General features: G+C 70.2%; 55 protein-coding genes and 1 pseudogene (1 of these 56 running past the window's edge). 34 read left to right on the plus strand and 22 right to left on the minus strand.

Annotation, left to right across the window (positions count from 1 at the left end; all coding sequences use genetic code 11):
- Nucleotides 1-88: 88 nt before the first annotated feature.
- The 3 genes from ABTY98_RS36835 to ABTY98_RS36845 form a co-directional block, all read right to left on the minus strand.
- The gene (locus ABTY98_RS36835) at nucleotides 89-1,483 is read right to left on the minus strand and encodes a purine-cytosine permease family protein (RefSeq protein ID WP_352225483.1); all 1,395 of its coding nucleotides are present in this window, start codon (nucleotides 1,481-1,483) and stop codon (nucleotides 89-91) included.
- A gap of 151 nt (nucleotides 1,484-1,634) precedes the next feature.
- Nucleotides 1,635-1,883 (minus strand): chaplin, encoded by a 249-nt coding sequence (locus tag ABTY98_RS36840; RefSeq protein WP_352225485.1) that lies wholly within the window; start codon nucleotides 1,881-1,883, stop codon nucleotides 1,635-1,637.
- 124 nt (nucleotides 1,884-2,007) lie between these two features.
- Nucleotides 2,008-2,658 (minus strand): FMN-dependent NADH-azoreductase, encoded by a 651-nt coding sequence (locus ABTY98_RS36845; RefSeq protein ID WP_352225486.1) that lies wholly within the window; start codon nucleotides 2,656-2,658, stop codon nucleotides 2,008-2,010.
- 132 nt (nucleotides 2,659-2,790) lie between these two features.
- On the opposite strand from ABTY98_RS36845, the gene ABTY98_RS36850 reads away from it, so the two are divergent.
- Nucleotides 2,791-3,144 (plus strand): winged helix-turn-helix transcriptional regulator, encoded by a 354-nt coding sequence (locus ABTY98_RS36850; protein ID WP_352225487.1) that lies wholly within the window; start codon nucleotides 2,791-2,793, stop codon nucleotides 3,142-3,144.
- Here ABTY98_RS36850 and ABTY98_RS36855 read toward each other — a convergent pair.
- Complete coding sequence (locus ABTY98_RS36855; RefSeq protein WP_352225488.1) at nucleotides 3,141-3,779, minus strand: DUF7848 domain-containing protein; 639 nt, start codon at nucleotides 3,777-3,779, stop codon at nucleotides 3,141-3,143. The two genes, ABTY98_RS36850 and ABTY98_RS36855, sit on opposite strands and share 4 nt — an antisense overlap.
- A gap of 114 nt (nucleotides 3,780-3,893) precedes the next feature.
- Between ABTY98_RS36855 and ABTY98_RS36860 the strand changes: the two genes are divergently transcribed.
- The 5 genes and pseudogenes from ABTY98_RS36860 (at nucleotide 3,894) to ABTY98_RS36880 (ending at nucleotide 8,935) form a co-directional block, all read left to right on the plus strand.
- Nucleotides 3,894-4,808 (plus strand): helix-turn-helix domain-containing protein, encoded by a 915-nt coding sequence (locus ABTY98_RS36860; protein ID WP_352225489.1) that lies wholly within the window; start codon nucleotides 3,894-3,896, stop codon nucleotides 4,806-4,808.
- A pseudogene (locus ABTY98_RS36865) lies at nucleotides 4,777-4,887 on the plus strand (DUF397 domain-containing protein); the annotation flags it as partial. The gene ABTY98_RS36860 and the pseudogene ABTY98_RS36865, both read left to right, overlap by 32 nt.
- A 128-nt stretch (nucleotides 4,888-5,015) precedes the next feature.
- Nucleotides 5,016-6,110: a phosphatidylinositol-specific phospholipase C domain-containing protein gene (locus ABTY98_RS36870; protein ID WP_352225490.1), complete on the plus strand. Its 1,095-nt coding sequence runs from the start codon at nucleotides 5,016-5,018 to the stop codon at nucleotides 6,108-6,110.
- A 345-nt stretch (nucleotides 6,111-6,455) separates the two neighbouring features.
- On the plus strand, nucleotides 6,456-8,387 hold the full coding sequence (locus tag ABTY98_RS36875) for an Ig domain-containing protein (protein WP_352225491.1): 1,932 nt from the start codon (nucleotides 6,456-6,458) through the stop codon (nucleotides 8,385-8,387).
- A 107-nt stretch (nucleotides 8,388-8,494) separates the two neighbouring features.
- The gene (locus ABTY98_RS36880) at nucleotides 8,495-8,935 is read left to right on the plus strand and encodes a hypothetical protein (protein ID WP_352225492.1); all 441 of its coding nucleotides are present in this window, start codon (nucleotides 8,495-8,497) and stop codon (nucleotides 8,933-8,935) included.
- A 554-nt stretch (nucleotides 8,936-9,489) separates the two neighbouring features.
- On the opposite strand, the gene ABTY98_RS36885 is transcribed toward ABTY98_RS36880, so the two are convergent.
- A complete protein-coding gene (locus ABTY98_RS36885) occupies nucleotides 9,490-10,335 on the minus strand; it encodes a helix-turn-helix transcriptional regulator (RefSeq protein WP_352225493.1) in 846 nt (281 codons plus the stop codon).
- 101 nt (nucleotides 10,336-10,436) lie between these two features.
- On the opposite strand from ABTY98_RS36885, the gene ABTY98_RS36890 reads away from it, so the two are divergent.
- Nucleotides 10,437-11,384, plus strand: coding sequence for an SDR family NAD(P)-dependent oxidoreductase (locus tag ABTY98_RS36890; RefSeq protein WP_352225494.1), 948 nt, complete (start codon nucleotides 10,437-10,439; stop codon nucleotides 11,382-11,384).
- Here the strand turns inward: ABTY98_RS36890 and ABTY98_RS36895 are convergent, their stop codons facing one another.
- The gene (locus tag ABTY98_RS36895) at nucleotides 11,385-11,837 is read right to left on the minus strand and encodes a PLD nuclease N-terminal domain-containing protein (protein ID WP_352225495.1); all 453 of its coding nucleotides are present in this window, start codon (nucleotides 11,835-11,837) and stop codon (nucleotides 11,385-11,387) included.
- Nucleotides 11,838-11,913: 76 nt separating this feature from the next.
- Here ABTY98_RS36895 and ABTY98_RS36900 point away from each other — a divergent pair, with 76 nt between their 5' ends.
- The 9 genes from ABTY98_RS36900 (at nucleotide 11,914) to ABTY98_RS36940 (ending at nucleotide 19,557) form a co-directional block, all read left to right on the plus strand.
- Entirely contained in the window at nucleotides 11,914-13,365 is a 1,452-nt protein-coding gene (locus ABTY98_RS36900) for a menaquinone biosynthesis decarboxylase (protein WP_352225496.1), read from the plus strand.
- On the plus strand, nucleotides 13,362-14,267 hold the full coding sequence (gene mqnP, locus ABTY98_RS36905; protein ID WP_352225497.1) for a menaquinone biosynthesis prenyltransferase MqnP: 906 nt from the start codon (nucleotides 13,362-13,364) through the stop codon (nucleotides 14,265-14,267). The genes ABTY98_RS36900 and mqnP overlap by 4 nt, the downstream gene beginning before the upstream one ends.
- Before the next feature lie 85 nt (nucleotides 14,268-14,352).
- The gene (locus ABTY98_RS36910) at nucleotides 14,353-14,997 is read left to right on the plus strand and encodes a UbiX family flavin prenyltransferase (RefSeq protein WP_352225498.1); all 645 of its coding nucleotides are present in this window, start codon (nucleotides 14,353-14,355) and stop codon (nucleotides 14,995-14,997) included.
- An 86-nt stretch (nucleotides 14,998-15,083) separates the two neighbouring features.
- On the plus strand, nucleotides 15,084-15,539 hold the full coding sequence (locus ABTY98_RS36915; RefSeq protein WP_089099612.1) for an Lrp/AsnC family transcriptional regulator: 456 nt from the start codon (nucleotides 15,084-15,086) through the stop codon (nucleotides 15,537-15,539).
- 43 nt (nucleotides 15,540-15,582) lie between these two features.
- Nucleotides 15,583-16,746, plus strand: coding sequence for an aminofutalosine synthase MqnE (gene mqnE / locus ABTY98_RS36920; protein WP_352225499.1), 1,164 nt, complete (start codon nucleotides 15,583-15,585; stop codon nucleotides 16,744-16,746).
- Nucleotides 16,747-16,806: 60 nt separating this feature from the next.
- Nucleotides 16,807-17,457 (plus strand): UdgX family uracil-DNA binding protein, encoded by a 651-nt coding sequence (locus tag ABTY98_RS36925; protein ID WP_352225500.1) that lies wholly within the window; start codon nucleotides 16,807-16,809, stop codon nucleotides 17,455-17,457.
- Nucleotides 17,458-17,473: 16 nt separating this feature from the next.
- Entirely contained in the window at nucleotides 17,474-17,998 is a 525-nt protein-coding gene (locus ABTY98_RS36930) for a GNAT family N-acetyltransferase (RefSeq protein WP_352225501.1), read from the plus strand.
- A 75-nt stretch (nucleotides 17,999-18,073) separates the two neighbouring features.
- Nucleotides 18,074-18,379 (plus strand): DUF4229 domain-containing protein, encoded by a 306-nt coding sequence (locus ABTY98_RS36935; RefSeq protein ID WP_352225502.1) that lies wholly within the window; start codon nucleotides 18,074-18,076, stop codon nucleotides 18,377-18,379.
- Between the two features lie 512 nt (nucleotides 18,380-18,891).
- Nucleotides 18,892-19,557, plus strand: a complete 666-nt coding sequence (locus ABTY98_RS36940) for a TetR/AcrR family transcriptional regulator (protein ID WP_352225503.1) — start codon at nucleotides 18,892-18,894, stop codon at nucleotides 19,555-19,557.
- 4 nt (nucleotides 19,558-19,561) lie between these two features.
- On the opposite strand, the gene ABTY98_RS36945 is transcribed toward ABTY98_RS36940, so the two are convergent.
- Both ABTY98_RS36945 and ABTY98_RS36950 read right to left on the minus strand, forming a co-directional pair.
- Nucleotides 19,562-20,407 (minus strand): MaoC family dehydratase, encoded by an 846-nt coding sequence (locus ABTY98_RS36945; RefSeq protein ID WP_352225504.1) that lies wholly within the window; start codon nucleotides 20,405-20,407, stop codon nucleotides 19,562-19,564.
- Between the two features lie 106 nt (nucleotides 20,408-20,513).
- Nucleotides 20,514-21,824, minus strand: a complete 1,311-nt coding sequence (locus ABTY98_RS36950; protein WP_352225505.1) for a 3-oxoacyl-ACP reductase — start codon at nucleotides 21,822-21,824, stop codon at nucleotides 20,514-20,516.
- A gap of 77 nt (nucleotides 21,825-21,901) precedes the next feature.
- Between ABTY98_RS36950 and ABTY98_RS36955 the strand changes: the two genes are divergently transcribed.
- Both ABTY98_RS36955 and ABTY98_RS36960 read left to right on the plus strand, forming a co-directional pair.
- Nucleotides 21,902-23,197, plus strand: coding sequence for an acetyl-CoA C-acetyltransferase (locus ABTY98_RS36955; protein ID WP_352225506.1), 1,296 nt, complete (start codon nucleotides 21,902-21,904; stop codon nucleotides 23,195-23,197).
- Between the two features lie 317 nt (nucleotides 23,198-23,514).
- Complete coding sequence (locus tag ABTY98_RS36960) at nucleotides 23,515-25,395, plus strand: AMP-dependent synthetase/ligase (RefSeq protein WP_352225543.1); 1,881 nt, start codon at nucleotides 23,515-23,517, stop codon at nucleotides 25,393-25,395.
- A gap of 12 nt (nucleotides 25,396-25,407) precedes the next feature.
- On the opposite strand, the gene ABTY98_RS36965 is transcribed toward ABTY98_RS36960, so the two are convergent.
- Nucleotides 25,408-26,316, minus strand: coding sequence for an SDR family oxidoreductase (locus tag ABTY98_RS36965; protein WP_352225507.1), 909 nt, complete (start codon nucleotides 26,314-26,316; stop codon nucleotides 25,408-25,410).
- Between the two features lie 129 nt (nucleotides 26,317-26,445).
- On the opposite strand from ABTY98_RS36965, the gene ABTY98_RS36970 reads away from it, so the two are divergent.
- Nucleotides 26,446-27,033, plus strand: coding sequence for a TetR/AcrR family transcriptional regulator (locus tag ABTY98_RS36970; protein ID WP_352225508.1), 588 nt, complete (start codon nucleotides 26,446-26,448; stop codon nucleotides 27,031-27,033).
- A 29-nt stretch (nucleotides 27,034-27,062) separates the two neighbouring features.
- On the opposite strand, the gene ABTY98_RS36975 is transcribed toward ABTY98_RS36970, so the two are convergent.
- The gene (locus ABTY98_RS36975; RefSeq protein WP_352225509.1) at nucleotides 27,063-27,794 is read right to left on the minus strand and encodes a TetR/AcrR family transcriptional regulator; all 732 of its coding nucleotides are present in this window, start codon (nucleotides 27,792-27,794) and stop codon (nucleotides 27,063-27,065) included.
- Nucleotides 27,795-27,885: 91 nt separating this feature from the next.
- Here ABTY98_RS36975 and ABTY98_RS36980 point away from each other — a divergent pair, with 91 nt between their 5' ends.
- Entirely contained in the window at nucleotides 27,886-28,749 is an 864-nt protein-coding gene (locus ABTY98_RS36980) for an NmrA family NAD(P)-binding protein (protein ID WP_352225510.1), read from the plus strand.
- Between the two features lie 115 nt (nucleotides 28,750-28,864).
- On the opposite strand, the gene ABTY98_RS36985 is transcribed toward ABTY98_RS36980, so the two are convergent.
- The 8 genes from ABTY98_RS36985 to ABTY98_RS37020 form a co-directional block, all read right to left on the minus strand.
- Nucleotides 28,865-29,503, minus strand: coding sequence for a class I SAM-dependent methyltransferase (locus ABTY98_RS36985; RefSeq protein ID WP_352225511.1), 639 nt, complete (start codon nucleotides 29,501-29,503; stop codon nucleotides 28,865-28,867).
- A gap of 317 nt (nucleotides 29,504-29,820) precedes the next feature.
- Nucleotides 29,821-30,306 (minus strand): cyclophilin-like fold protein, encoded by a 486-nt coding sequence (locus ABTY98_RS36990; protein ID WP_352225512.1) that lies wholly within the window; start codon nucleotides 30,304-30,306, stop codon nucleotides 29,821-29,823.
- Between the two features lie 48 nt (nucleotides 30,307-30,354).
- Nucleotides 30,355-30,462: a DUF2255 family protein gene (locus tag ABTY98_RS36995; protein ID WP_352225514.1), complete on the minus strand. Its 108-nt coding sequence runs from the start codon at nucleotides 30,460-30,462 to the stop codon at nucleotides 30,355-30,357.
- A 42-nt stretch (nucleotides 30,463-30,504) separates the two neighbouring features.
- Complete coding sequence (locus ABTY98_RS37000) at nucleotides 30,505-31,491, minus strand: aldo/keto reductase (protein WP_352225515.1); 987 nt, start codon at nucleotides 31,489-31,491, stop codon at nucleotides 30,505-30,507.
- Between the two features lie 35 nt (nucleotides 31,492-31,526).
- Entirely contained in the window at nucleotides 31,527-32,294 is a 768-nt protein-coding gene (locus ABTY98_RS37005) for a glucose 1-dehydrogenase (protein WP_352225516.1), read from the minus strand.
- 109 nt (nucleotides 32,295-32,403) lie between these two features.
- Nucleotides 32,404-33,426: a zinc-dependent alcohol dehydrogenase family protein gene (locus ABTY98_RS37010; protein WP_352225518.1), complete on the minus strand. Its 1,023-nt coding sequence runs from the start codon at nucleotides 33,424-33,426 to the stop codon at nucleotides 32,404-32,406.
- 77 nt (nucleotides 33,427-33,503) lie between these two features.
- Complete coding sequence (locus ABTY98_RS37015) at nucleotides 33,504-33,917, minus strand: (R)-mandelonitrile lyase (protein WP_352225519.1); 414 nt, start codon at nucleotides 33,915-33,917, stop codon at nucleotides 33,504-33,506.
- Between the two features lie 97 nt (nucleotides 33,918-34,014).
- A complete protein-coding gene (locus ABTY98_RS37020) occupies nucleotides 34,015-34,335 on the minus strand; it encodes a carboxymuconolactone decarboxylase family protein (RefSeq protein ID WP_352225520.1) in 321 nt (106 codons plus the stop codon).
- Between the two features lie 225 nt (nucleotides 34,336-34,560).
- Between ABTY98_RS37020 and ABTY98_RS37025 the strand changes: the two genes are divergently transcribed.
- Nucleotides 34,561-35,448, plus strand: a complete 888-nt coding sequence (locus tag ABTY98_RS37025) for a helix-turn-helix transcriptional regulator (RefSeq protein WP_352225521.1) — start codon at nucleotides 34,561-34,563, stop codon at nucleotides 35,446-35,448.
- 44 nt (nucleotides 35,449-35,492) lie between these two features.
- Here ABTY98_RS37025 and ABTY98_RS37030 read toward each other — a convergent pair whose 3' ends face one another.
- Both ABTY98_RS37030 and ABTY98_RS37035 read right to left on the minus strand, forming a co-directional pair.
- Nucleotides 35,493-36,362, minus strand: a complete 870-nt coding sequence (locus ABTY98_RS37030) for a helix-turn-helix domain-containing protein (protein ID WP_352225522.1) — start codon at nucleotides 36,360-36,362, stop codon at nucleotides 35,493-35,495.
- An 847-nt stretch (nucleotides 36,363-37,209) separates the two neighbouring features.
- Nucleotides 37,210-37,413, minus strand: a complete 204-nt coding sequence (locus ABTY98_RS37035; RefSeq protein ID WP_003992177.1) for a cold-shock protein — start codon at nucleotides 37,411-37,413, stop codon at nucleotides 37,210-37,212.
- Between the two features lie 317 nt (nucleotides 37,414-37,730).
- On the opposite strand from ABTY98_RS37035, the gene ABTY98_RS37040 reads away from it, so the two are divergent.
- The 8 genes from ABTY98_RS37040 (at nucleotide 37,731) to ABTY98_RS37075 (ending at nucleotide 50,172) form a co-directional block, all read left to right on the plus strand.
- Complete coding sequence (locus tag ABTY98_RS37040) at nucleotides 37,731-38,579, plus strand: menaquinone biosynthetic enzyme MqnA/MqnD family protein (protein ID WP_352225523.1); 849 nt, start codon at nucleotides 37,731-37,733, stop codon at nucleotides 38,577-38,579.
- 42 nt (nucleotides 38,580-38,621) lie between these two features.
- A complete protein-coding gene (locus ABTY98_RS37045; protein WP_352225525.1) occupies nucleotides 38,622-40,298 on the plus strand; it encodes a protein kinase domain-containing protein in 1,677 nt (558 codons plus the stop codon).
- A gap of 123 nt (nucleotides 40,299-40,421) precedes the next feature.
- Nucleotides 40,422-42,731, plus strand: a complete 2,310-nt coding sequence (locus ABTY98_RS37050; RefSeq protein WP_352225526.1) for a serine/threonine-protein kinase — start codon at nucleotides 40,422-40,424, stop codon at nucleotides 42,729-42,731.
- Between the two features lie 118 nt (nucleotides 42,732-42,849).
- The gene (locus tag ABTY98_RS37055; protein ID WP_352225544.1) at nucleotides 42,850-47,322 is read left to right on the plus strand and encodes an FtsK/SpoIIIE domain-containing protein; all 4,473 of its coding nucleotides are present in this window, start codon (nucleotides 42,850-42,852) and stop codon (nucleotides 47,320-47,322) included.
- Nucleotides 47,323-47,454: 132 nt separating this feature from the next.
- Nucleotides 47,455-47,790 (plus strand): SAV_915 family protein, encoded by a 336-nt coding sequence (locus tag ABTY98_RS37060; protein WP_352225527.1) that lies wholly within the window; start codon nucleotides 47,455-47,457, stop codon nucleotides 47,788-47,790.
- Nucleotides 47,783-49,240 carry a hypothetical protein gene (locus ABTY98_RS37065; RefSeq protein ID WP_352225528.1) on the plus strand — a complete coding sequence of 486 codons (1,458 nt, stop codon included), beginning with the start codon at nucleotides 47,783-47,785 and terminating at the stop codon, nucleotides 49,238-49,240. The genes ABTY98_RS37060 and ABTY98_RS37065 overlap by 8 nt, the downstream gene beginning before the upstream one ends.
- A gap of 18 nt (nucleotides 49,241-49,258) precedes the next feature.
- Nucleotides 49,259-49,873, plus strand: a complete 615-nt coding sequence (locus tag ABTY98_RS37070) for a DUF3592 domain-containing protein (RefSeq protein WP_352225530.1) — start codon at nucleotides 49,259-49,261, stop codon at nucleotides 49,871-49,873.
- Complete coding sequence (locus tag ABTY98_RS37075) at nucleotides 49,870-50,172, plus strand: hypothetical protein (RefSeq protein ID WP_352225531.1); 303 nt, start codon at nucleotides 49,870-49,872, stop codon at nucleotides 50,170-50,172. Before ABTY98_RS37070 ends, ABTY98_RS37075 begins: the two co-directional genes overlap by 4 nt.
- 86 nt (nucleotides 50,173-50,258) lie before the next feature.
- On the opposite strand, the gene ABTY98_RS37080 is transcribed toward ABTY98_RS37075, so the two are convergent.
- Entirely contained in the window at nucleotides 50,259-50,519 is a 261-nt protein-coding gene (locus ABTY98_RS37080; RefSeq protein WP_352225532.1) for a WXG100 family type VII secretion target, read from the minus strand.
- A gap of 203 nt (nucleotides 50,520-50,722) precedes the next feature.
- On the opposite strand from ABTY98_RS37080, the gene ABTY98_RS37085 reads away from it, so the two are divergent.
- Genes ABTY98_RS37085 through ABTY98_RS37105 form a run of 5 tightly spaced genes read left to right on the plus strand, consistent with a single transcriptional unit; the run spans nucleotide 50,723 to nucleotide 54,588 of the window.
- Nucleotides 50,723-50,983, plus strand: a complete 261-nt coding sequence (locus tag ABTY98_RS37085) for a hypothetical protein (protein WP_352225533.1) — start codon at nucleotides 50,723-50,725, stop codon at nucleotides 50,981-50,983.
- A 39-nt stretch (nucleotides 50,984-51,022) separates the two neighbouring features.
- The gene (locus ABTY98_RS37090; RefSeq protein ID WP_352225534.1) at nucleotides 51,023-51,862 is read left to right on the plus strand and encodes a hypothetical protein; all 840 of its coding nucleotides are present in this window, start codon (nucleotides 51,023-51,025) and stop codon (nucleotides 51,860-51,862) included.
- Nucleotides 51,863-51,889: 27 nt separating this feature from the next.
- Entirely contained in the window at nucleotides 51,890-53,338 is a 1,449-nt protein-coding gene (locus ABTY98_RS37095) for a PE-PGRS family protein (protein ID WP_352225535.1), read from the plus strand.
- A 10-nt stretch (nucleotides 53,339-53,348) separates the two neighbouring features.
- Nucleotides 53,349-53,921, plus strand: coding sequence for a hypothetical protein (locus ABTY98_RS37100; protein WP_352225536.1), 573 nt, complete (start codon nucleotides 53,349-53,351; stop codon nucleotides 53,919-53,921).
- Nucleotides 53,922-53,949: 28 nt separating this feature from the next.
- Nucleotides 53,950-54,588, plus strand: a complete 639-nt coding sequence (locus ABTY98_RS37105) for a hypothetical protein (RefSeq protein ID WP_352225537.1) — start codon at nucleotides 53,950-53,952, stop codon at nucleotides 54,586-54,588.
- 13 nt (nucleotides 54,589-54,601) lie between these two features.
- Here the strand turns inward: ABTY98_RS37105 and ABTY98_RS37110 are convergent, their stop codons facing one another.
- Nucleotides 54,602-55,820 carry the 3' portion of a PE-PGRS family protein gene (locus tag ABTY98_RS37110; RefSeq protein ID WP_352225538.1) on the minus strand. Its footprint extends 194 nt past the window's final position, so 1,219 of the gene's 1,413 nt are visible here — the last part of the coding sequence; its start codon lies off the right edge, out of view — the gene reads right to left on this strand; the stop codon is at nucleotides 54,602-54,604.

Here is a 55,820-nt window from a genome sequence, read left to right on the forward strand (position 1 = left end):
CCGCGATCTGGCACAACTTCCAGACCGGGCAGGCGGTCAGCCGCTCACTGACCGCCTATGACCACTGACCGTGTTCGGAAAGACTCGTCTAGGAGGCCCGCGGGCGCCGCCGCAGCGCCGCGTACAGCAGCGCGCTCACCGCGAAGCCGACCACCGGGGTGATGTCGCCGAAGGCGGGGTGGTGCTTCGGCACCCAGCCCACGAAGTCCTCCTGGTTGGAGAAGAGCGGGACGGAGACCGCGACGCCGATCAACAGGGCGGCGAGACCGGGCCAGTTGGTGAAGGAGCGGTCGGTCAGCCGGCCGGCCAGTTCCGCGTCGGTCGCCGTACGGCCCTGGAGCCACCGCTCGACCAGCACGACCCCCAGCCAGGGCGCCACCCAGTACGCGATGACCAGCAGGAACGCCTCGTACGCCGCCCCCGCGTCGTCCAGCGAGGCCCAGGCCGCCGCCGTACCGGCGATGCCCGAGACCACGACCAGCGCGCTGCGGCTCAGCCACGTGGGGAGTTTCAGGCCGAAGGAGGCGATGGAGATCGCCCCGGAGTACACGTTGAGGGCGTTCGCCGAGACCCCGCCCAGCATGATGGCGAGCAGCACCAGGTCGCCGAGCCAGCCGGGCAGGTGGCCGGTGAAGGCCGCCGTCGGGGTGGCGTCCTTCGGTGCGACGATCGTCGCCGAGGCCGCGCCGATGACCGCGACGATCGAGACCGACACGAACAGGCCCAGCGCCGGATAGACGATCGTCTTGACCTTGCCGGCCGTGCGCGGGAGGTAGCGCGAGTAGTCCGTGGCGTACGGGTTCCAGCCGGCCGCGTACCCCCAGGCCGCGCTGAACGCGAGCAGGAAGCCGCCGACGCCGCCGCCCGAGCCGCCCCCGCCGAGGTCCGCGTCCTTGAAGGTCCACACCCCGGCCAGCAGGAAGACCACCGCGAGGGCCGGGAACGCGTACTTCTCGAAGGTGTGCACGAAGTTGTGGCCGATGAACCCGATCAGGATCTCCGCGACCACGACCAGGAGGAGGGAGGGGAGCGGTCGCAGGCCGGTCAGCGTGTTCAGGGCGAAGGCGGCGCTCACGCTGTTCACCGCGAACCAGCCGACGCCCGCGAGCAGGCCGTTGGCGGCGGAGGGCAGGATGTTGCCGAGGTAGCCGAAGGAGAAGCGCCCTATCACCATCTGCGGGACGCCGAACCGCGGCCCGTCCAGCGACAGCACACCCTGCGTGACCGCGCCGATCGCGGTGCCCAGCAGGATCGCGGCGGTCGCCGTCCAGAAGTCCAGGCCGAAGAAGAGGACCGCGATCACGCCGATGTAGACGGTCGCGAACTCGATGTTGGGGGACGCCCAGGTCCACAGGAGCTGGAGCGGGCTGCCGTGGCGTTCGGCGTCGGGGATCGGTTCCGAGCCCGCCGCCTCCACGGCGATGACCCGGTCGCCGTACTCGGGCGCGATACTGGTGGTGGAACCGGCGGGAGCAGTCGTCATACGAGGTAAGTGTCGGGATCGCGCCCGGTCCGGCCCAGGGGCGCATTGTCCGTTCCGGACGGCCCACCGGCGTACACCCTGCACGCACGCGGGGAGCGCCGCAGGCTCGTCGCCTCCGGAGCTCCCCGTACTGGAGCTGACGGGTCGTCCGTCAGCCGTTTACGCACACGTTGCCGGCCGCCGGGTTGAGCAGGGCGAGGACGTTGACGGTGTTGCCGCACACGTTGATCGGGATGTAGATCGGGATCTGGACGACGTTGCCCGACAGTACGCCCGGGCTGCCGACCGCGGTGCCGCTGGCGCTGGCGCCGGTGCCACCGTCGGCGTAGGCGGCGGCGGTGCCGCCGAGGACGAGAGCCGTGGCGAGAGCGCCGGTGGCGGCGAGGGCTCGGATGCGCATGAAGGCCTCCTGTTAGGGGGTGAGAACGCGTCCATCACAACCGCCCGCAACCGGGACCGCATGTGCTGCTGGGCCGATCGGCGCAATCCACGGTGCAACCCGCGCGATCCACGGTGGACCGGGGCTACGCGGCGAGACGCTCCGCCAGGGTCTTGCCCTTGGTCGCCGCCTCCTGCAGGGCCCGCTCACGGGAGGCCTCGTAGAGCGGGACGAGCTCGGCCATCGCCGGGTTCTGCGGGGCCATGGTCAGCTCCGGCACGATGAAGTCGACTTCGAGGCCGAGGCCGTCGCCGAGCACCGCGGCCAGGTAGTTCTGGACGTACTCGAACGGCTCCCGCGGAGTGCCCGGCGCGTACGAGCCGCCGCGGCTGGCGACGACGGTGACCGGCGTGCCCTTGGCGGACGGGGTCTCGCCCATCGTGCGGCCGAACATGACCACGTTGTCCAGCCACGCCTTGAGCGTGGACGGGATCGTGAAGTTGTACATCGGAGCGCCGATGAGCACCGCGTCCGCCTGCTCCAGTTCCTCTATCAGCTTCACCCGGTCCGCGAAGGCGTCCGCCTGCTCGGGCGTGTGCGTGGCGGGATCGGCGAAACCGGCGCTGTGGGCGGCCGCGGTGATGTGCGGAACCGGGTCGGCCGCGAGGTCGCGGTAGATCACCGTGCCGCCGGGGTGCTGCTCCTGCCAGGCAGTGCGGAAGGCGTCCGTGACGGCACGGGAGGCGGAGGCCTCGCCCGGGAGGAGTGACGAGTCGATGTGAAGAAGGGTGGCCATGGGTGTCTCCAGACAGCGGGAAAACGAGCCCTGCGCGAGACGCGGGGGCTAAGAATTCGTACTCAGCTATAGATAACATAGGTACTTACTTTTTTTTACCCCTATCTCGTGGTGGGCCTGTACCCTGATTCCATGGCGGTGGAGCAGGCCCATGACTCGGGACAGTGCAAAGGTGTGGACGCCGGCATCACGCGCGTCTTCCAGGTGCTCGGAAAGCGCTGGAACGGCCCGATCCTGTCCGTCCTGATGGGCCAGCCCGCCCACTTCGCGAGCCTCCGCCGCGCCATCCCCGGCATCAGCGAACGCATGCTCTCCGACCGCCTCGCCGAACTCGGCGCCGCGGGACTCGTCGTACGCGAGGTCGACGAAGGGCCCCCGCTGCGCGTCTCCTACCGCCTCACGGCGGCGGGCGCCGCGCTTGGGCCCTCCCTCAAGGAACTCGGCGAGTGGGCGAAGGATCACCTGCCGGACACCCCGTCCTGCTAGCGGGCGGCGGCCTGCGGCTCCAGCACCGCGTAGTCGCTGAAGCTGCGCCGGTAACGCAGGTGCCGGGTCTCCTGGGTGTGCCGGCGCTGCCACTCCTCCACGGCCTCCGGAGACCCGCACGGCCCGGACGCCGCCCCGCAGTCCGCTTCCTCCCCGGACACGCAGTACGCCTCGTACTCCGGTTCGGCGGTGTCGTCCTGGGCGATCAGGTACGGCACGAAACGGAAGATGCGGCGGGGACGGGTGCCCCAGTGGTCCCGGCGGAGGTGCCTGCGGAGCAGCACGGCGGCGTCGGTGGCGGTACTGGCGTCCGACCGCGCCGCGGCGTCCTCCCGCTGCGCGGCGAACTCCGCGCAGGCGGCACAGCCGGGCACCGGTTCCGGGGCCGGGGCGTCCATGACCGGGTAAGCGAACCCGCTGGAACGGTGGTTGGCGGCCCGCACCTCAGCGCTGAGCCGTTCCTCCGCCGTCGCCGGGCGGATCGACTCCGGCCGCGCCTCCCACTCCCGGCCGCCGCCGAGCGGCCGTAGCGAGGCGTACGGCCCTGCCTTGCCCTGGTACTCGCCGACCTTGTTCATACGGGTGTCGTAAACGACCGTTCCCGCTTCGATCCCGTTTTCGGTGTGTTCAGTCATGTGCGCTCCGACGCCACTTCGTAACTCTGGGTGTATCGAGCGTCGCGGACGGGCACCGTCGGTATCAATGCCTGAGGTGTGCCACCGGGCGCTGTCACGGAGGGGGCCAGAGTTGTGACCACCAATGCCGAGTTCTTCGGAGAGCTGCTGCGGCACTTCCGCGAGGCCGCGTTCCTCTCCCAGGAGGCGCTGGCCAAACAGATCCCGTGCGACCGGTCGTTGGTGGCGCGGGTGGAGGCGGGGACGCGGGTACCGCAGGACTCGTTCGTGAAGAAGTGCGACGAAGTCCTGCGCACGGGTGGGGTGTTGATGCGGTTATGGGGGCGGGTGGACTGGTATCCGCAGGTGGAGCATCCGGATTGGTTCGGGCGGTGGGTGGAGATGGAGGCAAAGGCCGTCGCGATGTACCAGTACCAGACCATGGTCGTGCCTGGGTTGCTGCAGACACCGGACTACGCGCGGGCTCTGCTCTCTCGGCGAGCCTCCGGTGAACTGCTCGAAAACCGGGTCAGGGCCCGGCTGGGCCGACAGCCGCGCTACCTCGCCGAAGGGGGACCCATGTTCGTCGCCGTGCTGGACGAGAGCTGTCTGCGTCATGCGGTGGGCAGTCCCGCCGTGATGCGGGATCAGTGCGCGCACCTGCTGAGCTTGGGACAACTCCCCAACATCCGCATCCAGATGGCCCCGGCCGGTCGCTTCGACCTGGTGCGCCCCAACCGCCCGGTGTCGCTGGTCACCATGCCGGACGCCGAACGCTGGATCTACACGGAGTCGTTGAGTCATGGCTACTTCAACAACGACCCGGAGGTCTATGCCGCGATGAGCCGAATTTATGATGTGCTCAGGGCGGACACCCTGTCGACTCGTGAATCCGCCGCTCTGATCGGCAAGTTGATGAAGGAGTACGGCGACCATGACCCATCACCAGCTGAGTGCGGCGACCTGGATCAAGAGCAGCTACAGCGACGACGACGCCGGGCAGTGCCTCGAACTCGCCCCCGAGTTCACCTCCGTCGTCCCCGTCCGTGACAGCAAGAACCCCGACGGCCCGGTCCTGCTCATCGCGCGGAGCGCCTGGGCCGCGTTCGTGGGTGGCGTCCGGCGCTGACCGACTTCCGCATACCGCTGGAGCGATGAAGCTGACAGCGGAAGTCCCCACCGCATTACGTGTCATGTCTCCGTCGATTCATGCGTGGCCGTCAACGTCCTGACACAAAGCCACTCACTGGAGGACACGTGACCGGTCAGTCGAACCGCCGGGTTTCCGTTGGACTGCGTACGGCACTGATGGGCGCGCTCGCCGTCTGCCTGGCGTTCCCCATCCTCGGCGTTGGCGGCGGCACGGCAGTCGCCGGCACCACCGGAACGGAAACGCTTCCGCTCTCGGGCGCCACCACGTCCGGCCTGCACAACACCTATGACCCCGCCGCGTTCACCTACCTCGCGCAGGCGCTCGACACGGGCACCTCGATGATCGAACTCGACGTCTGGGACGACTTCTTCACCCAGGAGTGGAAGGTCAGCCACGACAGCCCGACGAGCAACAGCAACAACTGCGTCAACGCGTCCACCCCCGCCGATCTCTACACCGGCGGCGCCAACAAGGACCTGGAAAGCTGCCTGGACGACGTACGGGTCTGGCTCGGCGCGCACCCGGGGCATGCCCCGCTGATCATCAAGCTGGAGATGAAGGCCGGTTTCCAGGCCAGCCTCGGGATGAGCCCGGCCAAGCTCGACCAGTCGATCAGCAGCCACCTCGGCAACCTGGTCTTCAAGCCGAACGACCTGCTCAACAAGGCCGGCGGCGGCCAGTACGCCACCTTGGACGACGCGGCCGCCGCCAACAACTGGCCGACCCGGCAGGCGCTCGCCGGCAAGGTGATCTTCGAGATCATTCCGGGCACCGTCGAGGAGAACAACCCGACCGACACCCTGTGGACGGACAAGGAGTACGCGGGCTACCTGCGTGACCTGCACACCCAGGGCAAGACCGCACAGGCGAACATCTTCCCCTCGGTCCACAACGCCCAGGCCGGCGACCCGCGCACCCGCTACTCCGACACCTCGCTGCGCCCCTGGTTCGTGGCGTTCGACGGCGACGCGGCCACGTACCTCGGCGGCTCCATCGACACGAGCTGGTACGACACCCACCACTACCTGCTGATCATGACCGACGCCCAGAACGTGCCGCCCACCCTGGACGCCACCAACCCCTCGGACGCGGACGCCCGGGCCCGGATCGCCGAACTGGCCAAGGCGCACGCCACGGTCGCGTCCAACGACTGGCGTGGCCTGTCCGACGTCCAGTCGATGGTCGTACCCCGCGGCTGACCCGACAGCGGTCACGCGGTAGGACCAGGCGCCCCCACGGCTCCCGCCGGCCGTGGGGGCGCCGCCGCTCCGTCTCCCCGAGGGTCCCGTAAGTCAACTCCCGTCCCTCGCGTGATGGTTGACGCTTGAGAAATCCACAGTTGAAGCACAGGTTTTACCAATGCCCGGTACTGCCTTGGGGTGGGGGTCACTATTTTCGGCCAGGCCACCACTGACGAGGTGACAGCTCACAGCCAAGGACGCGCGCCACTCACAGCCCACCGGCACAGTGATACGTGCCGTCCGAAAGCGATCAATTGTCATGCTCTTGACACATGAGCATGGATCCCCATGGAGGGCAGTCTCTTGCGATCGCAGAACAACGACCACGCGAGACCCGACCGGCTCCGACGGCTCACCCGCCGCGGGGCCACCGCCCTGTTGTCGGCCGCGGCCCTGATCAACGGCGGCATGCTGGCCGCCGCGCCCCAGGCGGCCGCCGCACCGACGGCATCCCCCGCGCCGAGCACCTCCGTCGCCAACCCCTACAGCCCCGCGCACCAGCACGCGTATCGGCACGGCGTGGTGCCGACCCTCCAGCAGCACGCCAAGATGAAGGCTTGGGCTGCCGCCCACCCGGCCGCGACCGCGGCGACCGGGCCGGAGACGCTGTCCTACGGCGGCGGCATCGACGGCATCGGTGTCCAGAGTGGCCACTCGAAGGTCTACCTGGTGTTCTACGGCACGCAGTGGGGCACACAGAGCACCAACGGCAGCGGAGACCTGACCTTCTCCGGCGACTCGGCGGGCGCCGCCCCCGTCGCCCAGGAGATGTTCAAGGGCATCGGCACCGGCAACGAGCGGTGGTCCGCCGACCTGACCCAGTGGTGCGACGGCCCCAACGTCGCCTCGGGCGCCACCAGCTGTCCCTCCAACGCCAACTTCGTCCCGTACCAGAGCGGCGGCGTGCTCGCCGGCGCCTGGTACGACAACTCGGCCGCGTCACCGAGTGCCGCCACCGGGCACCAGCTCGGTGTCGAGGCCGTGAAGGCGGCCAGCCACTTCGGCAACACCACGGCCGCCGCCAACCGCGACGCGTACTACGTGATCCTGTCGCCCCACGGCACCAACCCGGACAGCTACCAGGGCCAGTACTGCGCCTGGCACGACTGGAACGGTGACACCACGCTGACCGGTGGTGCGGTCTCCTCGACCGTCGGCGACATCGCCTTCAGCAACCAGCCGTACAACATGGACTCGGGCGCCGGCTGCGGCGTCGGGTTCGTCAACTCGCCCGGCACACTCGACGGCTGGACCATGACGCTCGGCCACGAGTGGCAGGAGATGATGTCGGACCAGAACCCGGCCGGCGGCTGGACCAACCACACCGGCAGCTCGTACAACGGCCAGGAGAACGCCGACGAATGCGCCTGGATCTCGCCGGGCAGCACGGGTGGAGCGGCGAACGTCACGATGGGCACCGGCACCTTCGCCGAGCAGGCCAGCTGGTCCAACGACACCAACTCGTGCGCCATCACCCACGCGATCGTCGGCGGCAGCACCGGGAACACGGTCACCGTCAACAACCCCGGGAACCAGAGCAGCACCGTGGGCACCGCCGTGTCCCTCCAGCTGACGGGCTCCGACTCCGCCTCCGGCCAGACCCTCACCTACACCGCGACCGGGCTTCCGGCCGGGCTCAGCATCTCCTCCAGCGGCAAGATCAGCGGCACCCCGACCACGGCCGGCACCTCCTCCGTCACGGTCACCGCCACGGACGGTACCGGCGCCTCCGGCAGCACCTCGTTCACCTGGACCGTCAGCACCAGCGGCGGTGGCTGCACCGGCGCCGGGCAGAAGCTCGGCAACCCGGGCTTCGAGACGGGCACCGCTTCCCCCTGGACAGCCAGCAGCGGCGTCGTCGACAACTCCAGCGGTGAGGCCGCCCACTCCGGCAGCTGGAAGGCCTGGCTGGACGGCTACGGCAGCACCCACACCGACACCCTGTCCCAGTCGGTGACCATCCCCGCCGGGTGCAGCGCCACCTTCTCCTTCTACCTGCACATCGACACCGCCGAGACCACCACGACCACGGCCTACGACAAGCTGACCGTCCAGGTCGGCAGCACCACCCTGGCCACCTACTCCAACCTGAACGCGGCCAGTGGCTACGCGCTCAAGTCCTTCAACCTCTCCAGCTACGCCGGTCAGACGGTCACGCTGAAGTTCACCGGCACCGAGGACTCCAGCCTGCAGACCAGCTTCGTGGTCGACGACACCGCCCTCAACGCCTCCTGACCCACCAGGCCCCCTGGGCACGGCACGACGCGTTCCGCCCCGGCAGGGAACCCCGGCCGGGGCGGAACCGTCCCATCGACGCAAACCGCCTGGAAGGGGTCTCGTTCATGGCGTCCCCGCGCACCCACTTCGCACTCCGCTTCGCCGCCTGCCTGGCTCTCGCCGCCATCTCGGGCTGCGGCTCCGACGCCGCGCGGTCCGCCGCACCGACCACGCAGGCGCCAGCACCTCTCCGGCTGGACGAGCGCGCCAACCACACCACTGTCTCGGCCATGGTGGGCACCTCGCTGGTGGTCACGCTGCACAACACCTACTGGTCCGGCCTCACCAGCGGAACGCCGGATGTCCTGACCGCCGTCGGCACCTCGCGGGTCGCACCGGCCCACACCTGTGTCCCGGGCTCCGGATGCGGCACTGTCGAACTCACCCTGCGCGCCGCACGGGCCGGCTCGGCAGACATCACAGCCCACCGCACCAGTTGCGGCGAGGCCCGCCGCTGCACCGGCGACGAGGGCCGATACACCGTGACGGTGAAGGTCCGTGGATAGGCGGCGCCGCTCCGCCCACCTCCCGCTGTAGCCGGGCCGGTTCACTCCGGCGGCAGCACGGTCGGCAGGGCGGTCAGGGAGAGGGGTCATGCCCCTGTTCCTGACCGCCCTGGTGTGGGTGGGTGGACTTCTTCAGTTGTCCGTCAGTTACAGAAGTTCAGGATGGGGAGGAGGCCATTGCCGCACTGCATGTCGTCCCCCTCCCCGCCGCCGTGGCCGTGGGCTGGGGTGACCTTCGCGGCGGCGTGCGTGGCGGGCGTCGCGGCCACGGCGGACGTGGCGGTTGCCATACCCGCCGCACAAGCGATGCCCACGGCGGCACTCACCGCGAACGCTCGCGGAATCCTGGAAACAGCCTTCTTGAGGCGAGGTGAAGTGTTCATGGACTCACCATGCACAGCCCCGCAACCCGTTGCTCGCCGAGCGCATCCGAGCGGGTGAGCACACCCCACAGGGCGCGCTACCAGGGATACGCCGGCCTCGGTATGTCGTGACAGCCTGTCAGGCCGGCGCTGTTCAGGTCCCGTTCCGCCGCAGGTGTTCCAGCGGCGGGGTCACTCGACGAGCGACTGGGTGCCCAGGACGACGGCGAGCGCGAGGCGGTCGGCGTCCTCGGTGCCGGGCTCGGCGGTGTACACCGAGATACGCAGGTCGTCGCCGACGACGAAGAGGGTGTCGCAGTCGAGGGTGATCCGGCCGACCGCCGGATGGTCGACGACCTTCTGTTTCGACGGGTCGGGGAGCGGGGGCGGGCCGTCCGCGTCCCAGAGTTCGGCGAACCGCGGGCTCTGGGCGGTGAGTTCGGCGACCAGCCGTCGTAGCGTCCGGTCGGCGGGGTAGCGGGAGGCGGTCAGCCGCAGGTCGGCGACGAGCCGCGCCTCGTGGTCGGCCTGCTCCTGGGCGGTGTGCACGACCCGGTTGCCGGGGCCGAGGAGGTTGCGCCAGATGGCGTTGCGCTCGATCCCGCGCCAGGACGAGGTCTCGCCCATCACCGCGTCGAAGGGCGCGTTGGCGAGGACGAGCGTCCAGGTGGCGTCGTACACCACGACCGGCGTGTACGACAGCCGGTCGAGCAGCCGCTGCACGCTCGGTGTGACCCGGGACGGGACGACGTCGGGGCCGGGGGTGGTGTGACCGGCGAGCCGGAAGAGCAGGTCACGCTCCGGGTCCGACAGGCGCAGCGCCTGCGCGAGCGCCTCCACCACCTGTGCCGAGGGCGCGGTCGAGCGACCCTGTTCGAGCCGGGTCAGATAGTCGGCCGAGATCCCGGCGAGCCCTGCCAGCTCCTCGCGCCGCAGCCCGGTCGCCCGCCGGCGCCGGCCGGCCGGAATACCGACGGTCTCGGGCGCGACACGATCACGCCAGCGGCGCACCATACGGCCGAACTCCCAGTTGTCCACACGCTCAGTGTGCGCGGCGGCCCACTCCTTGTCCTGGCCCCGGCAGTCCTATGACAAGGGGGCGGCTGGCTGCCCCTCCCGCCTTCTCCGACGCTCGGAGCATGACCACCACCGCAGAAACCGGAACCGTACTGATCACCGGCCCGACCCGTGGCCTCGGCCGGGCCACCACCCTCGCTCTGGCCGGCCGTCCGGACGGCGCACGCCCCGACCTGCTGCTGGTCGGCCGCGGCGGACCGGAGCTCACCCGGATCGCCGACGAAGCCCGGGCGCGGGGCGCGCAGGTCCGCGAGATCGGCTGCGACCTGGCCCGGCTCGCCGATGTGCGGGCCGCGGCGGCCACCGTCCGGAACCTGCTCGACGCCGGGGCGGTACGGCCGCTGCGCGCGCTGATCGCCAACGCGGGCGCCATGTCGGCCGACACCCGCACCGCCTCCGCCGACGGCTACGAGCTGACGTTCGCCGTGAACTACCTCGCCCACGCCCAGCTCATCGGCGATCTGCTCGGTTCACTCACCGCGCCCGCCCGTGTCGTGCTGCTCGGCTCGAACACCTACCACGCCAACCTCCCCCGGCGGATCATGGGCGTGCCCGGCGCGGAGTGGCACGATCCCCTGGAGCTCGCCAGGCCCGCGAACGGAGCGAAGAAACCGGGCTTCAAGGCCTCCGGCGTCGCCTACTCCAACGCCAAGCTGGCGATCCTCTACTACGCCCACGAACTCCAGCGCCAGGCCGGGTCCGGCATCAACGTCTCGGTGTTCGAGCCGGGCTGGATGCCCGGCACCGCGCTGGGCCGGGGAATGCCCGCGGCCGCTCAGGCGATGGGGCGGGGTCTCGCCCGGCTCCCCGGGGTGTCCACCGCGGAACGCTCCGGGCCCCAGCTGGCCTCGATCGCGCTCGACGACGAGTGGGCGCGCCTGCGCGACGGCGCGTTCGTGGTCAAGGACAAGGTGCGGGAGGTACGGCCGGTCGCCCGGGACCGCGAGCGGGAACGCCGGCTGTGGGCGGCCACCGCCCAGCTCATGGACCGGGCGGACACCCGCGCCTGATCAGTCGGTGCGCGGATCGTCCGGCTTCAGGGACTTCAGGAACTCCGGGTTGTCGTCCGGCGCGACCCACCGCTCGCGCGGCTGCCGTGCCCTGCCCGCGACCAGCCAGGCCACCGGGCCGACCAGCACCTCGCCGAAGAGCAGGATGACGAACACCCAGGCCAGCTTGGGCAGGGCGCGGACCTCGTCCTCGGGGGTGTTCAGGCAGTCCACGAAGGCGTAGATCCACAACGCGAGGACCAGCAGAAAAGGCAGATACCTGAGCATGGCGGCCAGGGTAGCGGGTGGGCGACGTCCGGTGACGGGGCCGCGGGCATGACGGGTCGCCTCGACTCGGAGGGGGGTCAGCGGCGAGACGGACGAGCCACCGGCCTCCTGCCGGGGCGCACAGGCGGCGAGCACGAGCAGCAGGGCGAGCAGCGGTGTCCGGCGGATCCGGCGGCGGACTGTCACGGCCGCCGAGTATCGCAGGGGGTATCACAGGGGGCGGTGACCGGGCCGGGACCCCGGGTGGCCGATACTGGGACGCATGGCTTACGACGATCTTCGCTCCCTGCTCCGGGCACTGGAACGCGAGGGAGACCTCAAGCGTGTCAAGGCCGAGGTCGACCCGTATCTGGAGGTCGGGGAGATCGTCGACCGGGTGCAGAAGGCGGGCGGACCCGCGCTGCTCTTCGAGAACGTGCGCGGCTCCAGCATGCCCCTCGCCATGAACGTCTTCGGCACCGACCGGCGCCTGCTCAAGGCCCTCGGCCTGAAGTCGTACGGCGAGATCTCCGAGAAGATCGGCGGGCTGCTGCGCCCCGAACTCCCGCACGGCTTCGTGGGCGTCCGGGAGGCCTTCGGGAAGCTCGGCGCGATGGCCCACGTACCGCCGAAGAAGGTCAAGGAGGCCCCGGTCCAGGAGGTCGTCCTGCACGGCGACGACGTGGACCTGGACCAACTCCCGGCGCTGTTCACCTGGCCGCAGGACGGCGGCTCCTTCTTCAACCTGGGCCTGACCCACACAAAGGACCCCGAGTCCGGCATCCGCAACCTGGGCCTGTACCGGCTCCAGCGGCACGACCGGAACACGATCGGCATGCACTGGCAGATCCACAAGGACAGCCGCAACCACTACCAGGTGGCGGCGAGGAGGGGAGAGCGGCTGCCCGTCGCGATCGCCTTCGGCTGCCCGCCCGCCGTGACCTACGCCGCGACCGCCCCGCTCCCCGGAGACATCGACGAGTACCTGTTCGCCGGGTTCATCGCGGGCCGGCGGATCGAGATGGTCGACTGCAAGACGGTCCCGCTCCAGGTCCCGGCGAACGCCGAGGTCGTCCTGGAGGGCTGGCTGGAGCCGGGCGAGATGCTGCCCGAGGGCCCCTTCGGCGACCACACCGGCTTCTACACCCCGCAGGAACCGTTCCCCGCGCTGAAGATCGACTGCGTGACGATGCGGAAGCGGCCGCTCCTGCAGTCGATCGTCGTAGGCCGCCCCCCGACGGAGGACGGACCCCTGGGCCGTGCCACCGAGCGATTCTTCCTCCCCCTCCTCAAGATCATCATCCCGGACATCGTGGACTACCACCTCCCCGAGGCAGGCGGTTTCCACAACTGTGCGATCGTCTCGATCGACAAGAAGTACCCGAAGCACGCGCAGAAGGTCATGCACGCGATCTGGGGGGCGCACATGATGTCCCTCACCAAGCTCATCGTGGTCGTCGACTCCGACTGCGACGTCCACGACCTGCACGAGGTCGCCTGGCGGGCCCTGGGCAACACCGACTACGCCCGTGACCTCACGGTCGTCGAAGGCCCGGTCGATCACCTCGACCACGCCTCCTACCAGCAGTTCTGGGGCGGCAAGGCGGGCATCGACGCCACGAAGAAGTGGCCCGAGGAGGGTTACACCAGGGACGGGGGCTGGCCGGACATGGTCCTGTCGGACCCGGATACGGCGGCGACGGTCGACCGCCGCTGGAAGGAGTACGGCCTGTGAGCTCCGCCTCCGCGGCACTCCCGCAGCAACCCGGGCGCACCAAGGCCTTCCTGCGCCTGGTGATGATCGAGCACTCGGTCTTCGCCCTGCCCTTCGCGTACATCGCCGCGCTGACCGCGATGTTCGAGTGGGACAGGAACATCCACTGGGCGCGGCTGCTCCTGGTCACGATCTGCATGGTCGGCCTGCGTACGTTCGCGATGGCCGTGAACCGGATCATCGACCGCGAGATCGACGCCAGGAACCCGCGTACGGCCCACCGTGAGCTGGTCACCGGCGCGATGAGCGTGAGGCACGCCTGGACCGGCGCGCTGATCGCGGTGGTGGTCTTCCTCGGCGCGGCGGCCCTCCTGAACCCCCTATGCCTGGCCCTCGCGCCCGTCGCGGTGATCCCGATGGTGGTCTACCCCTACGGCAAGCGGTTCACGAACTTCCCCCAGGCCATCCTCGGCCTGGCCCAGGCGATGGGCCCGATCGGCGGCTGGCTCGCGATCACCGGCGAGTGGTCCTGGGACGCGGTGATCCTCGGCCTCGCCGTCGGCATCTGGATCGGCGGCTTCGACCTGATCTACGCCTGCCAGGACGTGACGACCGACCGCGAGATCGGCGTCATGTCCGTCCCGGCCCGCTTCGGCGTCCCGGCCGCGATCTGGGGCGCGCGGGTGTGCCACGCGGTGACGACGGGGCTGTTCGTCTGGTACGCCGTGGTGACGGACGCGGGCGGGTTCTTCTGGCTGGGCCTGGTGATCGTCGCCGGCGCCTTCGCCTACGAACACTCCATCGTCCGCCCCCACGACCTCTCCCGCCTCAACCGCGCCTTCTTCAGCGTCAACGGCTTCATCGGCATTGCCCTCTTCGTGTGCGCCCTGCTGGACCTGCTGGTCCGGGGCCTGACGGTCTGAGTACCGTCGGCCCGCCCGGCCCCGTCCTGAACTCGGTCGGGCACGCCGGTACGCTCAAGGTGTGAACGCAGGAGAAACGCAGCGCGTGCCTTGGATCGTGGGGGTGTCCGGGGCGTCCGGTACGCCGTACGCGGCCGCGGTGCTGCGTGCGCTGCTGACGGCGGGGGAGAGCGTCGACCTGGTGGTCAGCCGGGCCTCGCGGCTCACCCTGCTGGACGAGACCGGGATCTCCTTCCGGGACGCGCACTGGAAGGACGACCTGGGGGAATGGCTGGCCCGCGGCGCCGACGGCAAGCCGGGGACCTTCCAGGTGGACCTGGCGCGGGTGCGGTACTGGAACGCCGGGGACCTGGCCGCCGGGCCGTCCTCCGGGTCGTACCGGACCAGGGGCATGCTGATCGTGCCGGCGTCCACCGCCGCCGTCGCCGGGGTCGCGCTCGGCCTCTCCAAGGACCTGCTCCAGCGGGCGGCCAGTGTCAACCTGAAGGAGCGCCGCCCGCTCGTCGTCGCCGTCCGCGAGACCCCGCTGAACGGTCAGACCCTGCGTCACCTCGTCACCCTGGACGACCTCGGGGCGGTCGTCGTCCCCACCTCCCCGGCCTTCTACGCGGGCGCCACGCACATCCAGGACCTGGTGGACTTCGTCGCCGGGCGGGTGCTGGACGCGGCGGGCGTTGGGCACCGGCTGTACCGCCGCTGGGAGGGCGACCTCGGGGGCGGCGGCAAGTAGCGCAACCCGGCAGGACCAGTACCCGGCACCACCTCTGCAGTACCTCTCATCTACTTCGGGAACTTTCAGCGGAAGGCTTCGATCGCATGGACGCCGTGGACAGGCAGCTCATCCAGGCCCTGAGGGAGAACGGCCGGGCCTCGTACGCGGAGCTGGGGCGCCTTGTCGGACTGTCGGGACCCAGCGTCACCGACCGCATCAACCGGCTGGAGGCGGCCGGTGTCATCACCGGCTACCGCGCCACCGTCAACGCGGCCTCGCTCGGCCTCGGCGTCATCGCCCTGATCGGCATCTCCCTCTCCGACGCGGCCGACCACGAGGACGTGGCACAGCGGCTGCGGGACCTGCCGGAGATCGAGGACTGCTGGTTCATCGCGGGCGACGACTCCTTCATGCTCAAGGTGCGTTCGACGGACGTCGACGGCCTGGAGAAGACCATCCGGCGGCTGTCCGGAACCAAGGGCGTCTCCCGGACCCGTACCACCATCGTGTTGTCCACGAAGTGGGAGAACCGGGTCGGGGAACTGCCCGAAGAGGCGTAGACGTACGGTTGTCGGAGTCGTCGTGGAGAGGTGTGGTGCGGGCATGGACGTCGGACTCAAGCGTGAGCTGGAGGAGAAGGTCAGGGCCGGTGAGCGGCTGACCCGTGAGGACGGCGTCGCGCTGTACGAGTCGGACGACCTGGCCTGGCTGGGCGGCCTCGCCCACGAGGTGCGGACGCGGAAGAACGGCGACGTCGTCCACTTCAACGTCAACCGTCACCTCAACATGACCAACGTGTGCACCGCGTCCTGCGCGTACTGCTCGTTCCAGCGCAAGCCGGGCGAGAAGGACGCGTACACGATGCGCATCGAGGAGGCGGTGAAGCTCGCCAAGGCGATGGAGAGCGACAACCTCACCGAGCTGCACATCGTCAACGGCCTGCACCCGAACCTGCCGTGGCGGTACTACCCGCGGTCGCTGCGCGAACTGAAGGCGGCCCTCCCGCACGTCTCGCTGAAGGCCTTCACGGCCACCGAGATCCACCACTTCGAGACGATCAGCGGCCTGTCGGCCTCGGAGATCCTCGACGAGCTGATCGACGCGGGTCTTGAGTCCCTGACCGGCGGCGGCGCGGAGATCTTCGACTGGGAGGTCCGGCAGCACATCGTCGATCACCGGACGCACTGGGAAGACTGGTCGCGCATCCACCGGCTCGCGCACGAGAAGGGGCTCAAGACCCCCTGCACCATGCTCTACGGCCACATCGAGGAGCCGCGCCACCGGGTGGACCACGTCCTGCGCCTGCGCGAACTGCAGGACGAGACGAACGGCTTCCAGGTCTTCATCCCGCTCCGCTACCAGCACGACTTCGTGGACATGAAGGACGGCAAGGTACGCAACCGGCTCCAGGCGCGGACGCAGATGGCGACGGGGGCGGAGGCCCTCAAGACCTTCGCGGTCTCCCGTCTCCTCTTCGACAACGTCCCGCACGTCAAGGTCTTCTGGGTCATGCACGGCGTCCAGACGGCACAGCTGGCGCTCCAGCACGGCGCCGACGACATGGACGGCTCGGTCGTCGAGTACAAGATCACCCACGACGCGGACAACTACGGCACGCCGAACAAGCTGACGCGCGAGGACCTGCTGGACCTCATCCGCGACGCCGGCTTCCGGCCGGTGGAGCGGAACACGCGGTACGAGATCATCCGCGAGTACGACGGTGCGGACCCGGCCCGTCGGGAGTCCCCGCAGCCGATGCGGGTGTGAGCCCGGCGGGGTGGGCGCAGCCATGTAGTTGACGCGGCTCACGGCGGGTACCCGGTGCTCATGCCCGCCACCAAATCGCCGGAGGACGCCTACACCGCCGCCCCCTTCCTCCCCGACCGGCTCAGCCTCGCCGCTCTCCGCCGGGCCGCCGCCGACTGCCGTGGCTGCCCCCTGCACCGCGACGCCACCCAGACCGTCTTCGGGAAGGGCAAGGCGCACGCCCGGGTGATGCTCGTCGGAGAACAGCCCGGTGACCAGGAGGACCGGCAGGGAGAGCCCTTCGTCGGGCCCGCCGGGCGGCTGCTCGGCAAGGCCCTCGAAGACGCCGGCATCGACCCGGCCGACGCCTACGTCACGAACGCCGTCAAGCACTTCAAGTTCACCCGGGCCGAACCCGGTAAGCGCCGTATCCACAAGCCTCCCACCCTGCGGGAGATGTCGGCCTGCGCCCCCTGGCTCGCCGCCGAGCTGACCGTCGTGGCGCCGGAACTGGTCGTCGTCCTCGGTGCCACCGCGGGCAAGGCCCTGCTCGGGTCCTCGTTCCGGGTCGGCGACGTACGCGGGACCGTACTGGAGCGGGAGATCCACGGGCGGACGGAGCGGCTCGTGCCCACCGTCCACCCCTCCTCCGTGCTGCGCTCCGACGACCGGGAGCAGGCCTACCAAGGACTCGTCGCCGATCTGAAGGTGGCTGCACAAGCGCTGTCGTAATAGATACCATGCGCCCATGCCCCTTACCTTCACCCTGGATCCCGCCGTCACACCCGCCCTCCGCGACGGCATCCTCGACCTGTGGACGGACGTGTCCAACGCCGGCGGAGCCGTCGGCTTCGTCGCCCCGGTGACCCCCGAGGACATCCGCCCCGAACTGGTCAGGCACCTCGTCGCCATGGCCGAGGGCCGCCACCGGCTCCTCGTCGGCCACGACGAGACCGGCCAGGTCGCGGCGACCGCCTTCTTCTCCTTCAACACGCACCGGCTCATGACGCACTGGGTGTGGCTGTACACGGTGATGGTGCACCCGAAGCACCAGGGACAGGGCTACGGCCGCGACCTGCTCGCGGCCGCCGCGGACGCGGCCCGCGGGTTCGACGGCATAGACGCGATACGCCTCGGCTGCCGCGGCGGGCACGGCCTGGAGAGGTTCTACGGCTCCTGCGGCTACCAGGAGGTCGGCCGCGTCCCCGCCGCGATCCGCGTCGCCCCCGGCGACGACCGCGACGACATCACCATGCTGCTGCCGCTCCGCTGACCCCGCTGCAAGATCCGTCCCGCGCCGTGCTTCACTGGACGGTGCCCCTTTTCGTCATCGGAAGACTGGATTGAGATGCTCCGCTACACGCTGATGCGCCTCGGGATCTTCGCGGGCTGCCTCCTTGTCGTCTGGGGCCTCGTCTACGCCGGCGCGTTCCCGCGTGGCTTCGGCGACTCCAACCTTCTGTGGGTCCTGCTGCTCTCCCTCGTCCTGTCGGCACCGATCAGCTTCATCGTGCTGCGCAAGGAGCGGGACCGCGCCTCGGTCCAGGTCGCGCGGCGGGTCGACCGGATGAAGGCCAACATCGAGGCCAACCGCAGCCAGGAGGACGAGGCGGTCGACGAGGCGACGGCCCCGGTCCAGAGCCAGACCTCCTGACCCGCACGCCCGCCTCCCAACCCCCCGGGCCCAACTCAGGGGGTGTCGTCTGGATCACGCCGACGTCGCGGGGTCTGGCACGCACTTCCCCCAGAGGGGGCCCAGCGGCGTTGTCGTCACTCGCCGACGCCCCCTCAGCCTTCGGCCGGGGGTGGTGCCGGTGGCGTCCCGCCATGTGGTGTAGGCGATCAAAGGACCGGAACTCGCAGGTCACGCCTGGCACTTCGGCCGGCGGGGGACGTCCCGGCGCCTCACCGGGGCACTTCGCGCGCCGCGCCGAGGGAGAGATCGACGCGAGCCGCGTAGCGGAGGGCAAGGCGCATGATCGCTTACACCACCTCGCGGGACGCGACCGGGGTGCCCCCACCGCGTCGCCCGCCGCGATGGGGGAGGCTGATGTCCACGCCTCCTCCGCCTTGCAGCCGCACGCACCAGACCCCGCTCGGCTCGGCCAAGACGTACCGCACCTCACAGCCGACCTGATCCAGACGACACCCCCTAGGCTTTGCCCCATGGGTGCCGTGAAGACCAAGCGGATGCCGCGGGCGGTCCGGGAGCAGCAGATGCTGGACGCCGCCGTGCGGACCTTCGGCCGGCGCGGGTACATGGCCGCGTCCATGGACGAGATCGCCGAACTCGCCGGTGTCTCCAAGCCGTTGGTCTATCTCTACCTGAACTCCAAGGAAGACCTGTTCACGGCGTGCATCCGCCGTGAGGCCAAGGCGCTGACCGAGGCGGTCCGCACCGGCGTCCACCGTGATCTGCCCGCCGACCGCCAGCTCTGGGACGGCCTCCAGGCGTTCTTCGCCCACACCGCCGCCCACCCCGACGCCTGGTCCGTGCTGCATCTCCAGGCCCGTACCCACGGCGAGCCGTTCGCCGCCGAGGTGGCCGCGATGCGCGAGGAGATCGTCGCGTTCGTCACCCAGCTCATCGTCGTCGCCGCCCGCGAGGCGCACCGCGACCCCGACCTGCCCGAATGCGAGGTCGCCGGTCTCGCGGAGGCCCTGGTCGGCGCCGCCGAGTCACTCGCCGCCTGGGCGAACGGCACCCCCGGGGTCACCGCGCACGAGGCGGCGGCGACCCTGATGAACTTCGCCTGGGCGGGCCTGGGCAACCTGATGGACGGACACCCCTGGGCACCGGCGCAAACGCCTTCTCCGCACAGCACAGGGTGAACGATCAGCCGGGGTGCGGCTGAACACCGCCCCGCACATGCACCCGCCCCGACCCGCTCCGCAACTCGAACCGTCCCCCCTCCGCCGCGTACGTCACCGTCCCCGGCAGCAGCACCGGCGCCCTGAACTCCGCCTCCACGCGCGCACGTTCGGGCACCCCATGGGCGGCGAGACACCGGGCCACGGTCCACATGCCGTGCGCGATGGCCCTGGGAAACCCGAAGAGCCGCGCGGTGAGCGGGTGCAGATGAATGGGGTTCCGGTCACCGGACGCGGCCCCGTACCGCCGCCCGACGTCCGCGGCGATCCGCCACTCGGCGACGGCGGGCAGTGGCGCCGGCTCCTCCCGGGAGGCCTCGGCCGTGTGCGAGGTCCGGTGCCGTGCCAGATACCTGCTCCGCGACTCCCATACGACGGCCTCGCCACCCCGCACCTCGGTGACGAGGACGGCCTCGGTCCCCCGCCGATGCGGACTCAACCCGGCGACATGGACGGAGAGTTCGTAGATCCCGTCGGCCGGCATCTCCGCGTACCGCGAGATCTCGATGGACGTGTGCACAAGCCCCAGCAGGGGCAACGGAAACTCCCGCTCACTCATCAGCCGCATGGCAAGGGGAAACCCGAGCACGTGCGGATAGGTGACAGGCATCCCGTCATCTCCGGTGGCGAATCCGCAGACACGTTCATAGGCGGCGAGCCTGCCGAGATCGGGCCGAAGGCCGGGGAGAACCAGCCGGGTACGCGGAAATTCAACACCGGCGCCGGGCCTTTTGAACGGCGACCGCAGGGCACCGCGAGCGAGAAGGGGGGTGAGGGAGGGCGCGCTGCTGAGCACGATCACAGAGTTCACCTTTCAACACCGGCGAGGTTTTCAGGGGTGCGGGGCTGTATCGACAGGCGGCCGCCGCCGCCTGGGCGCGACCAGCCCCCACCCACCCGCACATGCCACACAACGGTCACGCCCCCAGAAGGCTCTGCCCGCAAACCCGCACAACCTGCCCGTTGACGGCCCCCGACCCGCCCTGCACCAGCCACGCCGTCACCTCGGCCACATCCCCCGGCACCCCACCCTGCGCCAGCGAGTTCATCCGCCGCCCCGCCTCCCGGATGACCAACGGAATCGCGGCGGTCATCTTCGTCTCGACAAAACCGGGCGCGACCGCGTTCACCGTCACCCCGTACTCGCCCGCCGCCCGGGGCGCCAGCCCCCGCACCAATCCCACGATCCCCGCCTTGCCGGCGCCGTAGTTGGTCTGCCCCGCGTTACCGGCGATCCCGGCGATGGAAGCGGTGGCGACAATCCGACCCCCGGTCTTCATCACCCCCCGCTCCAGCAGCGCGTCCGTCGTACGCAGCACGCTCCCGAGATTCACGTCCAGGACCGAACTCCACCGCTCGGCAGGCATGTTGACCAGCCGCCGGTCCCGGGTGATCCCCGCGTTGTGGACGAGGATGTCCAGGCCCTCGGGCAGCGCGTCGGCGATCCGCGCCCCGGCGTCCGCGGCGGTGATGTCGAGCGCGAGGGCGCTGCCCCCCAGTCGTTCGGCAAGCGCGCGGGCGTCCGCCTCGGCGGCCGGTACATCGAGTACGACCACCCGTGCCCCGTCCCTGGTCAGCGTCTCGGCGACGGCCGCGCCGATCCCGCGCGCGGCCCCGGTGACCAGCGCGGTCCGCCCGGCGAGCGGCCGTTCCCAGTCGTCCGGCACGGCGAAGGCGCCCGCGCCGACCTCGATCACCTGCCCGCTCACGTACGCCGACCTGGGCGAGAGCAGGAACCGCAGGGTGGACTCGGCGGCCTCCCCGTCCGCCAGCCGCACCAGGTTCACGGTCCTGCCCCGCCCGATCTCCTTGCCCAGGGACCGGGTGAACCCCTCCAGGGCCTGCTGGGCGGCGGCCTGGTGGTGGTCGGCGGGGTCGAGTGGCGCGCCCAGCACGACGACCCGGCCGCTCGCGGCCACCGACCGCACCACCGGGTGCAGGGCCGCGTGCACCTCGCCGAGCGACTCGACGTCCCGTACGCCGGTGGCGTCGAGGACGACGGCGACGGGGGAGTCCTCGGCGCCCGTGCCCGTCCGCAGCCCTGTCCGGGCCAGCACCGGCGCCAGGTTGGGGTCGGGCTTCCCGGCGGCCAGGTGCAGCAACCCGCCTTCGAGGCGAGGGCGTTCGGCCGACCAGCGGACCAGCTGCGCCGGCTGCGGCAGCCCCAGCCTCCGGGTGAGGAAACGACCGGGCGCGGTGCCGGTGAAACTCAGATAGCGGTCTGCCATGTCCCAGCCCCCACAGGCTTACTCTGGAGTAAGGTTACCGGAGGTAATGCTATGTCACGGGGTGAGGAGAGGTCGAGATGAGCACCCAGGAGCCCGCGCCGCCGTTGCCTCGCCGGGTCGCCGTCATCGGGGGTACCCGGATTCCCTTCGCCCGCTCCGACGGTCCGTACGCCACCGCCTCCAACCAGCAGATGCTGACGGCCGCGCTGGACGGACTCGTCGACCGGTACGGGCTCGAACGGCCGGGTGCCGTCGGCGAGTTCGTGGCCGGTGCCGTCCTCAAGCACGCCCGTGACTTCAACCTCGCCCGCGAGACCGTCCTCGGCTCGAAGCTGGACGCGCGCACCCCGGCGTACGACATCCAGCAGGCCTGCGGTACCGGACTGCAGGCGATCGTCGCCGCCGCCAACAAGATCGCCCTCGGCCAGATCGACTCGGCGGTGGCGGGCGGTGCGGACACCGCGAGCGACGCGCCCCTCGGCGTCAACGACGAGCTGCGCCGGATCCTGCTCCAAGCCCGCCGCGCGAAGTCCCTCGGTGGCCGGCTCGCGGCTCTCGCCAAGGTCCGGCCCGCCCATCTCGTCCCCGACATCCCGCGCAACGCCGAGCCCCGCACCGGTCTGTCGATGGGCGAGCACGCGGCGGTGACCGCCCGTGCCTGGGGGATCACCCGGCAGGCCCAGGACGAACTGGCGGCCACCAGCCACCGGCGGCTGGCGGCTGCGTACGAACGCGGTTTCTTCGACGACCTGGTGGTGCCGTTCCGCGGTCTGTCCCAGGACCAGAACCTCCGGCCCGACTCGACGGCGGAGAAACTCGCCCGTCTCAAACCGGTGTTCGGCACCGACGGCCCCGACCCCACCATGACTGCGGGCAATTCGACCCCGCTGACCGACGGCGCCGCGCTGGTGCTCCTCGCCTCCGACGACTGGGCGGCCGCCCACGGGCTGCAACCGCTTGCGTACCTGACCGCCCACGAGACCGCCGCCGTCGACTTCGTATACGGCGATGTGGCGGGCGGCGAGGACGGGCTGCTGACGGCCCCGGCGTATGCGGTGCCGCGCATGCTGGAGCGGGCCGGGCTCGACCTGGCGGCCGACTTCGATCTGATCGAGGTGCACGAGGCCTTCGCCTCGCAGGTGCTTGCGACCCTGGCGGCCTGGGAGAAGCGCGGGCTGCCCGCCGTCGACCGGGAGCGGCTGAACGTCGTCGGGTCGTCGCTGGCCACCGGGCATCCGTTCGCCGCCACGGGCGCCCGGATCGTCGCGACCCTTGCCAAGTCGCTGGCCGAGCGGGAGAGTCCGGGGCGGGGCCTGATCTCCGTCTGCGCGGCGGGTGGCCAGGGGGTGACGGCGATCCTGGAACGGCCGTGATCGCCGCTGGTGGCGGTTAATGTGAGTGACCCTCACGTAACCTTCGGGATTGCACAGGCCCGGCCCGGTACCATCCCCGAAACCCCACAACCCCGCCACAGCGGCCCCGTACGATCTCCAGACCTAACCGCCGGTAACCCCTTTCTGAGGCCCGGTTCCGGTGAACGCCTCGGTGCGCGAGGCGCGTACGACTTGCAGCAAGCAGTTCACCCGCTGCACGCCCGAGGAGCCGCCCCGTGTCCACTTCGTCTTTCCAGAACGCCGCCCCCGTCTCCCCGGGTGCCGCGGTCCAGGCCACGGACTACGACGGGAAGCCGATCCTGGTCGAACCCCTCGTCCAGCGGCTGGGCGGGGTGGTGCGTGAGGCCTCCGTACCGCCGTTCGCGCCCCCGGTGCGGCACGGCTCGCTCGCCGACCTGCCTTTCGAGAACGCGGAGTTGGATCCCGGCACGATCGTGCTCAGCCGCAAGCCGGAGTCGGGCGAAGGCCGGTGGGAGCAGGTGACGGCGGCCCGGTTCGCCGCGCAGGTGCTGGCGGTCGCCAAAGGGCTGATCGCGGAAGGGCTGATGCCGGGCGACCGGATCGCCGTCATGGCCCGGACGACGTACGAGTGGACCCTCCTCGACTTCGGCGCCTGGGCGGCCGGCCTGGTGACCGTCCCCGTCTACCCGACCTCGTCGGTCTTCCAGACCCGCTGGATCCTGCACGACTCCGGCGCGGTCGCCCTGGTCACCGAGACCGCGGGCCAGGCCGCCGCGCTCGGCCCCGAACTCGACCGGCTGCCCGATCTCCGGCACCTGTGGGTGATGGAGAAGGGGCACGTGGACCGGCTCGCGGAGGCGGGCGGCCACATCCAGGACGCCGAAGTGAGCGTACGGCGGGGCATGCTGGGCCCCGACACGATCGCCACCCTCGTCTACACCTCGGGCACCACCGGCCGCCCCAAGGGCTGCGCCCTCTCGCACGGCAACTTCTTCGCCGAGGTCGACAACGCGATCGAGCTGCTCTACCCGATCTTCAAGGCCCGCAACGACGAGGAGGTCTCCGTCCTCCTCTTCCTCCCCATGTCCCATGTCTTCGGGCGGATGGTGGCGATCGCCTGCATCCGCGCCCGGGTCCGTCTCGGTCACGCCCCCAGCCTCAAGGCCGAGGACCTGCTCCCGGATCTGGCCGCCTTCAGGCCGACCTGTCTCCTCACCATCCCGTACATGCTGGAGAAGGTCTTCAACGCCGCCCGGGCGAAGGCGGAGGCGGGCGGCCGGGTCTCGGTCTTCGACCGGGCCACGGGGGTCGCCCAGCGGTACGGCGAGGCCCTGGAGGCCAAACAGACCGGCACCGGCAGCGGCCCCGGCCGCGCCCTGAAGACCGCCCGCACCTTCTACGATCCGCTGGTGTACCGCCGTATCCGCAGCGCCATGGGCGGCCGGGTCCGCCACATCATCTGCGGAGGTTCCCCGCTGGGCCGCCGGCTCGCCGCGTTCTACGCCGGCGCCGGCATCGAGGTCTACGAGGGCTACGGCCTGACCGAGACCACCGCCGCCACCACCGTCACCCCGCCCCTCAAACCCCGGCTGGGCACGGTGGGCTGGCCGATGCCCGGCACCAAGGTCCGGATCGCCGCCGACGGGGAGATCCTGGTCGCCGGTGACCATGTGCTGCGCGGCTACTGGGACCCGCAGGCGGGCGGGGTCGTCCCGGCGACCCGGGACGGCTGGCTGGCCACCGGCGACATAGGCGAACTCGACGACGAGGGCTATCTCACCATCACCGGCCGCAAGAAGGAGATGCTGATCACGGCCGGCGGCAAGTCGGTGGCCCCCGCCCCGATGGAGAACTGGCTCCGCTCCCACCCGCTGATCTCCCAGGTGATGCTGGTCGGCGACGGACTGCCGTACGTCAGCGCGCTGATCACCCTCGACCGGGACGGCCTCACCCACTGGCGCCAGATGAACGGCAAGCACCCGGTGCCGCCGGAACTCCTCCTGGACGACATGGAGTTGCAGGCGATCCTGCAACGGGCCGTCGACGAGGCCAACAAGCTGGTCTCCCGCCCCGAGTCCATCCGCCGCTTCACGATGCTCCCCGTCGACTTCACCGAGGAGTCCGGGCATCTGACCCCCTCGATGAAGCTGCGCCGGGAGGCGGTCATGAAGGACTTCGCGACGGAGATCGAGAGCCTCTACACGAAGGAGAAGTAGTTTTGCGGGCGCTCAGTCGAAGTAGTCGAGCTTGTCGAAGTCCTCGAAGAGGCCGGGGTGGGACGGCACCCAGCCGAGGACACGGCGGGTGGTGGCGGTCGACACGGGCGTGTTGTTCGCGATCAACGTCGCCATGAACGGGCCGAAGTAAGACGGGAGTTCGTCGGCCGGAACGCTTTTCGTGGGCAGCCCCAGGTGGTCGCCGATGCTCTGCGCGATCTCGCGCACCGGGATGCCCTCGTCCCCCGCCGGGTGCCACCGGGTGCCCGGGGGTGCCTTCTCCAGCGCCAGCCGGAAGACCCGGGCCACGTCGAGGGTGTGGCCGGCGGGCCAGCGGTTCGCGCCGTCCCCGGGGTAGCCGGCGAAGCCGTTCTCCCGGGCCATGGCGATCAGCATCCGGGCGAAGCCCGTCCGGTCCATGGCGCTGTGGGTGATGGGCGGGATCCGCACCACCGAGGCCCGGATGTCCCGTTGCGCGAGCCGGAGCACGGCGATCTCCGCGTCCGCGCGGCCGCTGCCCTCCGCGCTGGGCGAGGAGGGGTCCTCCTCGGTGAGTATCCGCTCACGCGACTCCCCGGCCACGCCCGACGCCCAGACCAGCGGCTTGCAGCTGCCCGCGAGCGCGTCGCCGAACGCCTTCACGGCGCCCCACTCCGCGCTGAGCGCCTCGCTCACGCCGCCGGAGAACAACACGTCGTGCTTGAAGGCGAGGTGGATCACCCCGTCGGCGTCGGCGGCGGCCGCCGCGAGCGCGTCGGGATCGTCGAGATCACCGCGGAGCGCGGTGGCGCCGAGCCCGGTCACGGCCGCCGCGGACGCCTGCGAGCGGGCGAGGCCGACCACCTCGTGTCCGGCGGCGAGGAGGTCGGAGACGACGGCCGAGCCGATGTGGCCGGACGCGCCGGTGACGAAAACACGCATGGGGGCTCCCGAGGGCAGGGGTTGGTGACGCAGTGATGCGACTTTGTCCCGTCACTCTGACTGTAGCACTGCGACGGGACTTGGTCCCGTCATCGATGAGACCGAGTCCCGTCGCCTAGGATGTCGGCCATGGCCCGATGGGAACCGAACGCGCAGGAACGCCTGGTGCGCGCCGCGCTCGACCTGTTCGTGGAGCGCGGGTACGACGCCACTACGGTCGCCGAGATCGCGGACCGCGCCGGTCTGACCAAGAGCACGTTCTTCCGGCACTTCGCCGACAAGCGCGAGGTGCTGTTCCGCGGACAGGGCGACATGGCCGCCCGCTTCGCCGAGGCGATCCGCGGTGCGCCGGCCGGGACCACGACCGTCGGCTGCCTCGCCGCCGCCCTGGAGTCCGTCGCCGATACCTTCACCGAGGAGCGGCGCGCTCTGGCCCGGCAGCGGCGCGCGGTGATCGAGGCGCACAGCGAGCTCAAGGAGCGGGAGCTGCTCAAGATGGCCCGGGTCCGCGCCGCCGTGGCCGAGGCGCTGCGGGACCGGGGGGTCGACGACTCGACGGTTCTGCTCGCCACCGAGCTGGGCCTGCTCGCGCTGGCCGCCTCCTACGTGCGGTGGACGGAGGCGCCGGACGGGCCGTCGTACACCGAGATCGCCCACGCGACCCTTGGCGACCTCCAGGAACGGGCGGCGGAACTGGGCGCGGAGGGCGTGCGCTAGCCGGGGGTGTACCCAGGCGCCGTGTGTGCCTAGGCGTCGTCGGCCAGGCGGTCCAGCCACTCGGTCAGGAGGTGCTGCTCCGCGCGGCTGAGGCGCGTCTGGTCGGTGAGGCCGGCGCGCAGGGCGCGGGCGGCACCGGCGGGACCGGTGGTGCGGACGGCCGGCTTCTCGGTGGTGATGGCCGTGACCATGGCCTCCCGCAGGGTCTTCAGCAGGGCCGGGTCGCGTTCGGACTCCGGCAGCGACAGCCAGGTGAGGACGGCGCCGCGGGCCGTGGCGTGGATGACGTTGGCCGCGAGGGTCTCACTGACCCGCAGCCGGCCACCGGCGGCGAGTCGCCGCACCCGGCCCTTCAGGATCCCGAGTCCGGTCCGGAAGGCGGCCGAGTCGCTGCGGGTGGCGTCGGCGTACATCAGCGAGTAGAGCGCGGGGTTCTCCAGGCCGAACTCGACCGCCAGGTCCCAGCTGTCGCGCAGGTCCTGGATCAGGTCCTCGGGGTCCGGGTCGACGCGCTTGCTCGCGAGGAACGTGGCGAAACCGTGCTCGGCCACCGCGTCCAGGAGCCCCTCCTTGTCGCCGAACAGCCGGTAGAGGGCAGGGGGCTGGAGCCCCGCGGCGACGGCGACCGCCCGGGTGGTGACGGCGTCCCGCCCCTCACGCTCCAGCAGCCCGATGGCGGCTTCGATGACGCGCTGACGGGTGTCCTGGATCGGCGCGGAGCCGGCGGCCGCGGGGGTCGTGTCGCGTGGTCCGGAAGCCATGAACCAACGATATCGCGTACTTGATTCCATCGTTAGTATCGGTGATACCCTGAATGCGTTTCCGTTGATAACGCGCTCCCTGGAGGACATCGTGATCATCGTGACCGGAGCCACCGGACAGCTCGGCAGCCAGATCGTCGAGCGGCTGCTGGACCGCGTACCGGCCGAGCGGGTCGGCGTCAGCGTCCGCGACCCGGAGAAGGCGCGGTCCCTCGCGGACCGGGGGGTGCGGGTGCGGCAGGGCAGCTTCACCGACCCGGCCGGCCTCGCGCACGCCTTCGAGGGCGCCACCCAGGTCCTCGTCGTCTCCGTCGACAAGATGGGCGCCGAGGCCGTACGACAGCACCGCACCGCCATCGACGCGGCCGCGGCGGCCGGGGCCCGCCGCATCCTCTACACCAGCCACATGGGGGCGAGCCCCACCTCCCGCTTCGAGGCCTGCCGCGACCACGCGGCCGACGAGGAGGCGCTCCGGGCCACGGGCGTCCCCTACACCTCGCTCCGCAACGGCTTCTACGCCACCAGCGCGCTCCAGTTCCTCGGTCATGGCCTGGAGTCCGGCGAAGCGGTCCTCCCGGCCGACGGCGCGGTCAGCTGGACGGCCCACGCCGACCTGGCGGAGGCGGCCGCCGTGATCCTCGCCGACGAGGGCCGCTTCGAGGGACCGACACCCCCGCTCACCGGCGCCGAGTCGCTCACCTTCGCGGACATCGCCGCCCTGGCCACGGAGCTCACGGGCCGCACCATCACCCGCACCACCGCTCCCGACGACAAGTTCCGCGCCCAACTGGTGGACAACGGCGCACCCGCCGACCTGGCCGACCAGCTTCTGGGCATCTTCGAGGCGAGCCGGGAGGGCGAGTTCGCGACCGTGGACCCGACGCTGGCGGAGCTGATCGGCCGCGAACCCGTCAGCATGCGCACCCTGCTGCGCGAGCGGCTCTCCGACGGGTGAGAGGTGGTGTCCCTCGGGCCCGGTACCTCTCGTCCGTCTTCACCACGCGCACGGTGACCGGTGTGGTGGGGTGGTAGCGGGCGGGCGGGGGCTGCCCGGTGAGGATCGCGGAAGCTCAGCCCGTCGCCAGCAGAAACGCCTGCGGGCTCGATTCACCGAGGGCCGTATCGGCTTCCCGCACCGTGCTGGAGCGGAGCGTGAAGCCGGCGTCCGTCAGCAGCCGCGCCATCTCCTCCGGCCGCCGCCGCTCGAAGTCCAGCGCCACCGGATGCCCCCACGGGTCCTCGAACCGCCGCGCCGCGTCCCCCACCTGGAACGCGAGCAGCAACTGGCCCTCCGGCCGCAGCACTCTCCGGAACTCCCCGAACAACACCGGCAGGTGATCGTCGGGCGTGTGGATGGACGAATACCAGCACAGGACCCCGTCCAGCGCCCCGGCGGCCACCTCCAGCTCCAGCATCGAGCCCTGGACGAAGCGGAGGCCGGGGTTCTCCCGGCGGGCGATCGCCAGCATCGACGCGGACAGGTCGAGCCCGAAGACCGACAGACCAAGGCCGGCCAGCCGGGCGGTGACCCGGCCGGGCCCGCAGCCCAGATCGGCCACCTCACCGCCCTCCCCGACCAGCTCGGCGAACGCGGCCAACAGGGCCCGCTCCAGTGGCCTGTCGGCGATGTCGGTGCGGAAGCGGTCGGCGTAGTCTTCGGCGACCGTGTCGTAGAAGGCGCGGGTGGCGGTGAGGAAGTCGGCGGTCATGGCCGCGGACCCTAGCCGCCGCCACTGACAACGACCGGCTGCCTGCCCCTCGCCGCCCGCAGCGGCGCCGTCACCGCCGCCGCGCCTACGACCACCAGCACGCGCCCCGCGAAGCCACGGGCCTCGGTCAGCGCCCCGGGCGATGAGCTGGTGGATGAGGCGGCTGCCGACGCCTCCGGTGGCGCCGGGCACGAAGACGCGTGCCAGGGGGTGAACTCCTTCGACAGCGCAGCGCTGTCCCGGGTGACTGAGTCGGCGGAAATCGCATGAACCACCCGGCCTGGCAGGGAGCGGCGGTCTGCCGGATGCGGGTGGGCTCAGTCGGCGGCGGTGATGGTGACCTCGAAGTCCCCGTCGGGGCGGGCGAACTGTTCGATGCCGCTGGCCAACTCGCCGATCTTGACCAGGCCGTCGGAGTGGTGGAAGTTCTTGTAGAAGATGGCCAGGTTGCCCCAGGGCGCGTAGTACGTCAGGTCCCCGGCCGTAGCGGCGGCACCCGAGGGGGAGCCTGCGGTGGAGAGTTTCCGGGGCAGGTCGCTGACCTTCTCCGTGCCGACGTAGTCGCTGAGGGTGAGAGTCAGCGGCAGCAGGCCGGCGAAGTCGCGGGCGGCGGCGCTGTCGTTCAGTGTGGCCTCGAATCTTCCAGTGTCGGTGGTCAGTTGGATTTTCATGGTGTCCTTCTCCTCGGGTGCGGTGGAGAGGGGCGGCGGCCCGGCGGCGGAGGCTCGGCCACCGCGGCCCAGTTCGCGCATGCCGGGCAGGGCTTGGGCGAGGGCGGCTCCGATGAGAGCGAAGGTGGTCACGAGAGGAGCCTCCTGTTGCCGTGCGGCGCGAGTGACCGGCGGGTCAGGTCAGGTCTGTGGGGTCAGGCTCAGGGTGGTGGCGCGGGCCTGCTCGGCGGTCATGGGTTCGACGTAGCCGGTGTAGTGGCCGTACTTGGCGCGGTAGGCGGCGTCCACGCGCTCGTTTCAGCGGCTGCCCGTCGCTTCTTGTGTGCCGTGTCAGCCGTTGACCAGGCTCATGTGGTGTTCGTTGTAGCGGTCTCCGTGCACGCCGATGCCCGCTGCCAGCGCATTGAGCTCGGCGACCTCGTCGGCGGACAGCGCGACTTCGGTTGCGGCCGCGTTCTCCTCCACCCGTTCGATGCGGCGCGTTCCGGGGATGGGGACGATCCACGTGTGCTGGGCGAGAAGCCAGGCCAGGGCGACCTGCCCGGGGGTGGCGTCCTTGCTCCGGGCGAGGGTGGCCACGTGGTCGACCAGCGCCTGGTTCGCGGCACGGTTGTCCTCGCTGAACCGCGGGATCGTGCGGCGGACGTCACCGTCGGTGAACGTGGTCGTCGCGTCGACCGTGCCGGTGAGGAAGCCCTTGCCCAGCGGGCTGAAGGGGACGAAGCCGATGCCGAGTTCGGCCAGCGTGGGCAGGACCTCCGGCTCGGGGTCGCGGGTCCACAACGAGTACTCGCTCTGCACGGCGGTCACCGGATGGACCGTGTGGGCGCGGCGGATGGTGGCGGCGGACGCTTCGGACAGGCCGAAGTGCCGTACCTTTCCGGCCGTGATGAGGTCACCGACGGCGCCCGCGACCTCTTCGATCGGCACCTGGGGGTCGACGCGGTGCTGGTAGAAGAGGTCGATCGTCTCCGTGCGCAGGCGGCGCAGGGAGGCATCGGCCACGCGCCGGATCTGGTCCGGGCTGCTGTCCAGGCCGGTCATCTGGCCGTCCTCGATGTGCCAGCCGAACTTGGTGGCGATCACCACCTGGTCGCGTACCGGCGCCAGGGCCTCGCCCACCAGTTCCTCGTTGACGTAGGGGCCGTAGACCTCGGCGGTGTCGAAGAACGTGACGCCCCGCTCCACAGCGCCGCGCAGGACGGCGATCATGTCCTTGCGGTCGCCCGGGTTGGGACCGTAGGACTGGGACATGCCCATGGCGCCCAGCCCGATGGCGGAAACGCTCAGGCCCTGGCCCAGGGTGCGCGTATGCATCTCGGAATCTCCTTGCGTAGTGGGTGAAGGCCGGGTCAGTGTGCGGTGAAGCCGCCGTCGACGGGCAGGGCGACGCCGATGACGAAGCCGGCGGCGGGGCTGCACAGCCACAGCACGGCGGCAGCGATCTCTTCTGCGGTGCCGAGGCGGCCGATGGGCTGCTGCTTCATGATCTCGGCCATGGCTTCGGCCTGGCCTTCGAGCATGTCGGCGACCATCGGGGTGTCGATCGTGCCGGGGCACACCGCGTTGATGCGTACGCCCCTGGGGGCGTACTCGACGGCGGCGCTCTTGGTCAGTCCGATCACGCCGTGTTTGGAGGCGTGGTAGGCGGCGCGTTCGGGCAGGCCGACCAGGCCGCCGAGGGAGGAGCAGTTGACGATCGCGCCGGAGCCCTGGGTGCGCATCTGCCGCAGCTCGTGCTTCTGGCACGTCCAGATGCCGCGGAGATTGACCGCGTTGACGCGGTCGAACTGCTCGGCTTCCTCATCCGCGGCATCCGTCGGCGGGACCTGGATACCGGCGTTGTTGAACGCCATGTCCAGGCGTCCGAAGGCGGCCACCGTGCGGTCGACCATGGCGGCGGCCTGGTCCTCGTCGGCGACGTCGCACCCGACACCGAGGGCCTGGTGGCCGGCGTCGGTGAGGTCCTTGGCCGCGCGGTCGGCGGCGTTGTGGTCGAGGTCGGCGAGGACGACGGCCGCGCCGGCCTGAGCGAAGGCACGCGCGGTGGCCAGGCCCATGCCGGAAGCAGCGCCGGTGACCAGGGCGACCTGGCCCGTGAAGTCGTACTGGGGGTTCATGAGCGGAAAAGGTCCCCTCGTGTCGGCGACAGAGATCAGCACCCTCGACTTCCCCGGCTGCCCGGACCGCCGAGCGAGGGGCGCGGGCGGCCGGGGTCGCCGTGGGGCGTCAGGGCTTGAGGAGCGCCTTGATGGCGCGGCGCTCGTCCATGGCCTTGTAGCCCTCGGCCACCTTCGAGAGGGGGAGCTCCAGGTCGAAGACCTTGCCGGGGTTGATCCGGCCTGAAAGGACCCGGTCGATCAGGTCGGGCAGGTACTCGCGCACGGGGGCGGGGCCGCCGCGCAGGCCGACGTGGCTGTGGAACAGCTGCTCGCCGTCGAGGGAGACGCCGTGGGGCACACCGACGAAGCCGACGTTGCCGCCGGGCCGGGTGGACTGCAGTGCCTGCTGCATGGACTGCTCGTTGCCCACGCACTCCAGCACGCGGTCGGCGCCGATCCCGCCGGTCATCTCCTTGATCCGGGCCACGCCCTCCTCGCCGCGCTCGGCGACGATGTCGGTGGCGCCGAACTCACGGGCCAGCTTCTGGCGGGGCTCGTGCCGGGACATGGCGATGATCCGCGTCGCACCGAGTTCCTTGGCGGCGATCACCGCGCACAGGCCGACCGCACCGTCACCGACCACGGCGACGGTGTCGCCGGGCCCGACTTCGGCGGCCTTGGCCGCGTACCAGCCGGTGCCCATCACATCGGAGCAGGCCAGCAGGCTGGGTACGTACTTCTCGTCGGGTACCTCGGGGGTGGCCACGAGGGTGCCGTCGGCCAGCGGGATGCGGATCCTCTCCGCCTGGCAGCCCTCGGCGCCCACGAACTCGCGGTGCAGGCAGTTGGTCTGGTAGCCGTGTCGGCAGTTCGGGCAGGTGTTGTCGGAGGCGAAGAACGAGCCGACGACGAACTGGCCGACCTCGACGTTCTTCACGTCGCTGCCGATCTCCTCGACGATGCCGACGTACTCGTGACCGAACGGGGTGGGCTGCCCGACCGGGTTGATGCCGCGGTAGTCCCACAGGTCCGAGCCGCACACACACGTGGCGACGGTACGGATGACCGCGTCGGTCGGGTTCTGGATGGTCGGGTCGGTGCGCTCTTCGAAGCGGACGTCTCCGGGAGCGTAAAGGACGGCTCCACGCATGATGAATGGACCTTTCTGATTCTCGAGCGGTCCGGTACGCCTGACGGGACGACCGGAAGGTTCAGGGGTGAGGGCCGTCAGCGGGCGACGGCGGCCAGGGCCTTGGCGTACTGCTCGTCGGTGACCGGCTCCAGCCAGGTGGTGGGGTCACCGGTCGCGTCGCCGACGAGCATGGCGATGTGGGCCATCAGGGTGGTGTCGGTTGCGCCGTGCCAGTGCTCCTCGCCGGCCGGGCACTTCACCGTCTCACCGGCAGTGGCGCGCACGACGTTGCCGTCGCGGGTGCCGACCAGCCCGACGCCGTCGGTGATGTAGAGGGTCTGGCCCTTGGCGTGGGAGTGCCAGTTGGTGCGGGCCCCGGGGGTGAAGCGCACCAGGGCGGCGGAGAGGTGGGCGGGGTCGGCGGGCGTCTCGATCGGGTTGAGGTAGACGTCACCGGTGAAGCGTTCGGCGGGCGCCTTGGCGGTGGGGGTGGAGGTGATGTGTTCCACGACAGACTTCCTGGATCCTCTGAACGGGCGAACGGGCGAACGGGCGAACGGGCGAACGGGTGAACGGGTGAACGGGACAGGGCCGGGAAGGGCCTGGTCAGGCCGCTCGCTCGTCGGCGATCTTCTTCAGCAGGGTGATCGCGGTCATGCCGTTGGGCCACCCCGCGTAGAAGGCCAGGTGCGTGATCGCCTCGGACAGCTCCTCCACGGTCAGCCCGTTGTCCAGGGCCACAGCCAGGTGGTACGGCAGCTGCTCGCTGCGGTACAGGGCGGCCAGCACACTCACCGTGACCAGGCTGCGGTCCCGCGGCGACAGTCCGGGCCGCTCCCACACGTCCGCGAACAGCACCTCGTTGGTGATCTCGACCAGCTTCGGCGCGATGCCGGCCAGCTCCGGGGGCGCGGACTGCTTCGCCATGAGGTGACTCCCTGCGATTGCTCGAACGTGTGGATGCGGCACTTCTCACCGTCGGTCCTACGGGGCTGGGCGGCATCCGCAGACGGTTCCCACCGCCTGCGGGCTCGGACCGCATCCGCTGCCACCATCGAGGAAACCGCAGCTCACAGCCCTGCAGAAGGCACTGTCGTTACAGGTACTGACAGAACCCCCCAGCTCTGCTCCACCGCGCCTAGCCTGGCAAACATGGACACCGCCCACGAGATCCGCGAGTTCCTCGCCACCCGCCGCGCCAAGATCACTCCACAGCAGGCCGGCCTGCCCGCCTTCGGGGGCGGCAACCGCAGGGTGCCCGGACTGCGCCGTGAAGAGGTCGCCCTGCTGGCCGGTGTCAGCATCGACTACTACGCCCGCCTGGAACGCGGCCAGCTCGCCGGCGCCTCCGAAGACGTCCTCGACGCCCTCTGCCGGGCCCTGCAACTCGACGAGGCCGAACGCGCCCACCTGCACGACCTGGCCGCCGCCCAGCGGCATCGCCCACCGCGCCGCGCCGCCCCCAAGCCGAAAACCCCCGTCTCGGCCAGCCTCACACGCGTCCTGGACTCCATGACCGATTCCCCGGCCTTCATCCGCAACGGACGCCTCGACATCCTCGCCGTCAACCCGCTCGGGCGCGCCCTCTACGCCCCCCTGTTCACCAGCTCAACCCGCCCGGTCAACATCGCACGCTTCCAGTTCCTCGACCCCACCAGCCGCGACTTCTTCCCCGACTGGAACGCCTCCGTCAACACCACCGTCTCCCTGCTGCGCACCGAAGCCGGCCGGGCCCCGGGTGACCCCGAGCTGTCGGGGCTGATCGGCGAACTCGTCACCCGCAGCGACGAGTTCCGCGCCGCCTGGGCCAAGCACAACGTGCGCCTGCACCACACCGGCCGCAAGCCCTTCCGTCATCCGGCCATCGGCGAGATCACCCTCGACTTCGACGCCATGGAACTGCCCGCACACCCCGGCCTCACCCTGACCGCCTACAGCGCCGAACCCGGTACACCCGAGCACGACGCCCTGCGCCTGCTCGCCTCCTGGACCGCCACCGACCACGAACAAGCCCACCACGAAGACCCCGCCCGCCCCTGACCTGACCCGGGCAGGTACTACGGCTCAAGGCGCAGGTCAGCCGCTCAGCCCATCCTCGCCGACGCCGCCAGCGACGGATGTGCATCGGCCCAGTCGGACAACAGCCGCACCCGCTGCGCCGACTCGCTGCCCGGCTCCGGCGTCAGGACCGACAGCATCAGATCCGGCCTCCCCGGCAGCGTCAGCGTCTCGAACGGCAGACTCAGCCGCCCCACCGCCGGATGCTCGTACTCCTTCACCCCGCTCCAGTGCAGCCGCACATCATGATCACGCCAGCACCGGACGAACGGCTCGCTGGCCGCAGACAACTCCTCGACCAGGGCCTTCATCCCCTCGTCCTCCGGCATCAGCCCGGCTCCCGTCCGCAGCAGAGCGACCGTATTGCGGATCGACCGCTCCCAGTCGTAGAAGAACGACCGCGCCGCCGGATCGAGGAACTTGAACCGTGCGATGTTCACCGGCCCCGCCGACGACTGCTCGAACAACGGGGCGTACAAGGCATAGCCGAGGTAACTGGCCGCGACCAGATCCAGCCGCCTGTTCCACACGAACGCCGGCACCGAGCCGATCGCGTCCAGCACCCGCTGCACCCCCTCCGGCACCCCTTCCTCCGCCGCTCCGCCGCCCCCGTCACGGGCCGCCCGAGCAAGATCAAACAGGTGTGACCGCTCCGCCGTATCAAGGTGCAGCGCGTCAGCCACCGCGTTCAACACGGAATCCGAGGCCCCCGCCAGGTGCCCGCGCTCCAGTCGCACGTAGTAATCGACGCTCACTCCCGCCAACAGCGCGACCTCCTCCCGTCGCAGCCCCGGCACCCTGCGGTGAGCACCCAGCGTCGGCAACCCAGCCTGCTGCGGTGACACCCGCCCCCGCCGCGTCACCAGAAAGTCCCTGATCTCGCTCCGACTGTCCACCCCACCACACTAGGCACCCCAGGCCGGCGCCGACTGCCGGCAGCCAGGTGTGGTCCGGCCCAGATCGACACCATGTTTTTACTGCGGTCTGGGCGACGGCGCGCCGAAGTCTTCGCTCAAGCGACAACGACGGGGGTCGCCACGGGTACAGGACGAACACTCCTCGCTCTCACAGGCCGCCCCCTGAAGGGACTCGCCCTGCCGGGCTTCGGGAATGCGGGCTTTGACAACCAACGCAGTCGTCGCAGGTCAGGAACTTTCGGCCGGACTGAGTTGGCTGTCAAAGGACACCAGGAGCACGCGCTGACCGCGCCGAAGGAGGCACCGTCTGCCCGTCGGCCAGTCGCCGAGACACCCGACTGGCCGGACCAGCCCGGTCAACCCGACTGGTCAGGCGGCCGGTTCCCTGAAGCGGGGGAGGGGAGGGGAGGGGAGGGGAGGGGGTCACGGTGGCGTGGGAGCGGGCGGCCGGCTTCGCCGTCACCCTGCTCCCGGCCTGGCCGCCCGGCGCCCGGGCGGGACGTCTACCACCCGCGGAGGGAGCCCGGCGCGGCGCGCGAGGCCGAGCCGTGCATTCCGGGGGCCGTCGAGCATCTCGTCGTATGCAGCGGGCGGGGCAAGGCGGGGCCGCGCGGGGAGTCCTCGAATTGGACGCCGGGGATTGTCCGATTGGACGCCGGGGATTGTCCGACGTATCGCGGGGGTATTCCGCATTCCTGTCTGGCGCTGGCGCGGCCGAATATTCAGGCGGGGTAAAAGGGCAGGAGCCCCATCGCCGGAAGGCGCGGGGCTCCTTGGGTACTGCACTCAGTCTGCGATCAGACCTTGGGTGTCTGGATCAGCTGGATCAGACGGGGGTGACGTTCTCAGCCTGCGGGCCCTTCGGACCCTGCGTGACGTCGAAGCTCACCTGCTGGTTCTCCTCGAGCGAACGGAAGCCGCTCGCGTTGATCGCGGAGTAGTGAACGAAGACGTCGGGGCCGCCGCCCTCCTGGGCAATGAAGCCAAAGCCCTTTTCGGCGTTGAACCACTTAACGGTTCCGGTAGCCATAAGCCCTCCTTGGGCCCAAAAGGGTCGCCCTGCTCCAGAACCTGCAAGTGTGAAAACAAACTAAGTGCCGCACAACTGCATTCGTCTGAAAACGACGAGAGCCCGCGGTTACATGCTCCGCAGGCTCTGTACTGCAAGGGAAACCAAACTGCAACTTGCGGCGAGCGTAGCATGTGGGCAGCCGAAAGCAACAGAGGCCAAGATCACGTCACCCGGACGTTTGAACGGCCTCGCAAGTGGGTTGACGCCCGGGGCGGCTTCGTGCCGACGGCGGGGGCGGTCTCAGCACCGTACCCCATGGGGTCTAGCCTCGCGATGTGGACAATTCTCGCACCCGGCCGCGCGTCGGCCACATCCAGTTCCTGAACTGCCTGCCCCTCTACTGGGGGCTCGCGAGAACCGGCACCCTCCTCGACTTCGAGCTGACCAAGGACACCCCTGAAAAGCTCAGCGAGCAGCTGGTGCGCGGCGACCTCGACATCGGGCCCATCACCCTCGTCGAATTCCTGCGCAACGCCGGCGACCTGGTCGCCTTCCCGGACATCGCCGTCGGCTGCGACGGCCCCGTGATGTCCTGCGTGATCGTCTCGCAGGTCCCGCTGGACCAGCTGGACGGCCGCCGGGTCGCCCTCGGCTCGACCTCGCGCACCTCGGTCCGCCTGGCCCAGCTGCTGCTCGCCGACCGCTACGGCGTCCAGCCCGACTACTACACCTGCCCGCCCGACCTCAGCCTGATGATGCAGGAGGCGGAGGCGGCCGTGCTCATCGGCGACACGGCCCTGCGCGCCAACCTGCTGGACGCCCCGCAGTTCGGCCTCCAGGTGCACGACCTCGGCGCGCTGTGGAAGGAGTGGACGGGCCTGCCGTTCGTCTTCGCGGTGTGGGCGGCGCGCCGGGACTACCTGGAGCGCGAACCGCACATCACCCGCGAGGTGCACGGCGCCTTCCTCGACTCCCGCAACCTCTCCCTGGAGGAGGTCGCCAAGGTCGCCGAACAGGCCGCCCGCTGGGAGGCCTTCGACGAGGCGACCCTGGCCCAGTACTTCACCACCCTCGACTTCAGCTTCGGCGCACCGCAGCTGGCCGCGGTCGCGGAGTTCGCCCGCCGGGTGGGCCCGACGACCGGGTTCGCGGCGGATGTGAAGGTCGATCTGCTGGAGGCCTGACAGGCAATAGGCTGCTGCCCGGACTTACTGGGGGGTGGGGACATGCAGCCGCTCGCGGGTGACGAACCTACGGCCGTCGGGCCGTACCGGCTGCTAGGCCGGCTCGGCTCCGGCGGCATGGGCCGCGTCTATCTGGGCCGTTCGGCCGGCGGCCGGAGCGTCGCCGTCAAGATCGTGCACCCGCACTTCGCCCTGGACGAGGAGTTCCGGGCCCGCTTCCGCCGCGAGGTGGCGGCCGCACGGCGGGTCGGCGGCGCCTGGACGGCACCCGTCCTGGACGCCGACCCGGACGCCCCGGTGCCCTGGGTCGCCACGGCCTACGCAGCGGGCCCGTCCCTGGCAGCCGCCGTCGCGGACGGCGGCCCGCTGCCCGCGCATTCGGTACGAGCGCTGGGCGCGGGCCTCGCGGAGGCGCTGGCCGCCGTACACGAACTGGGGCTGGTGCACCGGGATGTGAAGCCGTCGAACGTGCTGCTGACCCTCGACGGCCCGCTGCTCATCGACTTCGGCATCGCGCGGGCGACGGACGGCACGGCGTCGCTGACGTCGTCGGGCGTCTCGATCGGCTCGCCGGGATACATGTCGCCCGAGCAGATCCTGGGCAAGGGCGTCACCGGCGCCGCGGACGTCTTCTCGCTCGGCGCGGTGCTGGCGTACGCGGCGAACGGCGAACCGCCCTTCCCCGGCGACTCCTCCGCAGCCCTGCTCTACAAGGTCGTCCACGAGGAGCCCGAACTCGGCGCGCTGAGCGGTGCGTTGCGGGAAGTCACCGAGGCCTGCCTGGTGAAGGAGGCGGGGGCGCGGCCGGCCCCCGGGGAGGTGGCACGACGGCTGGCTCCGGAGGGCGCCGCGCGGCTGGTGGCCGGCGGATGGCTGCCGGGGGCGCTGGTGGAGCGGGTGAGCCGGAGCGCGGTGGAGGTGCTGAACCTGGAGGTGACGGAGGCGACGGTACCGGCGTCCGGGCCGGTGGAGTTCAGCACGCCTTCCGTAGCGGGAGAGTTCGGGCCGCCTCCGACGGTGCCGCCCGCAGACCTGCCGGAGCCTGCGACGGTGCCGCCCGCGGTCGTACCCGAGCCGTGTGATGCCCTGCCGTCCGGACCCGCGCCCGTGCCCGCGCCCGGGAAGGTCTCGGTGAGCGTCGCCGCGACCGCCGTACCGGCGGGGCAGGGCGGTCGCGGGCGCCGGGTGAGCTGTACGGTCGCGCTCGCGGTGGCCGGGGCGCTGGCGGTGGTGACCGTCGGGGTGGGGTTCCTGGTGAAGCCGTTCCTCGGGGACGACGGCGGCGGGCCGAACAGCGACACGGGCGCCTCCGCCACATCGCCTTCGGTGTCCTCGTCGTCCTCGTCGTCCTCGTCGGGCGGCGGGTCGATCCCGGTCGCCTACCTCGGCACCTGGCAGGGCTCGGCAACCGCACTGGACGGCAATCTGCCCATCGGCACCTTCCGGATCACCGTCGAACAGACGCAGGTGGGCCGGGAGTTGGGCCGCCTGCGCCAGACCGACCAGCTGGGCGGGGTCTGTACGGACGTACTCACCCTGAAGTCGGTCACCGCCGAGAAGCTCGTCGCGTCCTCGGCGGGCGTCAAGGGCAACCACGACGGCTGCGACCCCGGCCCGAACACCGTGTACCTGACCCCGAGCCACGGCGACCTGGTCTACACGTCGGACAGCTCGGCGGAGGGGAATCCGGTGGCGGTGATGTCGAAGGCGGGGGACTGAGCACCTCGGTCCGGGCCGGTCGCCCACTCCCGCCCTGCCGCCCCCGACCATGCCGTCGATCACTACTGTGTCTGCGATAGCGAACACCATCACACCAAGTGAATGCGACGGGGGAAGTCCGCCATGGACGCACTGCAATCGGACGATCCGCGGGAGTTGGGCAACTACCGCATGTTGCGACGTCTCGGCGCCGGCGGCATGGGACGGGTCTATCTCGCCCGCTCGCCGGGTGGTCGTACCGTCGCGGTGAAGGTCGTACGGCCTGATCTGGCGGCGGACGCGGACTTCCGGGATCGATTCCGGTACGAGGTCGAGATCGCGCGAGCGGTCTCCGGCCGGTACACGGCCCCCGTCGTCGACGCCGATCCGGACGCGTCGCTGCCATGGCTCGCGACGTCGTACGTGCTGGGCCCGGATCTCACCGACGTGGTCGCCGCGCACGGCCCATTGCCGGAGCGGACCGTACGCGCGCTGGCCGCGGGGCTCGCCGCCGCGCTCCAGGAGATCCACGCGGCCGGGCTGATCCATCGCGACCTCAAGCCGTCCAACGTCCTGCTGGCGGCCGACGGTCCGCGTGTCATCGACTTCGGCATCGCGCGCGCGGTGGATGGAAACCGCATGACGCAGACGGGGGTTGTGGTCGGCTCACCCGGTTACATGCCGCCGGAGCAGGCACTGGGGCAGGAGGTCGGTGCGGCGGGCGACGTCTTCTCGCTGGGCGCGGTGCTCGCCTTCGCGGCGACGGGACGCGGCGCCTTCGGGGACGGCGCCGCCTCGCATGCGGCGATGCTCTACCAGGTGGTGCACGGGCAGCCCGACCTCACCGGCGTACCGCAGTCCCTGGCGGGTGTCGTCCGCGCGTGCCTGCAGAAGGAGCCGGCGCAACGCCCCGCTCCCGCCGAGATCGTGGCCGCGCTGGCACCGCAGGGTGTCGAGGGGGCTCTCAGTGACTGGCTGCCGTCCGCGGTGGCCTCGACGATCGCCACGCACGCGGCCGGCATCCTCGACCTGGAGGGCGAGACCGCGCCGGCGCCGGCGGCCGCGTTCGGTCCGGCCCCGGCGGCCATGTCCGCACCGGGATACGGATATCCGCCGGTGGTGCCGGGGTACGGCAGTGTGCCCGCCGCCGGGCATGGGGCGCCGGCGGCAGGAGCGAACCCGTACAGCACGCCGGCCCCCGGCACCGTGCGACTGGGCCCGGCTCCGGCGACGGCCTCCGTCCCTTCGCGCCGTCGGGCTCTCGGCCTCGCGCTCGGCGGGGCGGCATCGGTCGCAGCGGTGGGCGGTGGCACTGCCTGGTGGCTTGGCAGGAATGGCGGGACGGCAGGTTCGGCGGCAGCCGCGGGCGGCAAGGGGAGTTCGGCGCAGCCCGTCGGGGAGAACTTCACGACTCCGCCGGCGGGAGTGGCCCCCCAGCCGCTGTGGCACCGCACGGCCGCCGACGACAGCACCGACTCGGAAGTACCGCTGCTCGTCGACCAAGGACTGCTGCTGGTCAGCGGCGACCCGCTGGTGGCGTACGACATGACGACGGGCAAGCCGCGCTGGTCCAAGCCGGACATCTGCCGCACGGGCGCCGAACTACTCTTCCACGACGGCAAGGTGTTTCTGGCCGACGGCGACTACGACGGTGTTCTGGTCGCACACGACGTGAAGAGCGGCGAGGAGACCTGGCGCAGCCGGCTCGGCAAACAACTAAACGTCGAGCGCACGATCGGCATCGACGCCAAGAACGTCTACGTCACGCTGACCGACCTCGGCGAATCGAAGAGTGCCACCGATTACCGCACCGCCGTCGCCGCGATCAGCCACACCACGGGTCGGCAGGTGTGGCTGCAGAGACGCGACTGGGGGACGGACGAGTACGACGTCCAGGGCGCCGTCTTCGGCAAGTACCTCGTGTACACCGACTCCAAGTTCAACCTCACCGTGCGCGACACGGCCACGGGTGACCAGGTGTGGACCAAGAAGATCGGTGACGACTGGAGCTGGCGGCCCACGGTCGCGGACGGGCTCGTCTTCATCCCCGGCGAGAGACTCCAGGCCGTGGACGTGGAGACCGGGGACACCCGGTGGACGCTGTCCCCCAATGGCCGCCGCGGCTTCTACAACCCGTCGGTCGTCGACGGCGTGCTCTACGCGGGAGACCACGACCGCGGAGTGTGGGCTGTGGACATAAAAACGCACAAGCGGCTCTGGCTCTGCGACGAGAACTCCAGGGGAGCGCAGACTTTCCTGAAGGCCGGCACGACGCTGTACGGAGCCGGCGACTCCCTGGCCGGCGGTGTCGCCGCCATCGACGCCGGGACCGGCAAGGTCCGCTGGACCTGGACCGACGACCAGGGCACCGGCGACACCTGGCAGATCGCCCTGTCGGGAAACCGGCTCATGGTGACGAACGGGCCGGAGATCTACGCGATGCCGGCGGTCTGACCGCCGCGACCGGCTGCTCGCGCTCCGGCCGCCCGAGCGCGGAAGCCACCACTGCCATTAGTCTCCGTTAGCCGAAGTAACGAACGCGGCCACAGGGGCCGACGGGAGGATGACCGCCATGCGGGTGCTGGTCACGGTCGTTAGAGAAGGCGGTGAACCGCACGACGTTGTGATCGCAACGGACGAGACGGCCACCGCCGGCGATGTCGCGCAGGCGCTGGGGGAGGCCCTCGGGCACCCCGCGCAACAGGCCGGTCACGGCGCGGGAAACGTGGTGCAGTTGCGGGGTGGCGCCCCGGTCCCGATACCCGGGTACGGCGCCGGGACCGGGGCACCCTCGCTGTGGGTGGACGGCGTGTACTGCGATCCGGCGGCACCGGCCGCCACCGTAGTGCGCGACGGCATGCGCGTCTCCGTCGACGACTCGATAGGCCCGCTGCTGCGCAAGGGCGAGCCCGTCGGGCAGTACGAGCTGCGGGTGGCCGGTGGTCCCGCGGCCGGCCGCGTCATCCGGCTCGGTGTCGGCGCGGCGACCGTGGGTTCGGCGCCGACCTGCATGCTCCCCCTGCCCGACCCCGCACTGCCGCCGCTCGCGCTGCGGGTGACGATCGACCTCCAGGGCAACACCTCGCTCAGCCCCGAGGGCGGCACCGAATTGCTCCTCGACGACGAGGCCGTGGAAGCGGGCGCGCCGTGGCCGCTCGGCGCCGTCGTTCGGGCTGGCGACTCGCTCCTCGTGCTGGACCGCGTGGCAGAGCCCGACGCCCATCTGTCCCAGATGAGCGAAGGCGGTCTCGCCTACAACCGCCCTCCCCGACTCTCGCCGTTGCGGCCCCGCAGACGGCTCGTGGTGCCGGTACCGCCCGGCAAGGGGGAGAAAGCCAAGTTCCAGTTCCTCATGGCGATCATGCCCATCTTCTTCGGCGTGGGCATGTACTTCGTCACCAAGCAGATCTACATGCTGGCGTTCTGCCTGATGAGCCCGGTGATGATGCTGGGACAGTGGATCAGCGAGAACCGCGAGGGCAAGAAGAAGGACAAGACCTCGCTGAAGCAGTACAAGAAGGACCTCGCCGAGCACCAGGCCCAACTGGCCGTCCTCGGCAAGGAGGAACAGCGCGCCCGCCGCGCGGATGCCCCCGACCCGGCCGAGATCCTGCTCTTCGCCACCGGCCCGCGCCGCCGCCTGTGGGAGCGTCGGCTGACCGATCCGGACGCGATGCTGTTGCGGATCGGGGTCGGCGGGCTGGAGTCCGACGTCGAACTCGCCCTGGCCCGTGGCGGGGTGACCCACGACGAGGAGGCTCCGCAGCCCCCGGTCCTGGCGGACGTGCCGGTCACTCTCCCCTTCGCCCGGCTCGGAGTCGTAGGCATCGCAGGCGACCGCGCCCGCGCACTGGCCACGGCCCGCTGGATCGGTGTCCAGGCGGCCGTCCTGCACAGCCCCCGCGACCTGTCCATCGTGGCCCTGGCCGCCACCCAGGCGGCCGGCGCCGAGTGGCACTGGGCGCACTGGCTGCCCCACACCAACCCGGAGCAGGGCCAGGACTGCGTGGCGCTGATGGGCTTCGACTCCGAGGGCATCACCCGACGGGTGAACGAGCTGCTGAACGAACTGACCCGCCGTAAGGCCGCCCGCGAGCAGCAGAACGCGATGGGCCAGCTGTACCCGGACCCCAACATCCTGGTCATACTCGACGGCGCTCGCCTGCTGCGCCGCGTGCCCGGTGTCCCTCAACTCCTCACCGAAGGACCGCAGTACGGCATCATCGCCCTCTGCATAGACGAGGACGAGCGCCTGCTTCCCGAAGAGTGCAAGGCCGTCGTCGCCTGGTCCCCGGACGCCGCCCACCACGTCCGCGTACGCGGTTACGGCATGGAGGGCGTCGGCGACATCCTGGCCGACCAGGTGACCACGGAGTGGTGCGAGCTGCTGGCCCGCTCCTTGGCGCCGGTACGGGACGTCAGCCGCGACGACGCGGGCGCCGCACTGCCGACGTCGGCCCGGCTGCTGAACCTGCTGAACATCCCCAACCCCACGGGTGTGGACGTGGAACGCGTCTGGCGGGCGGGTGGCTCCACGACGTCCGCCCCGGTCGGTGTCGCGGCGGACGGCCCGTTCGCCCTGGACATCCGCAGGGACGGCCCGCACGCGCTGGTGGCCGGTACGACCGGTGCCGGTAAGTCGGAGCTGCTGCAGACGATCATCGCGTCGCTGGCGGTGGCCAACCGCCCGGACGCCCTGAACTACGTCCTCATCGACTACAAGGGCGGCAGCGCGTTCATGGACTGCGCCCGCCTGCCCCACACCGTCGGCATGGTCAGCGACCTCGACGCCCACCTGACCGAGCGCGCCCTGGCCTCCCTCGCGGCCGAACTGCACCGCCGAGAGAGGATCCTCTTCGAAGCGGCCGCCAAGGACATCGAGGACTACAACGACACCCGCAGGCTCCGCCCCGAGCTGGAGCCCATGCCCCGGTTGATGCTGGTGATCGACGAATTCGCGTCCCTGGTCGCCGAACTCCCGGACTTCATCGCGGGTCTGGTCGACATCGCCCGCCGAGGCCGTTCGCTCGGCGTCCACCTGGTGCTGGCGACACAGCGCCCGGCGGGTGTGGTGAGCGCCGACATCCGGGCCAACACGAACCTGAGGATCGCGCTGCGCGTGACGGACGCCTCGGAGTCGCAGGACGTCATCGACGCCCCGGACTCGGGCGCGATCGCCAAGTCGACCCCCGGCCGCATGTATGTCCGCTCCGGCGCCCAGTCCCTGGTCGGCGTCCAGTCGGCCCGCATCGGTGGCCGCCGCCCGGCAACGGGTCAGACGGGCCCGAAGGCCACGCTGGTGCCGCTGGCGTGGAACGCCTACGGCCGCCCGCTGCCCAAGCAGGAACAGGCCGACGACGACGGCACGATGGTGACCGACCTGGCGGTGCTCGTCGACGCGGTCCGTGACGGCGCGGCCCGCATGGGCTTCGGCGAGCAGCGCAGCCCGTGGCTGCCGCCGCTGGCGGAGCAGGTGACGCTGGCGGAGCTGGAGTCGTACGGAAGCGGGTCGCAGGCGGGAGCCGACGTGGCGCCCGTCCCGTACGGCCTGGTCGACCAGCCGGCGAAGCAGAGCCGCACCCCGCTCGTCCTGGACCTGCTTCACGGCGAGCACACCCTGCTGCTCGGTGGCGCCCGCTCCGGCCGTTCGACGGCCCTGCGGACGCTGGCCGGCTCGCTGGCCCGCGCCACCTCCCCGCACGACGTGCACGTGTACGGCATCGACTGCGGCTCCAACGCCCTGCTGCCGCTGATGCGGCTGCCGCATGTCGGCGCCGTCGTCACCCGCGACGAACCCGACCGCGTACGGCGCCTGATCGAGCGTCTGCTCGCCGAGATCGCCCGACGGCAGCGCATGCTCGCCATGGAGGGCGCGTCCAGCGCGGCCGAGCAACGCGCCGCAGCGGCTCCGGAGGAGCGGCTGCCATGGATGGTGCTTCTGCTGGACAGCTGGGAGGGCTTCGCCTCTGCCTTCGAGAGCTACAACTACGGCTCCCTGCTCGAGGCGGTCCAGCGAATGTTCCGTGAAGGTTCCGCGGTCGGTCTGAAAGTGGTCATGACGGCCGACCGCAGCGGCCTGAGCGGTCACGTCTCGTCGGCCTTCGCGGACCGACTCGTTCTGCGCTTCGCCGACCCGAGCGACTACTCAACAGCCGGGCTCCAGCCGCGCGAGGTCCCGAAGAACATGCCTCCGGGCCGCGCGCTGCGACTCACCGACACGGGCGTGGAAGAGACCCAGATCGGCCTTCTGGCGGAGGACCCGGCAGGTCAGGCGCAGGTGCGCGCACTGCGCGAGATCGCCGAGGAGGCGCGAGCACGCTACGTCCGTATCCCCGCCGACCGGCGCCCCCTTCGGGTGGACGCGCTGCCCTCCCGCATCACGGCGTCGGAGGCGCTGGCTCTGGACCCCGACTTCACCCGGCCGTCCCGGCTGTGGGCGCTGGTCGGTGTGGGCGGCGACGAGCTCCACCCCATCGGCATCGACCTGGAGGAGAACGGCCCCGGCTTCGTCGTCGCGGGCCCGCCGAAGTCGGGTCGCTCCACCGTGCTGCTGGCCGCGGCGGAGTCCCTGCTGCATTCCGGGATCCCGGTGGTGCTGGTCACCCCGCGGCGCTCTCCGCTGCGCGACTTGGAGGGCCGGGAAGGAGTCCTCGGCGTGCTGAACGCCGACAGCCGCGAGGACGACCTGACGGAGCTGACGGACAAGGCGGCGAACGGCTCCTACGCCGTCATCGTCGACGATGCCGAGCTTCTCTACGACACCAGCCTCGACGAGGCCCTGGAGTCCGTGGTCCGCAAGGCCTCCGACGGTGGTATCGGCCTCATCGCGGCCGGTACGACGGACAGCCTCTCGGGCCAGTACCGGGGCTTCGCCGTCGAGACCCGCAAGTCCCGCAACGGCCTGTTGTTGACCCCGCAGAGCCCGTCGGACGGCGAACTCTTCGGCGTCCGGCTCCCGGCGAACAGCGGCGGCGGGTCGGCGGGCAGCGGGCTGTTCGTGTCCGGGGGTTCATTCATGCCGATTCAGGCGGTGCTGAACGGCTGACCTTACGGCGATGAGTGCGCAGTGGCCCCGCTTCCGCAAGCGGGGCCACTGCGCGTATTCCGTAATCGGAATTGCCCAAAACTTAGGAATCCTCATACCTCGGCCAGAAGGCGCCCTTCATAGTCTGGCCGGATGAATTCGGCAGAGCAAGAGCATCCCCCGATAATCCCGGATGTCCTTGTACTTCCCGCAATGACGGATATACCCCGGGACGAGCAGGGTGCACCCATTCTCGAGGGCACCGTTGATGTGATGCTCCTGCGTGTGGAAGCCGAGTCGGGCGGGGAACGGCGTGTCGCCGTCGCATTCTCCACCGTCGTCGGTCTCGTCGAGGCGATGGGCGAGGAACAGCCATGGGTCGCCATTCCGACCGGTGAACTCGAGGGTGCCCTGCGGGGGTCGGGTGCTCAGGCCATTCTGCTGGATCCCCGGTTGCCGGAAGGTGCGGGGGTTTCGGCCGATGACTGATCCGAACTTCTCCGGAATCAACCCGGAAAACCTGATGCGGACCATCAGCAACCTGGCCTCGGGCAGCAAGACCCTGCACCAGGGCAGGACCGCCTATCACAGCCGGTTCCAGAAGTTCGGACTCGACACCGGTGCGCTCACCGAGATGGAGAAGATCGCCTCCTGGGTCGACGACGAACTGCCGATGTTGCGCCGCCGCCAGGCGCTCGCCGCGGCGATGGAGTTCCACGGCGTGGGTCCCAAACCCACCATGGTCCAGCTGCGCGAACCGGTGTGGACCGTGCAACAGGCCCGCGAGCAAGGGGCGGACCTGGCCAAGGAGGCCAACGGCCTCGCGGACATGGACCCCGCCGACGCCGGTCCCGAGTTCCATCGCATCGCCGCGGTACTGGCCCAGCACAAGGGCGACCCGGACTTCGACTCGTCCTTCTACGCGAAGATGGACCCGAACCTGGTCAAGAACCTCCCCATGGCCATCGCGATGTCCGGCGCCCCGACGGCCGAGGAGGACACCAAGGTCTTCGGTGCGGCGTTCACGGCCGCGGTGAACGCCGACCAGCCGGCGCCGGGCTTCGACAAGGTGCTCGACCTCTTCCACGGCGACATCCCCAAGGACGAGCCGGGCGCCGTCTTCAACCGGGCGCTGATGCAGGGCGACGACCCCGACCTGTGGGACACGGCCTGGAAGCACCTCAAGAAGGCCGTCACGGACCTGGGGGACCCCAAGGCCACGTGGACCGTCCACGCCGGACTAGTGGCGAGCGTCATCGGATTCCAGTCGCATCTGTCCGGGCAACTCTGTGAGGAGGCGGACAAGTTCTCCCAGGAGGCCAAGGCCGCCTACGAGAAGCGCATCAACGCCATGACACCCCAGGAGCGGGCCCAGTTCCGGAAGGAGACCCGCGCCGCCGCGAAGGCGTCCAAGGCCGCCTCCCGCGAAGCCGAGCAGATCTACGGCAAGTACGGCCTGGGCTCGATCTCCCGCTTCATGGAGACGACGGTCGGCGACTCGGGCCGCTGGCTCGTCGACAAGGCCCCCTTCGTCCGGGGGTCGGCGAGCGACGCCGGATGGCTCGGCAAGGTGTTCAAGACGGGCGACCGGCTGCCACTGGTCGGCACCCTGCTGACCATCGGCGGTATCGCCTACGACATCAAGGTGAACCACTCCGACACGGACGTGGCCGTCACCTCGAACGTCGCGTCCATGGGCGTCGGGATGGGCGCCACCTGGGCCACCGAGGCCCTGATCACCGCCGCGGCTGGCGGCCCGGTCGGCTGGGCCGTGGGAGCGGGAATCCTGGTGGGTGCCGGGCTTGGTTACGCTGCCTACTACGCCCTCAACACCGACACCGGAAAGAAGGCCGTTCACGCCGTCACCAACGCGGTCAAGGATGTCGGCAAGGGTCTGGGCAGCGCCGCCAAGACGGTCGGCGGCTGGCTCGGACTCTGATCACGGAAACCGGAACTCATGGCGAAGAAGAGAAGGACGAAGCGGGCGCAGGGCGACTGGACCCCGCCTCCGAAGGCCGCCGAGCAGAAGGCGCGTCTGGACGAGACACGCAGGAAGGCCGCCGACGCACGGCGACCGGTGCCGCAGCGGCGACTGATCGCGACACTGATCGTGCTATCTGTCTTGGTTTTCGGCGGTTTCCTCGTGTTCTTCCTCCCGTCACACACGCTTGTCAGTGACCTGCGCTCACGGGGAGTCGCCACCTGGGCGGAGGTCACGTCGTCACCGAGGGACAAGTTCGGCAGCCCGGGGAACATCAGGCTCCGTTTCGACGCCGGGAAGCGCGAGGTCGACACCGAGCTCAGCGACTGGGGCGGCAAGCGCCCCGACGGGCTGACGGCGGGAAGCTCCGTATCGGTGACGTACGACCCGCACGACCCCACCCGAGTGCTGACGACAGCGTGGGTGAAGCACCCGCCGGCCATGACACTGCCGATGCTCGTGTGCCTGGTGCTGTCCCCGTTCTTCCTGGCCGGGGCGATCTTCCTGACCGTACTGCGGCACAGGCTTCTGGCCGGGCGGAACGCGGCCACGGCGACCGGCAATCCGAAGACCGAGAAGGGACACCTGTGAGCGATTCCGAGCCGAAGGTCCCCAATCCGAGAAAGGCGGACCTGGTCAAGCTTCGCGGCGACCTCGCCAAGGAGGTGGACACCTTCCGGAACGCGCTCAAGCGTCCGACCGAGGACATCGGCGGCGACAAGGTCTGGGTCGGCAAGAACGCCCGGGCCTGGCACCGGGAGTTGGAAGGCCGCAACAGGAAACTGGGCGATCAGGTGGACAAGTTGCTGCCCGTGATCGACGCGGCCATCAGGAACGAGCCCGACAAGGTCTCCGCGGCCGAGGCACGGATGTACCACCACGGGGTCTGAACACGCCGCCGGGGCGCCCGCCGGAGACCTACGGGTCCTCGGCCGGCGCCCCGGCGGGCAGCGTCATCCGCGCGGATCGCCCGGAATCAGGTGGCGCGCTCGATGTTGTCGGCGCTCGTGTTGGCCGACTTGCTGGCCTCGTTCAGCGTGTCGACCCACTTCGAGAACGTCGGCTTGACGTCGTGCCAGTCGTGACGGAAACGGTCGGCCTTCGGGCCCTTCCAGAAGCCCTCGCTGTTGCCCGTCCGCGCGTCCAGGTCCTTGATCAGGGCCTGGAGGTCGTGGGCCTTGTGAGCGAAGAGCTTGGAAAGCTCCCGGAGTTGCTGGAGATCTGCACCGCGATCCATGGCAATCCTCCCCGTGGGTTAAGCGGCAACCGGACTGTCCGTTTGCAACAGTGGACGCTACCGCACCGTCCGTAGTTCCCGTCCAGAGCTGCCGAAGATGGGATCTTCCGGTGAACAAGTCGTGTTCGTCGGGGTCGGGGGCAGGGCAGGGCGTAACCAGGCATCGGTATGCTGAGGCCGTCGATACAGCGGGGGAGGCTGCTATGGCAAATCCTGACATTCAGGAACTAAACCAGCGCGCCAGCCAGTTGCGGTCGTTGGCCGACCACATCGACTCGCTACTTGACGCCGCGAAGAAGCACAGCAGCGTCGGCATGAAGACCTGGTCGGGCCCGAACGCGAATGACGTACGCGGCAAGCTGAAGAGCTGGCAGAGGACGTGCGGCACGGTCGCCCAGTCATTGCGCGACGAGGCGAACCAGTGCGCCAAAGGTGCCAAGGACCTGCAGAACCAGAAGAAGTGAGCCGGCACCGACGCCGCTTCGCGAGAGGAACTACCACCAGTGCCTTCGTACGACAGCTCCCGCGCGCGCTTCCGCCTGGCCGACCGCCACATCGCCGTGTTCGCTCACCTCCTGGACGGCGAGACGCCTCCCGACGAGCTGTGGGAATCGCTGGTCGAGCTCCAGCAGATCGGTCTGGTCGGTGAGGAGGGCGAACTGGCTCCGCTGCTGCGTGACCTGCTCGGTGCGCTGGCCGACCCCATGGTGATGATCCAGGTGGAGGTCACCGGCGAGCACGGCCCGGTCAACCACGGCGTGGTCGTGGGCCAGGAAGCGGTGATCGCGCACGATGGGTGGCCAGGCGAGGAGGAGTCCGAGTACGTCTCCATCGAGCCCAACACCTTGGTGTGGGAACTGGCCCGCAAGGTCAACCTGCACCGTGGGGAGAGGCCCGAGGAAGGCGCGCCCGAAGTCCGTATCGAGACGAAGCTGGCGGCCCTCGACGCCGCGTTCGTCGCCCTGGAGGAGCCCGGCGCCGACGACGACGCGACGCGCGAGCTCGTACGCAAAGCGCTCGTCGAGGCGGACACCGACCTCAAGGAATTGGCCCTGAGTCAGTTCCTGGACCTGGTCGTCTCTCTGAACGCCACATGGCGCATCACCACCGCCTGGGACGGCAGGCACGACGGCCAGACGTCCGCCATGATCCGCGCCCTCGCCGTCTGGGACTGCGGCCCGCTCGGCTACTGGATCCGCGAACAGCCCGAGGAGCCGATCATGCCGGGCCAGGTGGGACCGGACAGCCCCCTCGTCCTGCTGAAGTCCAACTCCGCCGAGGTCTGGGAAAAGATCACAGACCTGCTGCCGGACCAGGAAGAACTGCTGACCGAGGGGGAGTGAGGGGGCGGCCCCGCTCTCGGACCGGACATGAGGAACGTCAATCCGGACGACTTGGACCAGCTCGCCAAGCTGCTCGACGGCAGGGGAGGGGTGAGGGACAAGACCGACGAGGCCTTCACGAGGGCCTCCCGCCTGGGAGTCAGCGCCAAGCTGAGCGCGCTCAAACCGCTGCGCGGCTGGGTCTCCGACACCGCCCTCGACCTCCGCAGGCGCGCCGCCGTCGCACGCCTGGAGGACGGCGACTCCGAAGCCGGCCTGCGCTGGGCAGGCTTCGACGCCAAGGGCATCGCCGAGGCGGCCGTCTACTTCAAGGCCCCGGACGTGCTGCTCCTCGTCAATGCGATCGCCGTCAGTGGAGATCCGGGCGCGGAGGCGTTACGCCGTCGCCGAGGGGAATCCCTGGACGACTGGGTGGACCGCCTGAGGGCGCACGGCATCGCGACAGCGGTACCCGCGCTCAAGCCGTACGAGACGGAGATCACCGACATCCTGGGTGACGTCGGTGACGTCACGTCGACCATCGGTCAGGGCGGAACCGCTGTCTTCCACGGTGTGAACCTCGCCAAGGTCCTGGTGGGAAACTCCGTGACGCAAGGCGCCCTGCGGACGTACAAGGGCCAGTTCGTCGGGGCCCTGCAACGGTTCCATGGCCGGTACGCCTGGGCGCCCGAGAAGGTCGCCGAGTGGGCAGCCAGGCTCGACGCGTGGAATCCTCCCGTCAAGTCCCTGTCGGCCCCGGGTACATGGCTGCCCAGCAGGCTGGCCGGGCTGGCTTCCGGGAACGCCATTTACCAGGACGCGAGCCGGGTACCCCTTCTGAACACCTCCATCCTGGCCAGAGTCGGCGACGCGTACGACACCGTACGCGCGAGTCGCCTCATGAACGCGAGAATCGCGTTCGGGTTGAGCGGCAATGGGCTGATCGACGGGCTCGTCGGCGCGGACAAGATCGCAAAGATGTACGGCGGCCTGACACACGCCGGGCAGATTCCGGGACGTGCCGGTCAGGCCAGCCTGTGGAAGGTTGCGCGGAACGCGTACGCGGACGAACGTCTCTTCGGGGTGGGGCGGCTCGCCGCGCTGGGCAGAGGAATCAGGTTCGCAGGGAAGGCCGGCGGACTGCTACGTGGTGTCGGCGTGATCGGTGGCGTCATATCGACGGGGTACAGCCTTGCCAACGTCATTGCCCAGGGTGACCCGAGGACTGCCTACAAGAAGAAGGGCGCGGGTTATGTGGCTGACGTCGCCGAGGTCGGCTTCAACGCCTCGCTGACGATCGCTACCGCCGCCCCCAACCCGTACACCATCGGGGCGGTCGCGGTGACCGGTGCCGTATACGCCGGTGCCAAGGTGGTCCAGCACTGGGACGGCATCAAGAAGGGCGCGGGCGAGGCGACGAAGTGGGTCGACGACAACGCCGGCGACCTCGGCAAGAGCATCGCCAAATCGAAGGCGAATCCGATGAACTGGTTCTAGAGGAAATTTCGTGGCGAGCTTTGAATTCGAGGTCGAGCCTGAGCTCGACGGACCTGTGCGCCGTGGGTACGCGGGAGTCGTCGGTCCATTCGGCGCAGTGCGGGTGTTCCGGCCGCAGGACGGGTCGGGAGCGGAGCCTTTGCGTCAAGTCATCCTCTCCGGGGCCGAATTCCCGGCAGCTGTGTTCCGCGGGGGAGTGGGGAACCTGCCCTCTCTCGATGGCGGCATGCTGAAGATCGGCGACGTCGCGGTGGACATGGACCTGAAGGTCGCCGGGATTCGCAAGGGATCCCGCTGGCTGGAGATACACCATCAAGGCTGCCGCTACCGATACACCTCGGCGGGGGGAGCGGCTCACCTGGAGCGCGATGGCGCGAAGGTCACCATGGGCAGGGGCCGCTACATCCGCGGCGTCGGAGGGACCCGCCAGGGCAAGGCGGAGGGCGACGTCACCGCCACGGACCTGGCCATCGCCCTCGTTCTGGAAGAGGTCGACAAAACGGTTCTCACCACTGGCGGAGCCCTGCTCGCCATCCCGATGAACTTTCTCTTCGGCCGACAGCGGGACGAGGGAACGTGGTGAGCCGGGTGTGGGAAGGAAGGACGGCTCGATGACCGCCCCGATGTACGACGCTTACGGAACGGCCGTTCCCACTCCCACGGAGACGGCTGTGCCGCCGCGGCGGGCGCGCCGCTGGCCCGGCACGGTGGGGACCGTTGTCGTCACGCCGCTGGCCCTGACCGGCTGCGCATGGCTCGCTCAGCACCAGGGGACGCTGGTGATGCTGCTCGGCGCGGTGCTGGCGCTGCTGGTGCTGGTCCTGGCCTGGTCCATGTGCGGTGTGGGGCCCGGGTTGGGGATGGCGGTGTCCGGGTTCGCCTTCATGCTCTTTGTCGGGCCCGCCATGAACGACTACGCCATCGACCAGCGCGGCGTCCGGCACGCTGCCGTGATCGCCGACACTGGGACGTACTACAGCAAGCATGGCGACGGCCGCACCTGCCGGGTAGTGCTCACCGACACCCCCAAGCACAGCTCCTACGAGGTGGACGACACCACCGGCTGTGACGACGACCTCAAGCCGGGCCGCCGCGCGACGCTCGTCGTCGACCCGGAGGGCTGGCTGGATCCCCGGCTGAGCGGTGAGGTCAACGGCGTTGCACCTTGGCTGATCCGGACGTGTGCTGGACTCCTCGCCGTGATGGAGGCGTTCGTGCTGTACGGGAGACTGCGGCGTCCTCGGAGCTAGGGCGTCGACTGGTTCAGAACCAGTTCATTGGGTTCGCCTTGGATTTGGCGATGCTCTTCCCCAGGTCGTGGACCTTGTCGCCGACCCACTTCTTCGCCTCGCCCGCGCCCTTCTTGATGTCGTCCCAGTGCTCGACCACCTTGGCACCGACATAGACAGCTCCGAAACCGACGGCGAGGCCGATGGTAACCGGGTTGGGAGCGATCATCGCCGCCGTCATGGAGGCGTTGAAGCCGGCCTCGGCAACGTCACCGACGTAGGCGGCGCCGTTACGCTGGAAGGCCTTGACGGGGTTGCCCTGTGCGACGACGTTCGCGGTGCTGAAGACCGTTGCGGCCGCGCTTCCGGCGATGCCCGCTCCGCGCAGGACGCCGGCCACCTTGCCCGCGCCGGCCAGCCCCTTCCCCAGTGAAGCGGTACGGCTGAATCCGAGACCGCGGGCCTTTGAGTAGATGTTTCCCGAAACTTCGAAGAGGTTCGCGTTGCCGGCGCGTGTGACCGCCTGTCCCGAGTGGGTGAGCCCCCCGTACCGAGCCGCGAGCGAGTCCGAACCGACGATGAAGTTGATGGCCTTGTTGGCCGAAACGCCCTTCCAGATCGGCGACTTCATGAACGTCAGGCCACGGATGGCGTCGTAACCCTTGCCCGTCCACTCGGCGACCTTGCTCTTGGTGCCCGGGACCGTCTGGGCCCACTGACTCAGTTTGCTCGGGAACCAGCTGCCCGGAGCGCCGAGGGAGCGGATCTTCGGCGTGTACTTGATGATTTTCGTGCCCGACCAGCGCAGCAGGTCGTTGTCCGACCCTCGGAGGGTGACTCCAATTCGGGTCTTCCAGGTTCGAAGCAGGCCCTTCTTGAACGAGTTACCGACCAGGACCTTGGTCAGGGCCGCCCCCTGAATGGTGACGGTGGCCGTGGTCCCGTTGACCGACTTCCAGTCGCCGTACAAGTCGATCACGCTCATGATCGTGGCGGCGTGCGGCTTGAGTCCCGGAATCTGTTCCAGGGCGTGTGTCTTGATCCGCGAGATCCAGTCGTTCAGGGACTCGTTGGACTTCCGCTTGAAGACATCGGCGTCCGGATCGTCGCTGGCGGCCACGGAGTTGGCCAGGAGGATCTCGTCCGGGGACAGCCCCTCGCCTTTGTGGTCCTTGAGGTACTTGTCGATGTCCTTGGCGCTGAAGCCGGCCCAGAGCACGCCGGCTTCCGGATCCCCGCTCTCCAGCCGGGCG

The sequence above is a fragment of the Streptomyces sp. NPDC096040 genome, from assembly GCF_040303265.1.
Classification (GTDB): Bacteria; Actinomycetota; Actinomycetes; order Streptomycetales; family Streptomycetaceae; genus Streptomyces.

What these genes read in the sequence shown, in the direction of transcription:
- ABTY98_RS36835 (WP_352225483.1), bottom strand. Translation starts at nt 1,483, where the DNA reads ATGACGACTGCTCCCGCCGGTTCCACCACCAGTATCGCGCCCGAGTAC.
- ABTY98_RS36840 (WP_352225485.1), bottom strand. Translation starts at nt 1,883, where the DNA reads ATGCGCATCCGAGCCCTCGCCGCCACCGGCGCTCTCGCCACGGCTCTC.
- ABTY98_RS36845 (WP_352225486.1), bottom strand. Translation starts at nt 2,658, where the DNA reads ATGGCCACCCTTCTTCACATCGACTCGTCACTCCTCCCGGGCGAGGCC.
- ABTY98_RS36850 (WP_352225487.1), top strand. Translation starts at nt 2,791, where the DNA reads ATGGCGGTGGAGCAGGCCCATGACTCGGGACAGTGCAAAGGTGTGGAC.
- ABTY98_RS36855 (WP_352225488.1), bottom strand. Translation starts at nt 3,779, where the DNA reads ATGACTGAACACACCGAAAACGGGATCGAAGCGGGAACGGTCGTTTAC.
- ABTY98_RS36880 (WP_352225492.1), top strand. Translation starts at nt 8,495, where the DNA reads ATGGCGTCCCCGCGCACCCACTTCGCACTCCGCTTCGCCGCCTGCCTG.
- ABTY98_RS36890 (WP_352225494.1), top strand. Translation starts at nt 10,437, where the DNA reads ATGACCACCACCGCAGAAACCGGAACCGTACTGATCACCGGCCCGACC.
- ABTY98_RS36900 (WP_352225496.1), top strand. Translation starts at nt 11,914, where the DNA reads ATGGCTTACGACGATCTTCGCTCCCTGCTCCGGGCACTGGAACGCGAG.
- ABTY98_RS36915 (WP_089099612.1), top strand. Translation starts at nt 15,084, where the DNA reads ATGGACGCCGTGGACAGGCAGCTCATCCAGGCCCTGAGGGAGAACGGC.
- mqnE (WP_352225499.1), top strand. Translation starts at nt 15,583, where the DNA reads ATGGACGTCGGACTCAAGCGTGAGCTGGAGGAGAAGGTCAGGGCCGGT.
- ABTY98_RS36925 (WP_352225500.1), top strand. Translation starts at nt 16,807, where the DNA reads ATGCCCGCCACCAAATCGCCGGAGGACGCCTACACCGCCGCCCCCTTC.
- ABTY98_RS36930 (WP_352225501.1), top strand. Translation starts at nt 17,474, where the DNA reads ATGCCCCTTACCTTCACCCTGGATCCCGCCGTCACACCCGCCCTCCGC.
- ABTY98_RS36935 (WP_352225502.1), top strand. Translation starts at nt 18,074, where the DNA reads ATGCTCCGCTACACGCTGATGCGCCTCGGGATCTTCGCGGGCTGCCTC.
- ABTY98_RS36940 (WP_352225503.1), top strand. Translation starts at nt 18,892, where the DNA reads ATGGGTGCCGTGAAGACCAAGCGGATGCCGCGGGCGGTCCGGGAGCAG.
- ABTY98_RS36950 (WP_352225505.1), bottom strand. Translation starts at nt 21,824, where the DNA reads ATGGCAGACCGCTATCTGAGTTTCACCGGCACCGCGCCCGGTCGTTTC.
- ABTY98_RS36955 (WP_352225506.1), top strand. Translation starts at nt 21,902, where the DNA reads ATGAGCACCCAGGAGCCCGCGCCGCCGTTGCCTCGCCGGGTCGCCGTC.
- ABTY98_RS36965 (WP_352225507.1), bottom strand. Translation starts at nt 26,316, where the DNA reads ATGCGTGTTTTCGTCACCGGCGCGTCCGGCCACATCGGCTCGGCCGTC.
- ABTY98_RS36970 (WP_352225508.1), top strand. Translation starts at nt 26,446, where the DNA reads ATGGCCCGATGGGAACCGAACGCGCAGGAACGCCTGGTGCGCGCCGCG.
- ABTY98_RS36975 (WP_352225509.1), bottom strand. Translation starts at nt 27,794, where the DNA reads ATGGCTTCCGGACCACGCGACACGACCCCCGCGGCCGCCGGCTCCGCG.
- ABTY98_RS36985 (WP_352225511.1), bottom strand. Translation starts at nt 29,503, where the DNA reads ATGACCGCCGACTTCCTCACCGCCACCCGCGCCTTCTACGACACGGTC.
- ABTY98_RS37000 (WP_352225515.1), bottom strand. Translation starts at nt 31,491, where the DNA reads ATGCATACGCGCACCCTGGGCCAGGGCCTGAGCGTTTCCGCCATCGGG.
- ABTY98_RS37005 (WP_352225516.1), bottom strand. Translation starts at nt 32,294, where the DNA reads ATGAACCCCCAGTACGACTTCACGGGCCAGGTCGCCCTGGTCACCGGC.
- ABTY98_RS37010 (WP_352225518.1), bottom strand. Translation starts at nt 33,426, where the DNA reads ATGCGTGGAGCCGTCCTTTACGCTCCCGGAGACGTCCGCTTCGAAGAG.
- ABTY98_RS37020 (WP_352225520.1), bottom strand. Translation starts at nt 34,335, where the DNA reads ATGGCGAAGCAGTCCGCGCCCCCGGAGCTGGCCGGCATCGCGCCGAAG.
- ABTY98_RS37025 (WP_352225521.1), top strand. Translation starts at nt 34,561, where the DNA reads ATGGACACCGCCCACGAGATCCGCGAGTTCCTCGCCACCCGCCGCGCC.
- ABTY98_RS37035 (WP_003992177.1), bottom strand. Translation starts at nt 37,413, where the DNA reads ATGGCTACCGGAACCGTTAAGTGGTTCAACGCCGAAAAGGGCTTTGGC.
- ABTY98_RS37045 (WP_352225525.1), top strand. Translation starts at nt 38,622, where the DNA reads ATGCAGCCGCTCGCGGGTGACGAACCTACGGCCGTCGGGCCGTACCGG.
- ABTY98_RS37050 (WP_352225526.1), top strand. Translation starts at nt 40,422, where the DNA reads ATGGACGCACTGCAATCGGACGATCCGCGGGAGTTGGGCAACTACCGC.
- ABTY98_RS37055 (WP_352225544.1), top strand. Translation starts at nt 42,850, where the DNA reads ATGCGGGTGCTGGTCACGGTCGTTAGAGAAGGCGGTGAACCGCACGAC.
- ABTY98_RS37060 (WP_352225527.1), top strand. Translation starts at nt 47,455, where the DNA reads ATGAATTCGGCAGAGCAAGAGCATCCCCCGATAATCCCGGATGTCCTT.
- ABTY98_RS37065 (WP_352225528.1), top strand. Translation starts at nt 47,783, where the DNA reads ATGACTGATCCGAACTTCTCCGGAATCAACCCGGAAAACCTGATGCGG.
- ABTY98_RS37070 (WP_352225530.1), top strand. Translation starts at nt 49,259, where the DNA reads ATGGCGAAGAAGAGAAGGACGAAGCGGGCGCAGGGCGACTGGACCCCG.
- ABTY98_RS37080 (WP_352225532.1), bottom strand. Translation starts at nt 50,519, where the DNA reads ATGGATCGCGGTGCAGATCTCCAGCAACTCCGGGAGCTTTCCAAGCTC.
- ABTY98_RS37085 (WP_352225533.1), top strand. Translation starts at nt 50,723, where the DNA reads ATGGCAAATCCTGACATTCAGGAACTAAACCAGCGCGCCAGCCAGTTG.
- ABTY98_RS37095 (WP_352225535.1), top strand. Translation starts at nt 51,890, where the DNA reads ATGAGGAACGTCAATCCGGACGACTTGGACCAGCTCGCCAAGCTGCTC.
- ABTY98_RS37105 (WP_352225537.1), top strand. Translation starts at nt 53,950, where the DNA reads ATGACCGCCCCGATGTACGACGCTTACGGAACGGCCGTTCCCACTCCC.